56 protein-coding genes and 1 tRNA gene (2 of these 57 cut by a window edge) are annotated in these 57552 nt (G+C 52.4%); 34 read left to right on the top strand and 23 right to left on the bottom strand.

Translation table 11 applies throughout. The features are described from left to right. Nucleotides 1-1189, bottom strand: partial view of a hypothetical protein gene (locus HUN04_04330; GenBank protein WDP89000.1) — the beginning only. The gene continues 1373 nt to the left of window position 1, outside the view; the window shows 1189 of its 2562 coding nt (coding positions 1-1189); it begins with the start codon at nucleotides 1187-1189; its stop codon lies beyond the left edge, outside the window. 389 nt (nucleotides 1190-1578) lie between these two features. Here HUN04_04330 and HUN04_04325 point away from each other — a divergent pair, with 389 nt between their 5' ends. After that, nucleotides 1579-2346, top strand: coding sequence for a sugar phosphate isomerase/epimerase (locus HUN04_04325; GenBank protein ID WDP88999.1), 768 nt, complete (start codon nucleotides 1579-1581; stop codon nucleotides 2344-2346). 55 nt (nucleotides 2347-2401) lie between these two features. Next, entirely contained in the window at nucleotides 2402-3169 is a 768-nt protein-coding gene (locus HUN04_04320; GenBank protein WDP88998.1) for a ComF family protein, read from the top strand. 8 nt (nucleotides 3170-3177) lie between these two features. Here the strand turns inward: HUN04_04320 and HUN04_04315 are convergent, their stop codons facing one another. The 8 genes from HUN04_04315 to HUN04_04280 form a co-directional block, all read right to left on the bottom strand. Then, the gene (locus HUN04_04315; GenBank protein ID WDP88997.1) at nucleotides 3178-6870 is read right to left on the bottom strand and encodes an SIS domain-containing protein; all 3693 of its coding nucleotides are present in this window, start codon (nucleotides 6868-6870) and stop codon (nucleotides 3178-3180) included. 112 nt (nucleotides 6871-6982) lie between these two features. After that, nucleotides 6983-8344: a PbpA gene (locus HUN04_04310; GenBank protein ID WDP93155.1), complete on the bottom strand. Its 1362-nt coding sequence runs from the start codon at nucleotides 8342-8344 to the stop codon at nucleotides 6983-6985. A gap of 96 nt (nucleotides 8345-8440) precedes the next feature. Further along, nucleotides 8441-10348, bottom strand: a complete 1908-nt coding sequence (metG, locus tag HUN04_04305; protein ID WDP88996.1) for a methionine--tRNA ligase — start codon at nucleotides 10346-10348, stop codon at nucleotides 8441-8443. Further along, the gene (locus HUN04_04300) at nucleotides 10345-11157 is read right to left on the bottom strand and encodes a stage 0 sporulation protein (GenBank protein WDP88995.1); all 813 of its coding nucleotides are present in this window, start codon (nucleotides 11155-11157) and stop codon (nucleotides 10345-10347) included. The genes metG and HUN04_04300 overlap by 4 nt, the downstream gene beginning before the upstream one ends. Before the next feature lie 18 nt (nucleotides 11158-11175). Continuing rightward, nucleotides 11176-12216, bottom strand: coding sequence for a DNA polymerase III subunit delta' (holB, locus tag HUN04_04295; GenBank protein ID WDP88994.1), 1041 nt, complete (start codon nucleotides 12214-12216; stop codon nucleotides 11176-11178). Nucleotides 12217-12236: 20 nt separating this feature from the next. Next, nucleotides 12237-12512 (bottom strand): integration host factor subunit beta, encoded by a 276-nt coding sequence (locus tag HUN04_04290; protein ID WDP88993.1) that lies wholly within the window; start codon nucleotides 12510-12512, stop codon nucleotides 12237-12239. 78 nt (nucleotides 12513-12590) lie between these two features. Further along, complete coding sequence (locus tag HUN04_04285; GenBank protein WDP88992.1) at nucleotides 12591-13115, bottom strand: UpxY family transcription antiterminator; 525 nt, start codon at nucleotides 13113-13115, stop codon at nucleotides 12591-12593. Further along, nucleotides 13112-15400, bottom strand: coding sequence for an LPS-assembly protein LptD (locus HUN04_04280; protein WDP88991.1), 2289 nt, complete (start codon nucleotides 15398-15400; stop codon nucleotides 13112-13114). Before HUN04_04280 ends, HUN04_04285 begins: the two co-directional genes overlap by 4 nt. Before the next feature lie 245 nt (nucleotides 15401-15645). Between HUN04_04280 and HUN04_04275 the strand changes: the two genes are divergently transcribed. The 3 genes from HUN04_04275 to HUN04_04265 all read left to right on the top strand — a co-directional run bounded on the left by HUN04_04275 (nucleotide 15646) and on the right by HUN04_04265 (nucleotide 19217). Further along, on the top strand, nucleotides 15646-17925 hold the full coding sequence (locus HUN04_04275) for a cysteine synthase (GenBank protein ID WDP88990.1): 2280 nt from the start codon (nucleotides 15646-15648) through the stop codon (nucleotides 17923-17925). Nucleotides 17926-17931: 6 nt separating this feature from the next. Further along, a complete protein-coding gene (locus HUN04_04270) occupies nucleotides 17932-18915 on the top strand; it encodes a hypothetical protein (GenBank protein ID WDP88989.1) in 984 nt (327 codons plus the stop codon). 113 nt (nucleotides 18916-19028) lie between these two features. Continuing rightward, a complete protein-coding gene (locus HUN04_04265) occupies nucleotides 19029-19217 on the top strand; it encodes a 4Fe-4S binding protein (GenBank protein WDP88988.1) in 189 nt (62 codons plus the stop codon). A 65-nt stretch (nucleotides 19218-19282) separates the two neighbouring features. Here the strand turns inward: HUN04_04265 and HUN04_04260 are convergent, their stop codons facing one another. Continuing rightward, nucleotides 19283-20044 carry a N(G),N(G)-dimethylarginine dimethylaminohydrolase gene (locus HUN04_04260; GenBank protein WDP88987.1) on the bottom strand — a complete coding sequence of 254 codons (762 nt, stop codon included), beginning with the start codon at nucleotides 20042-20044 and terminating at the stop codon, nucleotides 19283-19285. Nucleotides 20045-20075: 31 nt separating this feature from the next. Further along, nucleotides 20076-21002 (bottom strand): EamA family transporter, encoded by a 927-nt coding sequence (locus HUN04_04255; GenBank protein ID WDP88986.1) that lies wholly within the window; start codon nucleotides 21000-21002, stop codon nucleotides 20076-20078. Between the two features lie 114 nt (nucleotides 21003-21116). Here HUN04_04255 and HUN04_04250 point away from each other — a divergent pair, with 114 nt between their 5' ends. Beyond that, nucleotides 21117-22940 carry a type II/IV secretion system protein gene (locus tag HUN04_04250; protein ID WDP88985.1) on the top strand — a complete coding sequence of 608 codons (1824 nt, stop codon included), beginning with the start codon at nucleotides 21117-21119 and terminating at the stop codon, nucleotides 22938-22940. A 40-nt stretch (nucleotides 22941-22980) separates the two neighbouring features. Here HUN04_04250 and HUN04_04245 read toward each other — a convergent pair whose 3' ends face one another. Then, nucleotides 22981-23997: a LysM peptidoglycan-binding domain-containing protein gene (locus tag HUN04_04245; protein WDP88984.1), complete on the bottom strand. Its 1017-nt coding sequence runs from the start codon at nucleotides 23995-23997 to the stop codon at nucleotides 22981-22983. Between the two features lie 150 nt (nucleotides 23998-24147). On the opposite strand from HUN04_04245, the gene HUN04_04240 reads away from it, so the two are divergent. The 4 genes from HUN04_04240 to HUN04_04225 are packed head-to-tail and all read left to right on the top strand — an operon-like array spanning nucleotide 24148 to nucleotide 27700. Then, nucleotides 24148-24699 (top strand): HD domain-containing protein, encoded by a 552-nt coding sequence (locus tag HUN04_04240; GenBank protein ID WDP88983.1) that lies wholly within the window; start codon nucleotides 24148-24150, stop codon nucleotides 24697-24699. Between the two features lie 14 nt (nucleotides 24700-24713). Then, complete coding sequence (locus tag HUN04_04235) at nucleotides 24714-26099, top strand: hypothetical protein (protein WDP88982.1); 1386 nt, start codon at nucleotides 24714-24716, stop codon at nucleotides 26097-26099. A gap of 3 nt (nucleotides 26100-26102) precedes the next feature. After that, the gene (locus tag HUN04_04230) at nucleotides 26103-26861 is read left to right on the top strand and encodes a MotA/TolQ/ExbB proton channel family protein (GenBank protein WDP88981.1); all 759 of its coding nucleotides are present in this window, start codon (nucleotides 26103-26105) and stop codon (nucleotides 26859-26861) included. Nucleotides 26862-26881: 20 nt separating this feature from the next. Continuing rightward, on the top strand, nucleotides 26882-27700 hold the full coding sequence (locus tag HUN04_04225; protein ID WDP88980.1) for a flagellar motor protein MotB: 819 nt from the start codon (nucleotides 26882-26884) through the stop codon (nucleotides 27698-27700). Between the two features lie 51 nt (nucleotides 27701-27751). On the opposite strand, the gene HUN04_04220 is transcribed toward HUN04_04225, so the two are convergent. From HUN04_04220 to dnaX, 4 genes are read right to left on the bottom strand one after another with little or no spacing between them, the layout of a single operon-like run. Then, nucleotides 27752-28189, bottom strand: coding sequence for a YkgJ family cysteine cluster protein (locus tag HUN04_04220; GenBank protein WDP88979.1), 438 nt, complete (start codon nucleotides 28187-28189; stop codon nucleotides 27752-27754). After that, nucleotides 28179-28778 carry a recombination protein RecR gene (recR, locus tag HUN04_04215; GenBank protein ID WDP88978.1) on the bottom strand — a complete coding sequence of 200 codons (600 nt, stop codon included), beginning with the start codon at nucleotides 28776-28778 and terminating at the stop codon, nucleotides 28179-28181. Before recR ends, HUN04_04220 begins: the two co-directional genes overlap by 11 nt. Before the next feature lie 30 nt (nucleotides 28779-28808). Next, nucleotides 28809-29117, bottom strand: a complete 309-nt coding sequence (locus HUN04_04210; GenBank protein WDP88977.1) for a YbaB/EbfC family nucleoid-associated protein — start codon at nucleotides 29115-29117, stop codon at nucleotides 28809-28811. Between the two features lie 21 nt (nucleotides 29118-29138). Continuing rightward, complete coding sequence (gene dnaX, locus HUN04_04205; protein WDP88976.1) at nucleotides 29139-30923, bottom strand: DNA polymerase III subunit gamma/tau; 1785 nt, start codon at nucleotides 30921-30923, stop codon at nucleotides 29139-29141. 175 nt (nucleotides 30924-31098) lie between these two features. Between dnaX and HUN04_04200 the strand changes: the two genes are divergently transcribed. After that, nucleotides 31099-32355, top strand: coding sequence for a glycosyltransferase family 4 protein (locus HUN04_04200; GenBank protein ID WDP88975.1), 1257 nt, complete (start codon nucleotides 31099-31101; stop codon nucleotides 32353-32355). Here the strand turns inward: HUN04_04200 and HUN04_04195 are convergent. From HUN04_04195 to HUN04_04185, 3 genes are all read right to left on the bottom strand, one after another. Then, nucleotides 32352-33206, bottom strand: a complete 855-nt coding sequence (locus HUN04_04195) for a protein phosphatase 2C domain-containing protein (GenBank protein WDP88974.1) — start codon at nucleotides 33204-33206, stop codon at nucleotides 32352-32354. The two genes, HUN04_04200 and HUN04_04195, sit on opposite strands and share 4 nt — an antisense overlap. A gap of 99 nt (nucleotides 33207-33305) precedes the next feature. Further along, a complete protein-coding gene (locus HUN04_04190; protein WDP88973.1) occupies nucleotides 33306-34451 on the bottom strand; it encodes a hypothetical protein in 1146 nt (381 codons plus the stop codon). Between the two features lie 14 nt (nucleotides 34452-34465). Continuing rightward, nucleotides 34466-35503 carry a GNAT family N-acetyltransferase gene (locus HUN04_04185; protein WDP88972.1) on the bottom strand — a complete coding sequence of 346 codons (1038 nt, stop codon included), beginning with the start codon at nucleotides 35501-35503 and terminating at the stop codon, nucleotides 34466-34468. Between the two features lie 354 nt (nucleotides 35504-35857). Here HUN04_04185 and HUN04_04180 point away from each other — a divergent pair, with 354 nt between their 5' ends. Further along, nucleotides 35858-37030 carry an IS4 family transposase gene (locus tag HUN04_04180; GenBank protein ID WDP93154.1) on the top strand — a complete coding sequence of 391 codons (1173 nt, stop codon included), beginning with the start codon at nucleotides 35858-35860 and terminating at the stop codon, nucleotides 37028-37030. Nucleotides 37031-37388: 358 nt separating this feature from the next. After that, nucleotides 37389-38153 (top strand): PEP-CTERM sorting domain-containing protein, encoded by a 765-nt coding sequence (locus HUN04_04175; protein WDP88971.1) that lies wholly within the window; start codon nucleotides 37389-37391, stop codon nucleotides 38151-38153. A 362-nt stretch (nucleotides 38154-38515) separates the two neighbouring features. On the opposite strand, the gene HUN04_04170 is transcribed toward HUN04_04175, so the two are convergent. The 3 genes from HUN04_04170 to HUN04_04160 form a co-directional block, all read right to left on the bottom strand. Continuing rightward, nucleotides 38516-38607: transfer RNA gene (locus HUN04_04170), tRNA-Ser, on the bottom strand. Between the two features lie 44 nt (nucleotides 38608-38651). Continuing rightward, nucleotides 38652-39374, bottom strand: a complete 723-nt coding sequence (locus HUN04_04165) for a methyltransferase (GenBank protein ID WDP88970.1) — start codon at nucleotides 39372-39374, stop codon at nucleotides 38652-38654. Further along, complete coding sequence (locus HUN04_04160; GenBank protein WDP88969.1) at nucleotides 39355-39675, bottom strand: DUF721 domain-containing protein; 321 nt, start codon at nucleotides 39673-39675, stop codon at nucleotides 39355-39357. The genes HUN04_04165 and HUN04_04160 overlap by 20 nt, the downstream gene beginning before the upstream one ends. A gap of 243 nt (nucleotides 39676-39918) precedes the next feature. Here HUN04_04160 and hflK point away from each other — a divergent pair, with 243 nt between their 5' ends. Continuing rightward, complete coding sequence (gene hflK / locus HUN04_04155) at nucleotides 39919-41004, top strand: FtsH protease activity modulator HflK (GenBank protein ID WDP88968.1); 1086 nt, start codon at nucleotides 39919-39921, stop codon at nucleotides 41002-41004. Between the two features lie 2 nt (nucleotides 41005-41006). Then, a complete protein-coding gene (hflC, locus tag HUN04_04150; GenBank protein ID WDP88967.1) occupies nucleotides 41007-41975 on the top strand; it encodes a protease modulator HflC in 969 nt (322 codons plus the stop codon). Nucleotides 41976-42050: 75 nt separating this feature from the next. On the opposite strand, the gene HUN04_04145 is transcribed toward hflC, so the two are convergent. Next, a complete protein-coding gene (locus tag HUN04_04145) occupies nucleotides 42051-42146 on the bottom strand; it encodes an AURKAIP1/COX24 domain-containing protein (GenBank protein ID WDP88966.1) in 96 nt (31 codons plus the stop codon). A gap of 119 nt (nucleotides 42147-42265) precedes the next feature. On the opposite strand from HUN04_04145, the gene HUN04_04140 reads away from it, so the two are divergent. From HUN04_04140 to rpsI, 19 genes are all read left to right on the top strand, one after another. Beyond that, nucleotides 42266-42811, top strand: a complete 546-nt coding sequence (locus HUN04_04140) for a hypothetical protein (GenBank protein WDP93153.1) — start codon at nucleotides 42266-42268, stop codon at nucleotides 42809-42811. 114 nt (nucleotides 42812-42925) lie between these two features. Continuing rightward, nucleotides 42926-43192 (top strand): zinc ribbon domain-containing protein, encoded by a 267-nt coding sequence (locus HUN04_04135; protein ID WDP88965.1) that lies wholly within the window; start codon nucleotides 42926-42928, stop codon nucleotides 43190-43192. Between the two features lie 86 nt (nucleotides 43193-43278). Further along, nucleotides 43279-43566, top strand: coding sequence for a co-chaperone GroES (gene groES / locus HUN04_04130; GenBank protein ID WDP88964.1), 288 nt, complete (start codon nucleotides 43279-43281; stop codon nucleotides 43564-43566). Between the two features lie 62 nt (nucleotides 43567-43628). Continuing rightward, the gene (gene groL / locus HUN04_04125) at nucleotides 43629-45272 is read left to right on the top strand and encodes a chaperonin GroEL (protein WDP88963.1); all 1644 of its coding nucleotides are present in this window, start codon (nucleotides 43629-43631) and stop codon (nucleotides 45270-45272) included. A gap of 221 nt (nucleotides 45273-45493) precedes the next feature. Further along, nucleotides 45494-46198 carry a protein TolQ gene (tolQ, locus tag HUN04_04120; protein ID WDP88962.1) on the top strand — a complete coding sequence of 235 codons (705 nt, stop codon included), beginning with the start codon at nucleotides 45494-45496 and terminating at the stop codon, nucleotides 46196-46198. Next, entirely contained in the window at nucleotides 46198-46614 is a 417-nt protein-coding gene (gene tolR / locus HUN04_04115) for a protein TolR (GenBank protein WDP88961.1), read from the top strand. Before tolQ ends, tolR begins: the two co-directional genes overlap by 1 nt. Before the next feature lie 88 nt (nucleotides 46615-46702). Continuing rightward, nucleotides 46703-47557 carry a TonB family protein gene (locus HUN04_04110; protein WDP93152.1) on the top strand — a complete coding sequence of 285 codons (855 nt, stop codon included), beginning with the start codon at nucleotides 46703-46705 and terminating at the stop codon, nucleotides 47555-47557. Between the two features lie 38 nt (nucleotides 47558-47595). Continuing rightward, entirely contained in the window at nucleotides 47596-48954 is a 1359-nt protein-coding gene (tolB, locus tag HUN04_04105) for a Tol-Pal system beta propeller repeat protein TolB (GenBank protein ID WDP88960.1), read from the top strand. Between the two features lie 31 nt (nucleotides 48955-48985). Further along, a complete protein-coding gene (gene pal / locus HUN04_04100; GenBank protein ID WDP88959.1) occupies nucleotides 48986-49558 on the top strand; it encodes a peptidoglycan-associated lipoprotein Pal in 573 nt (190 codons plus the stop codon). A gap of 119 nt (nucleotides 49559-49677) precedes the next feature. Continuing rightward, a complete protein-coding gene (gene ybgF / locus HUN04_04095; protein WDP88958.1) occupies nucleotides 49678-50526 on the top strand; it encodes a tol-pal system protein YbgF in 849 nt (282 codons plus the stop codon). Between the two features lie 16 nt (nucleotides 50527-50542). Beyond that, nucleotides 50543-51019: a crossover junction endodeoxyribonuclease RuvC gene (locus tag HUN04_04090; protein ID WDP88957.1), complete on the top strand. Its 477-nt coding sequence runs from the start codon at nucleotides 50543-50545 to the stop codon at nucleotides 51017-51019. 49 nt (nucleotides 51020-51068) lie between these two features. Further along, complete coding sequence (locus HUN04_04085) at nucleotides 51069-51704, top strand: Holliday junction DNA helicase RuvA (protein WDP88956.1); 636 nt, start codon at nucleotides 51069-51071, stop codon at nucleotides 51702-51704. A 2-nt stretch (nucleotides 51705-51706) separates the two neighbouring features. After that, nucleotides 51707-52741, top strand: coding sequence for a Holliday junction branch migration DNA helicase RuvB (gene ruvB / locus HUN04_04080; GenBank protein ID WDP88955.1), 1035 nt, complete (start codon nucleotides 51707-51709; stop codon nucleotides 52739-52741). 9 nt (nucleotides 52742-52750) lie between these two features. After that, the gene (locus HUN04_04075) at nucleotides 52751-54061 is read left to right on the top strand and encodes a L,D-transpeptidase family protein (GenBank protein WDP88954.1); all 1311 of its coding nucleotides are present in this window, start codon (nucleotides 52751-52753) and stop codon (nucleotides 54059-54061) included. Next, the gene (locus tag HUN04_04070) at nucleotides 54025-54966 is read left to right on the top strand and encodes a hypothetical protein (GenBank protein WDP88953.1); all 942 of its coding nucleotides are present in this window, start codon (nucleotides 54025-54027) and stop codon (nucleotides 54964-54966) included. The genes HUN04_04075 and HUN04_04070 overlap by 37 nt, the downstream gene beginning before the upstream one ends. A 68-nt stretch (nucleotides 54967-55034) precedes the next feature. Next, nucleotides 55035-56483: a succinylglutamate desuccinylase/aspartoacylase family protein gene (locus HUN04_04065; protein WDP88952.1), complete on the top strand. Its 1449-nt coding sequence runs from the start codon at nucleotides 55035-55037 to the stop codon at nucleotides 56481-56483. Nucleotides 56484-56503: 20 nt separating this feature from the next. After that, nucleotides 56504-56923: a polymer-forming cytoskeletal protein gene (locus HUN04_04060; GenBank protein WDP88951.1), complete on the top strand. Its 420-nt coding sequence runs from the start codon at nucleotides 56504-56506 to the stop codon at nucleotides 56921-56923. A 71-nt stretch (nucleotides 56924-56994) separates the two neighbouring features. Further along, complete coding sequence (rplM, locus tag HUN04_04055; GenBank protein WDP88950.1) at nucleotides 56995-57429, top strand: 50S ribosomal protein L13; 435 nt, start codon at nucleotides 56995-56997, stop codon at nucleotides 57427-57429. A gap of 27 nt (nucleotides 57430-57456) precedes the next feature. Continuing rightward, a protein-coding gene (rpsI, locus tag HUN04_04050; protein WDP88949.1) for a 30S ribosomal protein S9 crosses the window boundary here: on the top strand, nucleotides 57457-57552 show its start. 300 nt of this gene lie beyond the right edge of the window; 96 of the gene's 396 nt are visible here — the first part of the coding sequence; the start codon lies at nucleotides 57457-57459; its stop codon lies off the right edge, out of view.

Genomic DNA, 57552 nt, shown 5'->3' with positions numbered 1-57552 from the left:
TCCTTGACCAGCGGTTCAGGGTGAGGATGTCCGGGGTGTTCAGGGAAAGGGCGCTTTGATTGTCATCGGACGTTTTTACCATCCGGGGGCCCTGGGGGCCATCCAGGACCAGTTGCTGCTGCTTGCTCCCGGTGTGCCTCTGGGTGATGGCGCCTTTCCTGTCTACCCGGATTAGATCCGGCGTCACCCGGCCGTCCACAACCAGCCCCCCAAGGCCCCAGGCCGAGTGGATGAGCAGGTCTCCGGTTTCCGGGTTGTCCATGTCCCGTGTATACACCACCCCTGCGGCCTGGGCATCCAGCATTTCCAGGACAAGGACGGCCATGGGGGTTTCATGATCCGGTATGCCGCACCGGATACGGTATGACAATGCGGCTGCCGAGTATTTGCCGGCAATAATCTGTTTATAGGCCCGGCCTGCATTCAACGGATCCACATTCATCAGGCTACGATACTGGCCGGCAAAGGAGGCCCGGCCGTCTTCTTTAACAGCGCTGCTCCGCATGGCAAGCCGCCGGCCGGTTTTGTCTTTTTGGAAGTGGGCCAGGGCGGTTTCTATTTCCCGGGACAGCTCTTCCGGCAGGGGAGCTTCAAGGATGGCGTTCTCAATTTTTCCGGCCGTATCCGCCAGTGAAACCGGATCGAAAATATCAAGGTCTGCCAGTTGCCTGTTGATAAAGGGCCGGAGGGCATTGGCCTCCAGAAAGAAGTGGAATGCCCGGGTGGTGATGACAAATCCCTCCGGCACAGGCAGGTGAAGTTCCCGGTTCAGCCGGTTCAACACCGCGGCCTTGGCACCGGCCACCGACTCGTCCAGAGAATCAGCGTTTCCCAGTGCCAAGACAAAGGGAGGTGAAAAGTCGAACTCAGGCGGGGCAAGCATGAACCGTACGTAAAAATCAAATTTTTTATAGTAGTCTTTCAGGCTCCAATAACCCATGGGGCACATGCGCAGCAGTTCGTCCACCATGCCGGCCACGGAATCTGAAAATTCCCCATAGGTGTTGACAACCGATTGGAAATCCACCTGTTTTTTATTGTAATACAGATCCTCCAGGGACGCCAGGTGGTCATGGGCCTGCCTGTCATGGTCGATCAGGCGCTTGAAGGCCTCGTACTTTTCCCTGAGCACCGTTCCCGGCGTAAAGACCTGATAGGTCCAGTATCTGAATAGGTTTTTAATGGGCATGCCTGATTCACATTGGATGTTGCCAGCAGGTTACTGGGTTGCGTCATACCGCCCTTGCCATGGAAATAGCCTTTTTCAGCAGTCCATCGCTTTTGCCTCTTTTGCATCTATATCCTTATGAATTTTACGATGCAAGAAAAAAGAATTTCGCAGACCCCACCCGGGGAAGAAGAGAGGATAGGCCCGCCACTGCTTTGAAATACTGAAACCCGCTGCCGGTGGGGCAGTGCCCGATGCCCGGAATTTCAGAATGATTTCCAGTGGATATGCCCTGTCACTTGCCTTGGGGGCACGGGGCTGATAATAATCAACAGTATGTAGTCTCGGCAGGGCATGGCGGAAACAGGCACATTGGGAGACCCAATGGCCACCCGATTAAGGAGGGCACAATGAAAATAGGAATAATGAATAATCCGTCAAAATCCGTCTATGATGAGGCCGAATACTGCGGGAAAGCCGGTTTCGACTTTTTGGATTTAACCATCGAAGGCCCCAATGCCACCGATGTCGAGGTTGCTGAACTGCGGCCGATTCTTGAATCCTATGACCTATCCATTACAGGACATACCGATCCCTGTCTTCCATATGCCTATCCCATCCAGGGGGTCAGAGATGCCTGTTTCAGGGAATTGGAGCGATGTGCAGGAATATTTTCCGCCTTGGGGGCGAAGGTCATGAATATCCATCCCTGTTATTTTTCTCCGCCGGCCATGAGAAACCAGTTGGTCTCCTTTCATATGGCGGCATTACCCCCCATTGTTGAAATGGCAGCATCATATGGGCTCACGCTGGTATTGGAAAACTATAAAGCCCCTTTTGACAGGGTCTCCACCTTTAAAACGCTGGTGGCAGAAGTGCCAGGGTTAAAAGTGCACCTGGATTTCGGACACACAAATTTCGGCTTGGATGATTATGGGGCGTTTTGCCGGGAGCTGGGAGAAGAGATCCTGCATGTCCATTTTTCTGACAACCGTTCCCGGTCCGATGACCATATGCCCCTGGGTATCGGCACCGTGGATTGGAAAAAAGCCGTGGCCTCATTAAAGACGGCCGGCTACAATGGGACCATTACCCTGGAAATTTTCTGCAACGATCCGGATATGCAGCACAAATACCTGGGGCTGAGCCGGGAGCTGATTCTGGAACTATGGGGGTAGGTATGCCGGCTGATATCTGGCGCCATCTCTTTTGGCAGAATCCGGAGGCGGTCCAATGATTACCCGGTTCCGCCACCTGTCCCTTGTCCGGGGGATATCCTCTCTTGTTTTTCCGGACAAATGCCTTAAATGCGGCATTTACATCCGCCGCAGTCCGGAGGTTCCCCTCTCTGCCTGTTTCTGTACGGCCTGCATGGGCAGGCTGCCCGGGTTCGGTTCCCCTTTTTGTACCTGCTGCGGCCGGCGTTTTTCCGCCGGTGATGACCATCTATGCGAATCCTGCCTTGAAAAAGCACCTGTGGTGGAGAGGGTAAGGGCGGCCTTTGAATATGAAGGCATTGTCCGGGAGGCCGTGGCCCTGTTCAAGTACCAGGGCCGGCTCAGCCTGGCCCGCCCATTTGAACGCCACCTGTTTGAAGCGTATTGCACCTGGTTTTCAAAGGAAGATATCCATCTCATCCTGCCCATCCCCCTTCACAGGAAAAAGTCGGCAAAGCGGGGCTTTAATCAGTCCTTCCTTTTAATCCGGAATCTCATGGCACTCCACCGTGAAAGATACGGCACACCGCCACCCTGGACCATAGATATCCGCTCCCTGGCCAGGGTCAGGCATACCCCGAGCCAGACCGGATTGGATGAAAAAGAACGGGAAACCAACCTGGCCCGGGCCTTTGAATGGCAGGCCCGGCAACGCCCGGAGGGAAAAAATATCCTTCTGGTGGATGATGTATTTACCACAGGGTCCACCTGCCGGTCTGCGGCATCTGCCCTGAAATCCGCCGGCGCCGGTGCCGTTTTCGCCCTGGTGCTGGCCCGGGCGTGAACCGGGGGTTATTCCAGTTTCTGGATAATGGCCTCCACCGCTTTTTCAGCCGTGGCACCGAAGAGGGTGTCAATGTCCACCAGGTTCAGGTATTTGTCGTCCCAGGTGATGTTTTCACTCTCCAGAATCCAGTCTTTGAGCCGGGTATATTTGCCGCCCAGGGCCTTGATCTTCTTCAGCAGGGAAACCTCGTCTGACGCCTTAAATCCGACGTTGAGGGAAAGAATATTCTCAATGATATTGGGGCTGGCCGGGGAGGCGGAGATCACCGGGATCACCAGTATATTTTTATTGTCCTTACGCCCCTTGCCCATGTATACATTGCCTTCCCGGACAATGATATTTTTGGTGCCCTTGAGCCGGTGATCGGTTTCCACCCGGGAGGTCTCGCTTTCAAGGGCGCCGGTTTTTGCCACCACTTGGATGCGGGTTCCGTCGGTGACTTCTCCCAGAAGGTTGAGACCTGAGATGCGGTAGAGCAGGCCCCCGTGCACCGTTGAAATGATTTCCTGAAGATTTTTTATGACCAGTACATTCTTGTTGGTGATTTGGGATATCTGGATATCGTGGGCAGCCAGTTCGTCAAATACCAGGCCCTCGAATTTTTCGCTGATGCGGCTGGTGCCCACGGTAACGGTTTTGGCCTGGTGCTTTATGGCATCCACCGGACGGGCCATGGTGTTGATGGCCTGGCCCATGGTATCGAAAAAGGTGGAGAACATATTGGCCGGCGTTCCCTTGATGCCGAAATCAATTTCAAAATCCAGCACCGGCAGCCGTCCGGACAGGTATTTCAGCAGCAGGGTGATATTGGCCATGGTATCCAGCCCGATGGCCGCGGGGAAGGCCCCTTCCCGCCGTTTTCGTGAGAACCGGTTGTAGAATTCCGCAATTTTTTCCCTGAATTTATTTTCCAGCAGTACCTCATAGTCGTCATGGCCCATCTGTCTGTAATCGGTGATTGCTTCCTGGATCTCTGTCCTGGCATCGTAAATGAATCTTGACTTTTCATTGATGGCCAGGGCCGCGTAGTAGCCCCAGATATGCCCCACAAGCGTGTTTAGGATGGGGGCAAAATGCTCCTGTATCTCGGGAATTTTAAATACGGATTTGGCATAAAGGTCGAAACGGTCCTCCCCCTGGGTGGTAATCACGATGGGGCAGGCCTTGTGGGCGTGGAAGATGGCCGTATCCTTGATAATATCCCCCAGTACACTCTCCCGGGTGCCGGCGGCACAGACGATGATCAGGGGCTCGGAGGAGAGGTCGATATGCTTTTTATCCTCCACAAAATCCGATGAAATGGTTTTATAGCAGAGTTCGGACAGCTTGATACGGATTTCGTCGGCAGAGGTCTTATTCGCCCCTGAGCCAACCGTGGCCCAATAATTCTTTGTCACAGCCAGGCGGTCGGCGGAGGTTTTGATTTCTTCCTTCATCTCCAGGATGGTGCGCATTTTTTCCGGCAGGGCCATGAGGGCATGGAGCTGCTCACTGATATATGCCTCGGTCCTGGCATTGAGGATGGCGGTGAGGTGAAGTCCAAGGACGGCGCCGGCCGTGATCTGGGCATAAAAGGCCTTGGTGGAGGCCACGGACATTTCAATGTCCCGTCCGGAGCTGGTATACAATACCCCGTCTGTTTTAAAGGTCAGGTCCGAATCCCTGCGGTTGACAATGGCCAGGGTGGCGGCCCCGCAGGCCTTGACCATATCCACTGTCCGGTTGGTGTCCGTTGTGGTGCCGGACTGGCTGATGGCCACCACCAGGGTGTCTGCCATGGCTGTCCGGTTTTCCTGGTCGCCGATGATGCTGAAACCCGAGAGTTCAGAGGATTTCAGTGCCCGGATATCCAGATTTTGATCCCCTAGGTAATGGGTGAGCAGGTCGGCGCACCCCTGGGCGGCAATGCCTGCTGTGCCCTGGCCGATGAAATAAATCTTGTTGAATTTTTTTGATTTCAGGTCAGCTTCAAGGTGTTCCGGAATAATGCCGGGGTCCAGGCTGATGTTCAGCAGGCCGGAACCGGGATTCTGCTTGAACTTGTTTTCAAGGGTTTTTTCCACGGAGAGCGGGGATTCTGAGATTTCCTTGAGGAAATAGTGGGGAAACCCCTGGCGGTCAATATCCCGCGAGGTGATCTGGCTGGTCAGCACATCCTTCTGGGTGAGTTCGATGGGGCGGCCGTCGTAATAATAGGACTGGATACCTTCAATGCCGCCGGCGGAATGCTGGTCCAGGACGACGATCTGGCCCTGGTCTTCGCCGTTGAGTTTGATATAGTGCTGGGTCTCTTCCACCACCCCGTACAGCTCGGAAGCGGCAATATAGTGGTCCGGGGCAATGCCCACGAAAATGGCCTGGCCGCTGCCCTTCTGGGCCAGGAACAATTTGCCCGGGGCCAGGTCCGTGTGCATGGAAATGGCATGGGAGCCGTGGAATTCGTTGAGGGCCAGCCGGAATGCCTCTTCAACGGTCTGTCCCAGTTTTAAATGGTGTTCGATCTGCAGCGGGATCAGTTTGGTGTCCGTGTTGATCTCCGGATGGATCTTATCGTACCGGGCCTCGTACTCGGTTTTGAGTTCCAGGTAATTGTCGATATCGCCGTTGAGGCAGACATGGATGATACCGGATTTGGCGATTTCCCGGTCCGTGGGGGTGTTGTCCACCGGGTGGCAGTTGGGGACGGAGATATCGCCCACCGAGGCCCACCGGGTGTGGGCGGATACCGAATTGGATGCAATGGGGAAACCGGCTGCCAGCTGCAGCAGGTGGTCGTTTTTAATCTGGCTGCGGATAAAGGAGATGTTATCCCCCAGGGCCCCGATTTCTGCGGCAAATTTATAGACAAAGCAGATGGTGGTCAGGCCGTTTTCCAGATCCGAATTCATCGAAATGGAGTTGTTGGACAGGATGGTATGGTTGGATCTTTCCTTGAGTACCCGGGTGAGGCCTTCTTTTTCCAGGGCAGCCTTGTAATTTTTAAATTCCTGGGCCGAAAGGGTGCACATGACGGAGATGCCTGCCGAATCCCGTCCCCTGACTTCCAGCCGGTCAATGCTGTTGAGGACGGCGTTGATCCGCTTAAACAGCAGCAGTCCGGTGTCTGAAGGGACACGGTCAAGTCCGGGGGCCAGGGCGCCGATGGCCTGGATATTATCCAGAATTTCTTTTTTCAGGCACCAGTGGATGTCCCTGAGTGCCTCAAGCTGACGGGCAATCATTTCCACCTCGGGGGCTGAAAGGCTGGAGGTCAGTGATTTGAACCGGTCCGCCTCTTCCTGGATAATACGTTCAAGACCGGCGGCAAGGCTGTCCAGATTCCCGGTCTCCTCCCGGTTAAAATACAGGGCTGAGAATTCGTTTTCCCGTTTCAGGTCCCTGACCTGCTCTATGAGGGTCGAAAGAAATGGCTCTCCGCCCATGTAATTGTCCGGAACGGTCTGGCCCCCATTTTCTGAAAGACGGTTGTCCGAGACGGCGGCCAGCACTTCAGCGGCGGAGAGGCGGTTCCGGGATTCCCTGTCCTGAATGCCTTTATAGGCCACAAATGCGCAGATCCCGCAGTTCAGGCAATTGGGGCGGTCGGGAAAGAGGACCAGGGTGTTGGGTTCAACCCGTTTCAGGGGTTTGCCCACGGCAACTTTTAGCTGCCGGATATGTCTGAAAATCTTCACTGCCGCTTTTGAATATGATTTCATGAGTTTTCTCCCTAGTCCCAAAAAAATCGGGCGTTGAAAAATTGACCCTGGAATTAAGATCCTGATTTAAAGGTCCGGATCCGGGGTTTCCGGATTCGGGCAGTCCTGAAAATCAGGACGGGCTGCCGGATACGGGGGTAAAATAGGTTTTCAACATGGCCCGGGCATGTTCGGCCGCCCGTGTGCCGATATATTTGCGGTGTCCCACCACAACGGCAACTATCAGGATTTTTCCACTGTTCTTTTCCATGCCGAATCCTGTAAACCAGTCGTATTTTACCGTACGTTTGTTATTGAATAATGAGCCTGTTTTTCCGCCGATGGTGAGCCCTGACAATACCTTGTCCCGGGTATAACCCCTGAATGCCTTGCGGGCCGTCCCCCGGGAAACGGTTTTTTTCATGACAGCCACCATGGTTTTGGCGGTTTGTGGCCGGACAGGAGTTTTATAGACTTCTTTTTTGCTTTTGTAAACCGGTTGCCCGTCCGGGCCGCTGACCCGGTCCACCATGCGGGGGATCAGGGAATTGCCCTGGTTGACCACTGCGGAGACCATCAGGGCAGCGAAAACCGGGGAAATCTGGGTCTGGCGGTTGAAGCCGCACCCCAGTTCCGCCAGGTGGTAATCGCTTTCGGTGACGGCAAATTTCCCGGCTTCAAATTTAAAATCCGCATCCGGTCCGTTATTGAACCCGAACCTGGCTGCGTAGTCATTCAGGTGTTCCCGGCCCAGGTATAGCTTGCCCAGTTTGCCGAACACCGGGTTGATGGACTCTGCAAAGGCCGAGGCCAGGCTGACCCTTGAGGTGTATTTATTCTTTTTTTCCGTGAGTTGCCGTTTGTATAAGGTGTATTTATTGCCGTTAAAATAGACCGGCGTGGCAGCGGTGTATCCCAGGGCATCCACGGCGGCCGAAGCCGTAACGATTTTAAATATGCTGGCCGCCGGATAGTCTGAGACAATGCAGGGATTGGCATCGGGATCGGCCAGGTCGAATCCGGCCATGGCCTTGATGAATCCGGTACGGCCGTCCATGGCCACCATGGCGATGCGCTGGGGTTTGCCCCGGGTCAGGGGCTTGAGCCGGTCAAGGCGTTTATTCAACAGGGACTGAAGCCTTGGGTCCAACCGGGTTTGAAGGGTGGCTGTCCCGTCTTCTGTCTCTGCGGTAAACTGGGTTTTAATTGAGTTGAGAAAGACAATATTCCGGGTCAGCGCCTTGATGTCGGCCTTGATCAGCATGGCTGGTGCCTGTGGGGCGGGGGCCGTCTGCCGGGAAAGGGTTGACTCCTTGAAAAGATTAAATAATCCCATGCGCTGGGACAAAAAGGCGCCGCCGGCCGCCAGCCCCCCCATAAAAATAATCGCTGCCATGGCGTTCAGAAATTTTCTCAGAAAAGACTTTCGCCGGCGCCGGAGAAAGTAGTCCGATTGGAGATCTCGCCAGGAGTCTTCTTTTTTATAGGTATTCAGCGGGTCGGTGTGCAAAGCTCCTCTCCATGGGTTGCCCCGGCGGGCGATGCCCGCCGGGATTGATATTGCATCTGTTCGGCCTGATGCCTTGTCCGGTTATTTTACGGGGCCGCCGAGCTTGGGCGAGCCGTGGAATCCGGAAAGAATCAGGTCTTTTTTCAGGCTCCCGGCCAGAATCATGCCCTGGGAGACCTCCCCCATGAGCTTGGCCTCTTTAAGATTGGCCACAACGATCACCTCTTTTCCAATGACATCTTCCGGGGTGTAGCTTTTGGCGATGCCGGCAATGATCTGGCGGGTTTCCACCCCCAGATCCACCTGGAGTTTGAGCAGCTTATTGGATTTTTCGATTTTTTCCGCTTTGATGATCTTGCCGGCCCGAAGGTCGATTTTAGCAAAATCATCAATGGAGATCTCTTCTTTCAGGGCCGGTTTAAAGGGCCTGGGGGCCGGTGCGGCCTTTTCTTTTTTGACCTCAATCCTTGGAAAAAGGATCTCGGGTTTCTCAAGGACGGTACCGGCCGGGATCTGTCCCCAGGGGCGGATGGCGTCCAGGTTATAGTATCCGGCTTCCGGCAGGTCAAGACCCAGGGCGGCGGTTATTTTGCCGCTGGTCTCCGGCATCACGGGCCAGATCATGCCGGCAACGGTGCGCAGTCCCTCCATGAGCTGGTAGAGCACCATGGCCAGTTCCCCGTATTTCGCCTCATCCTTGGCCAGGGTCCAGGGCTCATTCGTATCGATGTACTTGTTCATGAAGGAAACCAGTTCCCACACGGCCATCAGCCCCTTGTGGAACTGGCAGACATTCATGGCTTCGGCCCAGGCGTCAATGGCCCTGGCCGCCTCTTTTTCAATGCTGTATTTTTCATTCAGGGCGGGATCGCCCCCTTTTACCTCGCCCTTGAAGTAGCGCTGGGTCATGGAGAGCACCCGGGAAAAGAGGTTGCCCAGGTCATTGGCCAGATCGGAGTTGATCCGGGCCACAATGGCATCCTCGGTGAAATTGGCGTCCAGGCCGAAAACCATTTCCCGCATGAGGAAATACCTGAAGGGGTCGGTGCCGTATTCCCCTGTCACCTCCACCGGGTCCGTGACATTGCCGATGCTTTTGGACATCTTTGAGCCCTGGACATTCCAGAACCCGTGGACGTTGAGTCCGTTGTAAATGTCGATGCCGGCGGCCTTGAGCATGATGGGCCAGTAAATGCCGTGGGGTTTGATAATGTCCTTGGCCACAAAGTGGCGGGTGCTGGGCCAGAAGGCTTTGAAGCGGTCGGAGTCGGGATACCCCAGTGCCGTGATATAGTTGACCAGGGCGTCGAACCAGACATAGGTGACGTAATCCTCGTCAAAGGGGAGGGTGATTCCCCATGTCAGCCGGCTCTTGGGCCGGGAGATGCACAGATCCTCCAGGGGCTCTTTCAAAAAGGAGAGGATTTCGTTTTTATACTGCTCCGGCCGGATAAAATCCGGGTTGGATTTAATGTGGTCGATGAGCCAGTCCTGGTAGTTGCTCATCTTGAAAAAATAGTTGGATTCCTTGATGGTCTCGGGTTCGGTCCCGTGGTCCGGGCACTTGCCCTCAACCAGTTCCCGCTCCTGGTAGAAGCGTTCGCACCCGAAGCAGTACAAGCCTTCGTAGCTGGAAAAATAGATGTCCCCCCGGTCGTGGATGGTGGTGAGGACGGATTTCACCACTTCGATATGGTCGGGATCCGTGGTGCGGATGAACCGGTCGTTTTTTACGTTGAGCAGGGGCAGCACATCCTGGAAGAGCTGGCTGATCTTATCGGCATAGGCCTTGGGGGTGGTGTTCTCTTTTTCCGCGGCCTGGACGATCTTATCCCCGTGCTCGTCGGTGCCGGTGAGAAAAAAGGTGTCAATCCCCTGCATTTTTTTGAATCTGGTGGAGACATCGGCGGCGATGGAGGTATAGGCATGGCCCAGGTGGGGCTTGGCGTTCACATAGTAGATGGGGGTGGTAAAAAATTGGTGGTTCATTTCTTTTTATGTCCTGTTTTCTTCTGTTTAAGTTGGCTTAGGGGGATTTCCTTTTCCGTCCGGTCTTCCAGGCGCATGGTGATGCTTGATTTAAGGACATTCTGGCGGACGACCTTACCTTTTTCCCCGTCAACGGTAATGGGTTTGCCCAGTTTGGGCATTTTGCGCTTATAATGCCGGTAGGTCTGGTTTTCAAAGGTCAGGCAGCACATGAGCCGGCCGCAGACCCCTGAAATCTTGGTGGGGTTCAGGGAGAGTCCCTGCTCTTTGGCCATTTTAATGGACACCGGCTCAAAGGAATGCATAAAGGAGGAACAGCAGAGTTCCCGGCCGCATTTGCCGACCCCGCCGCAATGCTTGGAGAGGTTGCGGATGCCCACCTGCCGCATTTCGATGCGGATGCTGTATTCCTTGACCAGCATTTTGATCAGCTCCCTGAAATCGATGCGGCCGTCGGCCGTATAGAAAAAGGTGAGCTTATTCCGGTCAAAGGTGCTCTCCACACTGAACAGGTTCATGAGCAGGCCCAGATCGTTAATACATTTAATACAGAATTCGTGGGCCCTTTTTTCAAGCTTTTTGATCTCTTCCCGCTTGATGAAATCTTCTTTGGTGGCTAGCCGGACAATGCTTTTGAGCTTTTTATCCCCCTGGTCTTTTTCTTCGGGCACTTTGGCAATGGTGCCGAAGCCTAAGCCCTGTTCGGTTTCAACAATGACCCGGTCTCCGGGGTTGAGCACAAAGGCACCGCTTTTGAAATCATATATTTTTCCGGCGGTTTTGAATTTTACACCAGCCACTTTGGTCATAACGGACCTTTTCCTTTTTTATGATAATGACAATTCCAGGAAAAATTGATCCAGGGCCAGCCTTGGGCCGCTGTTGGAGTCCAGCCGTTTTTCGGTTTCGGTAAAGGCTGTCAGCCACTCGAGGAATGTCGGATAAACATGTTTGCCACTAATATCTTTAAAACCGTCGAAAAAATCAAGGTTAACTATTTGTTCCGGGCTGTACCTGAACACACAAAGATCTCTCAACACCGTGCGGATGACAGCTCTGGCCGAAGCCGCCAGATCTGGATCTGAGGATAATTTCTGGGAGAGATCCAGGCCTTTGGCCATTCTTGTCCGGGCCGGGCCCGAGGTGAGGTCCAGCACCGATTGGATGAGCCATTTCCGGAAACCGGCCCATTCTTCTTTCCAGGAACCGCCGTTGCGGGCAAAGTCCAGGGCCCGGTCCAGGTCCGGCCCCTGGGTGAGGGCGATGATCCGGGCCAGTTCCTGTTCGATGGCGCCATCCGTGCACAATATTTCCCTGATCTGTTCCGGGGGCATGGGCCGGAATCTGAATTTTCGGCACCGTGACAGGATGGTGGGAAGCAGGGTGGAGGTCCCTTCAGCCAGGAGGATGAAAAATGTCTTTTCCGGCGGTTCTTCCAGCACTTTGAGCAGGCCGTTCTGGGCCTGGACATTCATGAGGCCGGCATCCTGGATACAGACCATCCGGTAGTCCGCCTCGTTGGGCCTGACGGAAATCATCCGTCCCATCTCCCTGATCTGGGCGATGGTGATGTTTTTTTTATTTTCCTCCGGCCCCAGGAATATCATGTCCGGGTGCATGCCTGTGTTTATTTTTTTACAGGAAATACACGAATTGCAGGGCAGGGCTTCAGTGGTGCTGCAGTTGCAGGATTTAACAAATTCCAATGCCGCTTCCTTTTTGCCGGTGCCGCCGGCACCGTAAAAAAGAAGGGCATTGGGAATTCTGAGGGTCCGGATGAGTTGCCGTAACTGGGGTAAAGGCCCCGGTTCCGGACCCTGTTCAGGATGGGACTCGGTGGGTTCCGGGGGGTGACCAAATTCTTGCATTATTTGATCAAACCCGGCGGTTAATAGTCAACCCGCTCTTTGAGTTCCTTGCCGCATTTGAAAAACGGCAGGCGTTTGGGTGGGATTTGTACTTTTTCTCCGGTTTTGGGATTTCTGCCCACATAGCTTTTGTACTCTTTGATGTGGAAACTGCACAATCCCCTTATCTCAACCCGTTCCCCCTTGACAAAGGAGTACGCCAGCGAGTCAAAGAAAATTTTAATTACTTCGGCAGCTTCTGACTTGGTCAGGTCTGCTCTGTCCTTCAATGTTGAAATCAATTCAAGTTTATTCATAGAACCTCAAAAATATTAAAAACAGATCGTATTTTAAGTGTCAGGGTTTTAATTAATATTTAATAAAAAGTCAAGGAGTTATGAGAGTAGATCCGGGATTTTTTCAACATTGTCCGAATCCACCTCAACACCGGCGTACTGGCCCAGCAGGTCCACCTTGACAATTACGCGGCTTTGGCCCTTGTGCTGGTGGAACTCTCCCCGCAGCCCGGCCATGGGACCTTCAAGGATCATGACAGGATCCCCTTTTTTGAGCTGGACCGTGGTCCCGGTGATCAGGTCCTGGGAGGCCGAAGTGAGCAGTTTTAAGGACGCTATCTGCATGTCCGGCACTGCTATGGGGCCCTTGACATTTCCCAGGAGCCGGACCGCGCCCACGGTTTTCAGGATCTGGAGCTGGTCGGCCGGGACAATGGTTGATCTGACAAAGACATACCCTGGAAACAGGGGCCAGTCGATCATCAGCTTTCTGTCCTTTCGGCGGCTGGGCTTTCTCATTGTGGGAAGAAAGGCCTCAATGCGTTTCCGGCAGATGCTGGTATATACGGTTTTTTCAAAATTGCTCCGGGTCAGGAGCGCAAACCATTGTAGCTCTTTCATCATTTGGTCCCGAATTCTCCTATCCCCTTGAGGGTGACCAAAAAGGCGATGGCTTTCTCGGCGGATTCCTCCCTGAATTCCACGATCAGCCCCCAGCAGTCTCTTTCCAGCTCGAATCCGGCCCGGGTTTCAATGGTGGTCTTGTCATCAAGGTTTTCCTCAAAGGAGTAATAGGCCAGGAGTGCTTCCGTAATTCTGGCGTTGAACCGGGTGTACCAGGAATGGGTGGCCACTGTGGTGGTGGTTGCGGTGTTGGACACGTAGGGCGAATTGGTTGCATACCGGTAGGAGGTATTGATGCTGTCCCCCCGGTTGTCCTTGAGGGTGGCCCCCACCTTGACCTCGGTGAAGTGGCGGGTATAGGGATCCAGGGCAATGTCGCCGTTGCTGCTCAGATAGGTGAAGGGGTTCAGTTCGTATTTCAGGCGCAGGGCCTGCCAGGGTTTGGCCGTTGTGCTCTCATCGTCCCGCTCGGTTTTGATATCATAGCTCTGGTAGAGTTTGAACCAGGCCAGTTCGCTGTATTCGTTGGTTGAATTGCCCTCGGCGTCCGTGTGTTTGCGTCTGGCGGTGAAGGTGTTGGTCAATGACCAGGTGACCATGTTGTTTTCCGCAATGGTGTCCAGGCCGTCAAAATAGGGCAGGTCGTCCTGTTGGGTATAGGGAACGTAGCCGTATTCCAGTTTGGGGACGATCTCGTGCCTGATTTTTTCGGCAAAGTCTGTGCCGGGGGTAAAGATCCGGCTCAGGCTGGTGGAGAGCTGGGCGCCGGCATCATAGAGGCCCCGGCTGCGAAGATTGTCGGCATTGCCGCCGGTATCGGTAAAATTGTCGGTGTTCCAGACCGTTTCCCTGACCCCCAGGTAGGGTTCAAAGAAAAAGGATTTGCCCAGGTTCATGGGGTAATACAGCCTAGGATGGATGTCCATCCGCTGGCCGTTTATCAACTGCTGCCCCCTTGTCCCGTTGGCAACCGTCTGGGTCTCCTGCCGGTAGAATGAGCGGAATTCCGAATCCAGGGTATAATAGAGGCCTGTGGCGCCGATCTGCTGGCGGGAGGCGTCGAATTCCACGCTGGGCAACTGCTGGAGGGTGGTATTGTCAATGGTGTTGCCCTCCTGCCGGGCGAGGACATTATCGTACCATAGGGTCTGGATATTTAAGTTGTAGTGATCCCATGATTTATTAACCAGCAGGCTGTTTTTCCGGATGGTTTTGTCATAATCGTCCAGACTCCTGCCGAACATGGCTTCAAAGCGTTGGTCCGTCGTGTCAAATCCGGTGAACCCGTCCTTGAATTCCTGGAGGTAGTCGGCGTCGGAGACCCAGTCCACATCCAGCTTTGCATTGAATCCGTATCCCAGGTCCTGGTCGTGTTTCATCCGGAACCAATACCTGTCCTTGTTGGTTCTGGCGGCGGTGCTGTCGAAGCTGTAATTTTTGTTGGCCTCGGTGCCGTCTCCGAGTTTATCATCATTTAAATAGTCGACCACCATCATACCCTTGGATTCCGGCGAGAGGACATAGCGGAATTCACCGGCCACTTTCAGGCCCCGGTCCGACATATAATGGGCATAGACCGTGGCATCGGTGTTCCGGGAGAGGGCCAGAAAGAGGGGCTGTTCATATTCAAATCCCTTGCGGTCAGAGGTCCCGACCATGGGAAAGAGCAGCCCGGTCTGCCGTTTGTTTTTCACGGGGAAAACCAGGTAGGGGGAGTAGAATACCGGCATCTTTTTTGCCCATAGGGTGGTATGGGCCGCCCGGCCGTATCCTTCCACAGTGACCTTGATGTTCCTGCCCGTGATTTTCCAGTCCGGGGAATCTCCGTCACAGGTGGTGATGGCACCCTTTGCTGCATCATAGGTGAACTCGCCGGTCTTTCTGAGCTTGTCGCCGGAGATATAATAGTTGCCGTCCTGGATGAATATGGTTCCTTTATTAATGGTGCCCTTTTCCGTGAGCAGGTTCACCTGCATGGCGTTGCAGGTGATGGTGTCCCCCCCTGAAATGAACAGGACGTTGCCCTGGGCAAATGCGTCTTTGGTCTTGTTGTTGAATTCAACATAGTCGGCTTCCAGACGGGTCCGGCCGCCGGTAATGACCACGTTGTCCTCTGCAATATACAACTGCCGCTCATTGTCGTAGGTTACCATGAGGGCGGTGATATTCCAGGATACTTCCCTGGGGTCCTCCACCTGGGTCAGGGCCAGGGCGCAGCCGGCGGTCAGCAGCCACAGAACGATGGCGTACCAGGCCGTACGGGCCGGTCTTTTCCATGAAAACATAGGGTACACGGGCCTTTCACTTAAAAAATTGCACATCATTAAAATTTACTGTATAAAGCCATTTTATATGTTAAAAGTCAAGGGTGCCCCTTAAAATTGCCTGCTGATCCAGCCTCTTGACATACCCGTGTGAACAGACAGGGTCCGCTGATTCAATCCCAAGGCCTGACAGGGCCGGAACCGGTCCTGAGCGAATAATTTAGTAAACAGGGGACCGGGCAGCGGGATATAATAAAAGGAAGAATATGCTTTCCGCCATCATAGACGCCATCGGCAATACCCCCCTTGTGGAAATCCGCAACCTTAACCCCGTATCCGGGGTGAAAATATTTGCCAAACTGGAATATATGAATCCGGGCGGTTCAATTAAAGACCGGGCCGCCCTGTATATGATCAACCAGGCCGAGGCCTCGGGGGAACTGACCCCGGAGAAGACCGTGATCGAAGCCACCTCGGGCAATACAGGCATCGGGCTGGCCATGATTTGTGCGGTGAAGGGGTACAGAATCGCCCTGGCCATGGCGGAAAACGCCAGCGAAGAACGAAAGCGGATCCTCAAGGCCAGGGGGGCGCAGATCATTCTGACCCCCCGGCATCTGGGATCCGACGGGGCCATCGAAGAGGTCTACCGCATGGCCCGGGAGCATCCGGACAGGTATTTTCTCACGGATCAGTATAACAACGACGCCAACTGGCAGGCCCATTACCATACCACCGGCCCTGAAATCTTTGAGCAGACCGGGGGGCGGCTGGATGCGGTTGTGGCCACTGTGGGGACTTCCGGCACCCTCATGGGGTTGTCCCGGTATATGAAGGAAAAGGATCCCGGGATCCGCATTGTCTGTGCCGAGCCCTACCTGGGGCACGGCATCCAGGGCCTGAAAAATATGAAGGAATCCTATACGCCTGAAATTTTTGATAAATCCCTTTTGGATGTTTCGGCTCATATTGACGATGACACCGCCTTTGAGACGGCCAGACAGCTGGCCCGGAAAGAAGGGCTTTTTGTGGGCATGAGTTCCGGTGCCGCCATGGCCGTGGCCATGGAAGAGGCCAAACGGATGAAAAAAGGGGTGGTTGTGGCCATTTTCCCGGACAGCGGGGAACGCTACCTTTCAACGGAGCTTTTTTCCGTGAAAAAACATATCCACCTGAATCTCTACAACAGCCTTTCCCATGAAAAAGAGGCATTTGAGCCCAGGGGGGATGGGGATATCGGCATCTATACCTGCGGCCCCACCATCCACCGGAGGCTGAACATCGGGCAGTTCAGGCGGTATGCATTTACTGATCTTTTAATCCGCTATCTGGAATACCAGGACCTCAGGGTCAACCATGTGGTCAATATCACGGATTATGACGACAAGATCATCGGCGGGGCCCTGGCGGAAAAGGTCTCACTGGATGCGTTTACCCGGCCCTACCTGGACGCTTTTAAATCTGATCTGGCCAGGCTTGGGATACGACCTGCCCAGGCATACCCCAGGGTATCCGAGCATCTATCCGATATGACGGATCTGACCCGGAAACTGGTGAGCCGGGGCCATGCCTATGAAAAACTCCATTCGGTCTACTTTGACCTGTCCCGGCTCAATGAGTACGGACGGCTGTCCCGGGTGGATGTAAACAAGATCCGCATCGGGGCCACCGTGGACCTGGATGAGTATGAAAAACAGAATCCCAGGGATTTTACCCTGCTCAAACGGGTTCGCCTCTCGGAGCTTAAGCAGGGGGTGGGAATCAAAACCGAGTGGGGCAATGTCAGGCCTTCCCTGCACCTGCAGTGCGCGGCCATTTCAATGGCCCATCTGGGCAACGGGTTTGATATCCATACCGGCAGCCGGGAGCTGATGTTTCCCCACCATGACAATGAGATTGCCATTGCCCGGGCCGCCACGGGTGGGGAGTTCGCACGGGTGTGGGTCCACTGCCACCCGGTTCGGTACGACGGGTCGCTGGAAGCGGAATCCATTGAGTCAATTACCCTGGATGAGCTGGCCGGCATTGGCTGGGATATGAAAACCATCCGGTTCTGGCTGCTCTCGGCCCATTACCGCAAACCCCTTACCCTTTCAAGGAAAAGTCTTGACGATGCCGGGGCCGCCCTGGCCCGGATCAACCGGTGCATCGATACCCTGGGGGCGGTGACCGGGGTGTCAAATGAGGAGAATGTCCAGCAGATATCCTATGATATCCGCCAGTCGCTGACGGCGGCCATGGCCGATGACCTCAAGGTTCCCACCCTGGTATCCGGGCTTCTGTCCGGGGTAAAGATGATCAACCGGCTGATTTCCGACGGGGCCCTCTGCGCCCGGGGTGCCGGCCGCCTCCTGAACTGCTTCAGGGATGTGGACCGGGTTTTAAATGTTTTTAGTTTCAATAGAAAGACGGAATATTCACAGGATATAATTTCTCTAATTAAGGAACGGGACGCCGCCCGAAGGAACCATGACTGGGAGACCGCAGACATGCTCCGGGAGAGGCTTGAAGCCATGGGGGTGCCGGTTCATGATAAAAAGGTGTGATTGTTGATGAGACCCATTTGTTTTTTCCCCTTTACCCGTATGACCCCGGACCAGGCCCGGACCATGGGTGGCTTTTTTGAGGCATTCAAGGTGCTGTCCCTGGACCGGTCAGAGTTTTCCCAATCCCATTATTCGGACCTGGTGGACAGCGGCCGGCTTGAGCCGGTTGCCGTTGATGAGGCGCGGGCTGCCGCCCTGGAAGCCCAGGTTCATGCGTTCAAGGACTGGGCGGCCATACACAGGGGAAACGAAAAGAATTTAAAGGCCTTGATCCGCGAAAAAACCTGGCTCAAGGATGAGAACGGTGTGGCGGCTATCCAATCCCAGATTCGCAGCGGTGGGGCATTCCCGGCCCCTGAAGAGGAGGTGCCCCAGGGGGATCCCCTGCTTGTGCTTCGGTTTGCTGAGATTCTGGATATGGAAAACAAAACCATCCGCAACAGCCTTCAGGCCATGGATGAAAATAATGCGGCCCTGTTTGCGGAACTCAAGGGTGAACTGGAGGATAAAAGCGGTCTGTCCGGGGCTGAAGATTGGGCTGCGGGTGTTGAGGCTAAGATGGATCCCCTTGCAGAGATGAATCCCGGTCAGATTGAGGAGCGGATCCGGGCCTGGTGTGCGGTTGCCGGAGAGGCGGGGTGCCTTGATCCGGAGGGGGACTGCACCGTCCTGGCCACCACAAGTTCAGGGGTGATGGACTATTTGGCGGCCAATTCAGACCGGATGATAAATGGGCTTGACATTGATTCCATAAAAGTGCATGAACATGGTTGTGGTCAGAGGGAAGAGTGGCTCGGGAAGATTTCAAACAGCCTTGAAGAGATTGTTTCGGGCAACAGCGCCGTCTGGCCGGAAGAAAAAAACGATGTCGGGTGCAGTTGCCCCGCCGGCGGGATCAGGGTCTGTTCTTTCCCCGGCGGAGACTTGAATAAAACTTTTAATATACCGGGCAGGCAGCTAATTGTATGTCTGGTCAAATTAAACTCATAAAACACTTGATTTTAGTAAAAAATATGTTGTAAAAGCGTGTTTTAAATCAGGTATGAAATCTAAAAAAAATGAGTTTATAAAATCGTACCGTTAATTTTAAGGAGGTTATTAAAATGGCTTTTAATCCGATCGTTGATCAATCCAAATGCGTTGGCTGTGAAGAATGTGTAGACGTCTGCCCCGTGGAAGTATTTGAAATGGAAGACGAAAAATCCGTTCCCGTCAATGCAGAAGAATGCATGGGCTGCGAAAGCTGTGTAGAAGTTTGTGAAGAAGACGCCATTGTAGTCGAAGAAGACTAAGCAAACGCGTTTTGTCTATAAAAATGCCGGGCCTTTTTCAAGGTGCCCGGCATTTTTCGTTTAAACTAAAACCGAAGCGACAGGCAGCTTAGCCCCCCGTCCAGTTTCCTGAATTCCGAGACATCCACCTCCACAGGCCGGTACCCGGCCGCTTCAATCATATCCATGGTCCGTCCGTGGCCCGCCGGCACCAGCACATATCCGTTGACCCAGACAGAATTTGCCGCATAGGCCTCGTCGTTATCAACCCCAAGAATATTAAACTTTGACAATGCTTCCTTGGTGAGAAATTCGCCCCAGGCCAGAAGATTGTTGTTTTCAAGGTATGAGATGCCTGTTTTCAGATGGAGCACGGATTCCAGTTCCACGGCCGAGGCCGTCATCCCGTATCGGTTTAATATGGTTTCAAGCTGGGCAAAGCCTTCGGCGTTGGTGCGTGCTGAGCGCCCCACAAAATAATGATCTCCCACCATCATGATATCGCCGGCATCAAGGGTCCCCGGTGCTGCGATTTCCTCTGTGGGCAGATCAAATGCTGCCATGGCCTGCCGGACGCTTTGGGTCTCCCCTTTGCGGCTTTGGGCGCCGGGGCGGGTGATCACGGCACATTTGGGGGTCACCAGGCAGGTGTCCTCTATGAATACCGAATCCGGGTATGCTTCTTCGGGCGGCAGCACGGTGACGGAGAGGCCGCAGGTCTCAAGGGCCTGGATGTAGGCGTCGTGCTGGCGGCAGGCCAGGTCATAGTCCGGAGAGCCCAGGCCGGCTTCCGTGATGCCGTTGATCATATTTTTACAGGGGCGTTTTACGATGGCGCGGGTGAACATGGAGACTCCTCATTCTATTGGGGTTGATTTTTTATTGGTGTTCCTGAATCGGTGGTTTGGCCGAATCGGGCTCCCGGTTCCGGGGCAGGGCCTTTGAGGTGTTGGTCAGGTACACCCCTGTGACCACCAGGGCGGCTCCCAGAATCAGCTCCCGGGTAACGGGCTCGTCCAGGATCAGATAGGCCAGGAAAATGGCCGATACCGGAACAAAGTTGATGAATACCCCGGATTTGGTGGGGCCGATCTGCTGTATCCCCTGGTAATACCAGTAAAATCCCAGCACCGTGCCGAAGAAACCCAGGTAAAAAAGACTGCCCCATTCCGCCAGTCCGTAGCCCGGAAGATGGGCGGCTGTTCCTTTAAACAGGGCGGGAAATAGGAGCATAGCCGTTCCGGCCAGGGATGAATAGCATACCGATACCAGGGGGGAAAAATCCTTCATCAGGGGTTTTCCCAGAATGGAATAGGAGACCCATGAAAAAACGCAGCCGAATATGGCCAGCTCCCCCCTGCCGATGCCGGTGGTGAAGATGGCTGAAAGGCTGCCCCCGGAGATGATCAAAAGGGCGCCTGTAACCGAGAGGAACAGGCCGGCCATTTTAACCGGGGTCAGCCGCTCCTTGAAAAACAGGGCCGATGCCAGGCTGATGAAAATGGGGTTGGTGGCAATGATCAGCGAGGCCCGGTTGGCATTGATCAGGGTCAGTCCCGTGAAAAAGAGGATATTATAGGCGAATATGCCGGTGAGGCCTGACAATAGAATGAAGATTGCCTGGCGCCCGTTGATCCGGGGCAGTCTTTTTTCGGTCTTCATGACCAGGATAAGCAGAAAGAAAGAGGCGATGGTAAACCGCAAGAAAGCTGCGGAGTAGGGATCTACCTTTCCTGCAAGGCCTTTGCCGGCAATAAAGGTGCCGCCCCAGAAAAAGGCGGTGAGCAATAGTTTGATATAGGTCATGGCCGGGTTCTCCGTTTCAGGTTGTGAAACCAAAGCTGATTATCTGTACAGACAAGGGGGGAAAAGTCAAGGAAAAGCTTGAAACCATGGCGTGTTGGGCATATAAAAGATTCCATGAATTCTCTTTTAAATAAACAATTATCCCCCAAGGCGGTATGTCAGGCGCTGATTTCGGCACGGCTGATCACGACGGACCAGGCCAGGGACCTGATCCGCAGGGAGCGGCAGGTCCGTGAGGCCATTCTGGTCAAGGCCGGGGGAGATAAAATGACTCCGGCGGATAAGGCCAAGGCCATGGCCGGTATCTCTTTCATTGATGTGGTTATCCATTCGAAGCTGAACCGTCAGGACAAGCCGGACAAGGTTCTTGACGAGGACCTGGTTTACAGGGCCCTGGCCGCCTCCTGGCGCCTGCCTTATAAGAAGATCGACCCGCTGAAATTGGAGCTGAAATTTGTCACCGGCACCATCTCAAAATCCTTTGCACTGAAGCACCTGCTGCTGCCCATGGAAATGGAGGCGGGAAAGCTGGTGGTGGCGACCCCGAATCCGTTTAACCACGAAGCCATTGCCGATGTGGAGCGGGTCTCTAAATTGAAGGTGACGCCCATCGTCAGCTCCCGGAGTGATATCATTAAGCTGATTCGGGAATTTTTCGGATTTCAGCATTCCATTTCCGCGGCAGAGGACCTTTTTGCCAAAAAGGGGGTGGACCTGGGCAACCTGGAACAGTTTGTCAGTCTGACGGCCATGGACGAACTGCCTTCCACGGACCAGCATATCGTCAATGCGGTGAACCATCTTTTTTCCTATTCCTTTGACCAGAAGGCCTCGGATATCCATATCGAACCCAAGCGGGAGGTCTGCCTGGTGCGCATGCGCATCGACGGGGCCCTGCACACCGTGTATAAACTGCCCAAAAAGCTTCACAATGCCGTTGTCAGCCGGATCAAGACATTGTCCGCCCTGGATATGGCGGAAAAGCGGCGGCCCCAGGACGGCCGGATTAAATTGTCCAAGGAGGATACAGAGGTGGAAATCCGGGTGTCCACCATCCCCGTGGCATTCGGGGAAAAGGTGGTGATGCGGATCATGGACCCGGATATCCTCTTCCAGGACCTTGAACAGCTGGGGTTTTCCCAGGGGGCGTTTCAAAAATATAAGAATCTGATCACCATGCCCTTCGGTATTGTGCTGGTGACCGGTCCCACCGGATCGGGAAAGTCCACCACCCTATACTCCAGCCTTCGCATGCTCTCTTCCCCCGAAGTCAACATCACCACCATTGAAGATCCCATTGAAATGATCCATGAGGAATTCAACCAGATCGGGGTGCAGCCGGCCATTGACGTCACATTTGGTTCGGTGCTGAAAAATATTCTGCGGCAGGATCCGGATATCATCATGGTGGGGGAGATCCGGGACCTGGAGACGGCCCAGGCGGCGGTTCAGGCGGCCCTCACCGGCCACTTGGTCCTGTCGACCCTCCACACCAATGATTCGGTGTCCACCATTTTCAGGCTTCTGGATCTGGGAATTCCCCCTTACCTGGTCCACTCTTCCCTCACCGGGGTGGTAGCCCAGCGGCTGGTTCGGAAAATCTGCCCCCATTGTGTGGAATCCTTTGAAATGGAGGCATCGGAGCTGACTGAACTGGGACTGTCGGTTCCCCGGACCGGGAAAGTTCCCCTCAAACACGGCAAGGGGTGTATCAAATGCAGGAACACCGGATACCAGGGGCGGACGGGTATTTATGAAATCCTGCCCTATACCGAGTCTTTAAAGCACCTGACATCCAATGATGCGGATTTGTCTGCACTGAGAAAAAAAGCCGCCCGGGAGGGGCTGGTCACCTTAAGGCAGGGGGGGATTAAAAAAATGCTCCAGGGACTGACCACCTATCAGGAGATACTGCGGGTGACCTGGGATCTGGTCTGATACCAGGCCGCCCTGATTCGAAGTCTAATTAAGGCGGCCGCTAACGTACAAGGTCGCCTGGAAGGATTTCCCGTTTGGAGGAGAGCACCATTACGGTGGCGCTTTCCGGTTCGGTGTGCAGGACGATGAGGCGGCCTGAATTCAGCGGATCCAGTAGGGCCACATCGTCCACGTCATGGACGGAGAGGTTTTGCTGGACCTGGAGAACGGAGTAAATCTGTCCGGGGCGGACGTTATCGAATTTTCCCTTGTTGATGAAGGCGATTTTATAATCGTTTACCATTCGTTCGTTGTCTTCTGAACAGAGGATGACACCGTCAAGGGGGGCGGGTTTTTCCTGGACCGTGAGGGTGGCGTTCCGCTCCAGCGGGATCATGATTTTATCCCCGATGGTGGCATATCTGTTGGATGCTGTAATCAGAGCGGTGGCATAGCGGTCATTGATGTCAAGGATCTTGACTTTTCCCTTTATCAGGTGTTTGACGCCTTTGAATACACTGCCGTTTATTTTTTCTTCCACCAATTCCGTATTAAATATCTGGTAGGACATTCCCACGGTGAGGGGGGCCAGGGGACGGATATAGATAATATCGTCCGAAGACATCATCAGGTTGCCGTCCTGTTCACGGATAATGGTTCCCAGGGCCGGTATTTCCGCATCTTTGATAAATCCGATGTGATCAATGGCAGGAAAGTTGAACTGTGGGGTGATCGGTGCCGGGCTGGATGCCTCAACCATTTTCTGGTCACCGGCTGTCTTGAATTCAGGTTTCAGGTAAACCCGGATTCGGTTGCCCGGGTAAATCCAGTGGGGGTTTTTGATTTTTTTGTTCATTTCCCAGAGGCCGGGCCAGTCCCACTGGGAATTGTAAAATTTCTGGGAGAGGTCCCAGAGGGTGTCCCCTTTTTTGATGGTGTAATAAAATCCTGTATCTTCCTGTACATCAAAGGGTTGCGGTGCCTGGGCCCAGGCGGCTGTTCCCGCAAAAAACGAAACAAGGATAAAAAGCAAAACGGCTGTTTTAATGGATGCGATATTTTTTATTTGCCCGGCCATGATCTCCCCCCTGAAGCGGTTTGTGCTGGTATATTTAATCTAATTTGTTTGCTGTGGTGCCTTGAAGCCTGTAAATCTTGACTTTATTTAAGCTCCTGTTCTATAAAAAGTCAAGAATTGATACGCGAATTACTAGAAAACGGAAGTGAAATGACAAAACTTGCTGACCTCCTGTTCGAGGTGCGGATGCTAAAGGATCTCAATCGTACCGGATATGCCTTTCTCGGTGCAGGCCGGGAGACAATTGCAGAGCACAGCTTTACCACCGCTTTTATCTGTTTTACCATGGCCCGGCTGGTGCCGGATGTGGACAGGGAAAAGCTCATCTCCATGGCCCTGGTTCACGACATCCCCGAGGCCAGGACCAACGACCATAATTATGTCCATAAAAAATACAACACCGTTGATGAATCCAAAGCCCTGGACCATCTGACAGGCGATCTTGCATTCGGAGAAGATATACGGGCGCTTATGGATGAATTCAACCAGGGGGAGACGGTTGAGGCTCAGCTGGCAAGGGATGCGGACCAGCTCTCCTTTATACTTGAACTTAAAAAGATAAAGGATATCGGGGCAGCGACTCCGGACGGCTGGCTCCCCTATGTGACCGGCCGGCTCAAGACCGATATCGGCCGCCAACTGGCCGGGGAAATACTAAACACCAAATGGGACGAGTGGTGGACCAATGGTTATTCCGAATAAGTACAAGGAACCCCATGGATAGACCGGTCCCCTTTATCCTATATATCGGCCAGCGGGCCGGTCAATTGGAATTCCCCCAAGGGGAATGGGAGGTGGCGGTATGCCAGGGGCCGGAAGATATTCCCGACGTGACCCGGCGGCCGGATATCTTTCTCATGGACCCCTTTGCCGGCCCTTCGGAAGGGGGATGCGACATGCCCCTTGCCCGGGAATGGCTCGGTACAGTCAGTGCCTTGCCCCATAAATACCCGCCTGCGGTCTTTGCCGTGCTTCCCGCCCATTGCGGGGTGGAGGAACGGGTGGCGCTAATGGCGGCAGGCTTTGACGACGCTGTTGAATGGCCGGTTTCCCACCATCTTCTCAGACACCTGTCCAGGTGCCATACGGAAAAAAACCGGATTGCCCAGGATTTGGATGCCAAACAGGAGGCCCTGGACCGGTCTTTTGCCTACCTGGACCGGTTTAAGGGGGAATTGAAAAAAACGAAAACCGAACTCGGGGAGGAGAGAAACAGCCTCAATGCCGCGTTGAAGCAGGTGCAGCAGATGACCCTGGAACGCAGACGCCTCAAAGCCGGTGAAACCGATCTGAAAAGATTGCTTAAAGAAAATATGGAGGGGTTCGGAAACATTCTTCATACCTTAATTCAGCACCGGGTGGAGGAAAACCGGGGCCATGGCGAGCGGGTTGCAAACATAGCCGAGTTCATTGCCAAAGGCATGGGAATGGGTGAAAAAAAGTTGGAGGATCTCAGAAAAGCTGCTATGCTGCATGAAATCGGCCTTCTTTTTCTCACCGGCCTGTCCCGGGGCCCTTTTGGGGAACAGGGACAAGACGATGACTTTAATATGGCGGCTGACAGCCCGGAGGGGCCGCCTGCCTATGATCAGGCGTTGAGGGTGCAGTACCCTGTGAAGGGGGCGCAACTGCTGAAACAATGTCCGGGATTTGAAGGGCCGGGCCGGATCATTCACAACCTCAACGAAAATGCGGACGGCACAGGGTTTCCCGACGGTTTGAGGCGGCGGTATATCCCTCTGGCGTCAAAGATCCTCGCCGGTGCCGACGAATTGGAGAACCTGCGGGAGAAGGCGGAAATCAAGGGCGTCGATGATATTCTCAAGGCCCTGGAAGGGCTTGCCGGCGTCCGCCTTGATCCGGTGATCGTGGGGTGGCTGGAAAAGTATGTGGTGATTCACCTGGGACCTGAGGCGTTTAAGGTCCGGGGGGCGGGCATTGAACACCTGGAGCCGGGAATGGAACTGGCGACCGCCCTGTTTACAGCTTCCGGGACTAAGCTGTTTACGGCCAATACCGTGCTGACCCGGGAATCCATTGATAAAATTATACAATACCACAGGGAGTACCCTGTGGATGCAACGGTTTATATAAAGGTTTAGCATATGGATATTGCGTCGGTAATCGGTGTTGTTTCCGGATTGGGCTTTGTACTGGGAACCATTCTTCTGGGCGGCAGTATTATGATGTTCGTGAACATTCCGTCCATTCTCATTGTTGTAGGCGGGACCGTGGCCGCGGTCATGATCGGGTTTCCCATGGCCGATGTGCTGGGAATGATCAAATCCGGGTTGAAAGTGTTCATATTCAAGATCGAAAAACCTGAAGATATCATTGCCAACCTGGTTGAAATTTCCAATAAAGCCAGGAAGGGGGGGCTTCTTTCCATTGAAAGCGATATCCAGAGCACTGAGGACCCCTACCTGGCCCAGGCGCTTCAGATGACCGTGGACGGGGTGAAGACCGCCGACATCGCCCAGATCATGCAAAAACAGATGGAGCTGACCAAAAAGGGCCTGGATACCGGTGCCAATGTTTTTTCTGCCATGGGGTCCTACGCCCCTGCATTCGGAATGATCGGTACCCTTATCGGCCTGGTCCAGATGCTGGCCAACCTGGATGATCCCTCATCCATCGGCCCCAAAATGGCCGTTGCCATGATTACCACCTTTTACGGGGCGGTCATGGCCAACCTCTTTTTTATTCCCATGAGCGATAAGCTCACCGGCCGGGCCGAAGAAGAGATCATCAATATGAATATTATTTTCGAAGGTATCCTGTCCATCAGAGAGGGGGAGCACCCCAAACTCATGGAAGACAAGCTCAAAGTGTACCTGTCGGATTCCAAGGAAGAAAAGAAATAAATTGAGAAGAGGCCCCGTACATGCCTGAAGATACCGGCGCAGAACATGAAGAGGAGATGACGCTTGCCTCTCCGGCTCCCCCGGAGAAAAAAGAGGACGGCGGCGGCGCTCCGGAATGGATGGCCACTTTTGCGGACCTGGTCACCCTGTTGATGTGCTTTTTTGTGCTCCTGTTCGCCATGAGCACCACCCAGCAGGAAACCTACAAGGAGCTGGTGAAATCCTTGAGAAGCGCATTGGGGGCCCAGGCCGTCCCGGAATCCGGCACCCGGGAGGGGCTGACCATGCATGCCGTCCCTTCCGAGGAACCCTCGGAGAGCCAGGCCATTGACGAACTGGGGGGGATGATCGAAAAAGAGATGGAAGATATCGTTTCCGAGGTCAGGGAACTGGTATTGTTCAACAATCTCGGAGGAGAGGTCAGCGTTACCAAGAGCGAGGACGGGGTGGTGAGCACCATGTCCGACCTGCTTCTTTTTGACGAGGGGGGCACCACGCTTGCTCCCAAAGGGCTGGATATCCTGGAAAAGGTGGCGGCTGTGCTGTCGAAACTGGCCTACCATGTCAAGATCAAGGGCCACACAGACAGTGAGCCCATTTCCTCGGCCCACTATCCTTCCAACTGGGAGCTGTCCAGTGCCAGGGCCTCTACAGTGGCGCGCCTCCTGGTGGCAAACGGGGTATCCCCCTTTTATATTTCAGCAGAAGGGTATGCCCAGTACCATCCCGTGGCCACCAACGATACGGCGGCCGGCCGGGCGAGAAACCGCCGGGTGGAGATCGTCTATGAACGGGATTCCATTGCCCGCCAGTTTGCCGATATGCCAACCAATAAATAAAAATATGGTGCCCGGCTCAACCGCTTGACGGTTTTAGGCCGGGCATAAAAATTACCTATTGAAATTTTGGTCCAGTTTTTCCTTTTCCCCGGCCACAATACGCTGAAGCTCGCTGTGGGGAATTCCTTTTTTCATGCCCGGGCAGGAGTTGGCCATAATGTCCCAGTTTTCGGGGTGGGTGATAATGGTTTTGATATAGGGCCATGCCTTGCACATGTAAGGTTTCACCGGGTGGATGGTGCATTGTTTTTCAGGATCGAAAAAGATGCAGCAGCCGTTTTCTCCCAGGGTGAGCACCGGCCTTGAACCGGACATGTCACAGTATTTCTGCACAAAGGTGGCCGGGTCGGCCTGGATGAAGGCGCAGATTTTATCAATGTCTTCGGCAGTGACGTAGGTGCCGCCGAATCCCCTGCAGCATTCGCCGCATTGCTTGCAGTCAAAGATGTCCTGGGCGGTTAACCCGCCGCTGCCAATATTAGAATCCATACCGTTTTTCCATTGCTTTTTGCATGGTCAGGGGATCCACGTACTGCAGGTCCCCGCCCATGGGTACACCGGATGCAATCCGGGTGATGCTGATGCCGGACGATTTGAGCCTGTCCTGGATGTATGCGGCCGTGGCCTCGCCTTCCACGTTGGTTTTGGTGGCTAGGATGATTTCCGTAATCCGGCCGGGCTCGGCCCGGGTGAACAATTCCGCAAGGCGGATGTCTTCGGGGCCAATGCCGTCTATGGGGGACAGGGCTCCGCCCAGAATGTGATAATGCCCTTTAAATGACCCGGAATTCTCTATGGCCGCCATATCGGTGGGATTTTCAACCACGCAGATCAGCGACGGATCCCTTGTGGGGTCCGAGCAGATGCGGCAGCGGTCCTTGTCGCTGAATGCAAAGCAGTTTTTGCATAGCTTGACGCTGGATTTGAGTTCGAGGATATCACCTGCCAGGGCGGCGGCCTGGTGGTCCGGCGCATGGAGGATATGCAGGGCCAGGCGCTCAGCTGTTTTTTTTCCGATTCCGGGCAGGGTGGAAAAGGAATTGATCAGCTTTACAATGGCTTCCGGGTAGTGGTTCACTGGGCGGCTTCTACAATAACTTTGGCCGGATTACAGCCCGGGAATGTTGAACCCGCCGGTGAGCTTGCCCATTTCTGAGGAAACCATTTCCTGGGATTTGTTCAGGGCGTCGTTAACGGCAGCCAGTACCAGGTCCTGGAGCATTTCGACATCTTCGGGGTCCACGACTTCCTTTTCCAGGACAATGGATTCGATTTTCTGGCCGCCGTTGGCGATGACCTTTACCATGCCGCCGCCAGCAGTGGCCTCAACGGTTTTTTTGGCCAGCTCTTCCTGGGTCTTGAGCATTTTCTTCTGCAGTTTCTGGGCCTGTTTCATCATGGTGTTCATATTTTTCATGGGTGGATAACTCCTTTTGAATTATAGTATCTCTCCGTTAAACAGCCGCCGGGCCTCCTGGACCATGGGGTGGCGGGCCGCAGCCTGTTTGGCCTTGTCTTCGGCAATTTTGCTTTGTGAAGGTCCCTGGGGCCGCTCTGTCGTGTCGGCAGTGATTTTGAGTTTTATTGGTTTTTTCATGAACTGCATGCTCAGGGCCTGCAATTCCTTTTCTTTATTTTCCATCCTCTTTTTTTCAAAGTCAGTACGCAGGCATAAGCTGGCGCTGACATGATCTTGGGCCGAGGTGTCCACATCGGCCCGGGACAGCAGGGCAAACATGGATGGGAGTTTGCTCTGCAGTATATTGAGAAAGCCGGGCCAGGTAACCGGTCCCTGCGGTTCTTGCATTTCCGCGGGGCCAGGGGGCTGGACGGGTACGGGGCCGGGGGAGGCCGTCCGGTTCGGCGGTGCCGGCTGATCGTTCATCACCGGCGGCATGGCGGGAAGCTCTGCAGGCAGCGGTTCCGGCGGCATGGTATCCGGCGGCGGGCCCTGGTAGCCGTGGGGAGGCGCCGGCGCCTGGGGAGCCTGCGGTGTCGGCATAGCCTGTGGTGCCGGCATTGCCTGGGGAGCGGGTGAAACCGCCTGTGAAGGGGTAGGGGCTGCCGGCTGTTCGCTGATTTGTCTGGCCAGGAGATCAAGCTTGCTGATGATTTTATCCAGATCGGCTCCCGGGCTGATCTGAATGAGTTTGAGCAATACCATCTCAAGGGCGGTCTGGGTATGGGAGGCATACCTTACCAGATTCTCGTCATCCAGAAGCCGCTGGAGCAGCATGCCGGTGTAGGTGGCCGATTGGGCCGCCACGGCATCTGCAAGGCGGTTTCTTTCCGCGTCAATGAGATTCAAACTGGGGGTATCCTTGCCGCAGATTTTGATGATGTTCAGGTTCCTGAAATGGGCGATGATATCTGAATAGAATTTTTTCAGGTCCATTCCGGAATCGTTCACCCGCTGGACAAGGCTGATCAGGGCTGCTCCGTCTTTACTGAATACGGCCGATGCCAGGTCGAACATGAGTTGGCGGTCGGAGACGCCCAGGTTTTCGGCCACCACCTCATGGCGGATGGTTTTATCCGGGCTGGCGGAAAGTATCCGGTCCAGCAGGCTCAAGGAATCCCGGATGGATCCGTCAGCCTCCAGGGCCACCATATCCAGGCTTTCTTGTTCCACCTCAAATCCTTCTTCCCGGCATAAAAATGCCAGGTGGCCGGAAATTTCTTCCAGGGGAATCCGGGCCAGGTCATGGCGCTGGCACCGGGAGAGGATGGTGGCCGGAATTTTGTGGACCTCTGTGGTGGCAAATATGAAAAGTACGTGTTCCGGCGGTTCTTCAAGGGTTTTGAGCAGGGCGTTGAACGCCGCCGTGGACAGCATGTGGACTTCGTCGATGATATAGATTTTAAACCTGGCCGATGCCGGCATGTAGGTTACATTTTCCCGTAGGTCCCGGATCTGTTCCACACTGTTGTTGGAGGCGCCGTCAATCTCAAATACATCGGCGCAATGCCCGTTGATGATGTCCTTGCAGATTTTGCACCGGTTGCAGGGGGAGGGGGTCGGCCCCTCGGTGCATGTCATGGCCTTTGCCAAAATTCTGGCAATGGTGGTTTTCCCGGTGCCTCTGGGGCCGGTGAGCAGGATGGCATGGGCCACCCGGTCCGCTGCAATGGCATTGGTCAGGGTGGTGGTTACATGGGCCTGTCCCACAACCTGCTCAAAGGTCTGGGGCCGGTATTTTAAGGCTAAAACTTGGTAAGACATGAAGGTTCAGGCATGCTGTATGGCGTATTGTCCACGCCGGGTTTTATCCAATTTATCGTTTTGTTATCACCAAAGGGGTGCCAAGTGGACTTTATACCAGAGGGCCGGTTGGGGGTCAATGAGTGAATTTTGAATTATTCTTCTCATCCCCCTTTCCATATGGTAAAATTCCCCCATGAAAATTCTCCATGTATTAAGCCAGATGCCGGATTTTACAGGATCCGGTAAAACCCTGCAGGCTATTATCAAACAGGCAAAAGCAAGGGGCTTTAAGAATTACATGGTTGCCGGAATTCAGAACGATTTTGAACCGGACCCGTCTCTGATTCCTATGCACCATGCCCTTTTTGTGCACTTTAACGGTGGGCCTGGCCTGGATTTCCCCCTGCCGGGCATGAGTGACGTCATGCCGTATCAAAGTACTGTGTTTTCCTCAATGGGCCCTGAACAACTGGCGCAGTACCAGGATGCCTTTGAACGCAAACTTCAGCAGGCCAAAAAAGACTTTGCCCCGGACATTATCCATACCCATCATTTATGGATTGTTTCAAAAATTGCAAGGTGGGTATTTGCGGACCGTCCCATGGTGACATCCTGCCATGGCACCTGTCTGCGCCAGTTTTCCCTGTGCCCCAGAATCGGTCCGGAAATCGCCGGGGCAGTCAGAAAAATAGACCGGATACTCTGCCTGGGCCATCACCAGAAGGAAGCGGTGATGCAGATCCACGGCGTTGATCCAGAACGGCTGCGCGTGGTCGGTGCGGGATTTGAAAATGATTTATTTGGTTTCGGCTCCGTTACCGCCCGGGATGCCAAGCCTGATACTGGGCCCGTGGAGATCGTCTATGCCGGAAAACTGAGCCGGGCCAAGGGAGTCCCCTGGCTGCTGAGGTCCATTAAAAAGGTGTCACGCCTGAATTTCCGGCTCCACCTGGCAGGGTCCGGCAGCGGCAGGGAAAAAGACGAGTGCCTGGCACTGGCAGAATCCCTTGGAGACCGGGTGGTTGTGCATGGGCCTTTATCCCACCGCGACCTTGCCGGCCTGATGAAAACCGCCCATCTTTTTGTCCTGCCGTCATTTTTTGAGGGGTTGCCCCTGGTGATCATGGAAGCGCTCTCTTCGGGGTGCCGGATCCTGACCACGGCACTTCCGGGTACAAGGGAAATTCTTGGAAGCACCCAATCCCCCATGGTGGAGATGATCCCACTGCCACCCCTGGAAACCGTGGATACTCCTTTTGAAAAGGATATGCCCGGCATGGAGGAAAAACTGGCTGCCGCCCTTGAAAAAAGTATTCAAACCATACTGGACCACAGGCAGCCGGACATGGACTGGGCCGGAAAAATTACCCGTGCATATACCTGGGAAAAGGTGTTTTCAAGAATGGCGGCCGCTTATGAGGAGGCCTGTCTTTCCAGGGAAGCGTCTTAGAGGGTGACGGCTATGGCAGCTATGTCGTCATGGCACTTAAAGCGGGGGAAGGCAAGGCATTGGGGATCCGTCTTTTCTTTATTCCGGATCCGTTCCTTCACGCCGTCGAGGCCCAGCGAAAGATAATCCTTTACCAGGGGGGTGAAGTCCTTATGCTTTTCAGGGGTCTCCCTGGGCATGGACAGGCCGTCTGTGAACAGCAGGACCTCCCTTACCCCTTCCAGGGAGACTTTTCCCTGGTTCAGAAAATGTTCAGCCTTTTTTTCGCCGTTGAGCACGCCGTAATTTTTATTCATTCCCAATCGGACTTTTTTGATCTGGGGGGCCAGGGCCCGTTTCAGCGCCGGAATCCCGTTTTCCGGATCATTGCCGTTGAGCCGGCCGGGGGGGCGGGAGATCTGTTTTTGAACCAGCTTTTTCCACAGGGTAAGGGTTTCATGGTCATGGTCTTCCCGGTCAACCAGGACCCTGTGGGAATCGTCGCCATGGATCAGAATAATGAAGGCATCCCCTGTCTGGATCCATTCCAGTTGCCGATCCTTGATCCGGACAACGGCAGCGCTGGTGCTCCAGAGGTTTTCCCTCCTTGTCACATTTACCCCATGCCGGACCATCTGGTCCATTATCTTATCGTTGGCCTCACAGGCCAGTTGTTTTAAAGGATAGTGGTTCCGTCGGAATACGGACTTGGCGGTCTGTGAAGCAATCATGCCCCCGGTTTTCCCTTCAAAACGTGTCCGGCCCGTCAAACTGGTTGCCCCGTCAAACACGCCGAAGATATTGTCCTGGATCACCAGGCAGTCTTCATTGATTTCGGCTGTTCCCTTTTCAAGTATGTAACGGATTTCCATGGTTCCCCTTTTGAGTTTCATACATTGGGGGATTATAAAAGCGGAGCGGGGCAAGTCAAAACGATAATATCAATATCTTTTATTGTTGGTATTGATATTTTAAATGTCCGGTGTTGAAACACGGAAAACGATTTTACCCGATACCGGCAATCCCAGTCTTAAAAAACGCGCCTGGCCTGGATTGGCTTGGGGCATTTTTTCAGTGCCGTAAATCTGTATTTTGGATTGCGGTCCATGCGTTACTGAAAAAAATACCGAATCACCCAGCGATTCGCCGGGGATCTGGTGAATCCAATCCATATGGACGGTGAGATGTGCTCCCTGCCTTTCAACCCTTGACCGCGTGCAGTGCAGGTGCTGGGTCAGGCACTGGCGGATGTCCCTGGCCGGCAGCAGATTCTTTTTTCTGAGTTTTCGGTTAATGGCTTTTATCCATGCGTTGATCACTGCCATGTTGTTGCCGGGGCTTTCATGGAGAATATTGGCCCAGTGCAGGGGAAGGATCGGTTGGTCCGGATTAAAATCCGGGGCAGGCGCCACCCGGTTCCAGGCAATGGGAGACGGCCCCCGGTCCATTAACACCACCTTGTTTTCCCATCCCACCTCCCTGAACTGGGGTTGGGCATGGCATCTGGCCCGGTCAAATACCAGGGAGACCTGCCGGATACCGAAGGAAGCGGCAATTTTCTGGAATCCCGATTCCCCGTTGCCGAAACTATGGTTCAGGGCCGGTGGAATAAAAAGTTTCACATCTGTATCAAGGCGGTTCTGGTGCAGGAGTCTGAAAAAATATTCCAGATGCATTTTTACCTCATCCGGATGGCGCATCTTACCGTCATTTGTATGGAATTCGCTCCTGTCCAGTTTTCCGTCCATCCAAAATTCGTGTCCGACACCGTGGAGGGCGGGTTCAAGAAAGGGCGCCGCTTCTTTTATAATGGATGCCGCCTTTTCCCTTTGTGCCTGGTCGATAACGGGGGCCTGCCAGCGGCTGCCCATCCAGGTGGCGGAGGGCAGCGCCCTGAGCAGATTGGTCCTGTCCCATTCACAGAGGACAAACCCGACTGGAATCCGCATGCCCAATCCTTTGCCAAGTGCTGCCAATGCCTTGTAATCTTCCGGGACATGGGATCTTGGCATACCGGTGCGGAACGGTTGGTTTTGCGCCGACCCGTCCCGGCCGTTCCACCACCCCACATCGTCCACGGTCACTATAAATGGTTTGGGGATAGCAATGTCAAACATTCTCAGCCCTCTGGCTATAGGGATATATATTTTCTGATAAGCGGCCCCGCAAGGTTCGCCCCCCATACGGGCAGCTTTCTCCAGGGCGCAATGGAAAGCGTTTCCTTCACTGTTTTGGTCTCGTTCAACGGCCATGAATACCAGGCAAGGGGGGCTTCTGACGGTCCCCATTGCTGCTTGAATTTATGGGTGGAAGCCCCCCTTGAGGACCGGCCCATATCAAACCGGTCCAGCCCCAGGTTGCAGGCGAACCTGATCATCTGCCAATAGAGGAGCATATTGGTGTTCAGGTGGCGGTATTCCCTGAGCGATGACGCCCAGGGGTTGGCCAGCCGGTTTTTAAACCGGAGCATGAAGGCGGCGGCACAAGGTTCTCCCCGGTAATAGACGACACAGATAAAGGCCCTGGAAGGGAAGGCGTGGAAAACAGCTTTGAAAAAACGCCTTGAATGGACCGGGGAACCCAGATCCCGCATGTTTCTGCTGAATACCCGGTAGAAGGGCGCCAGAAGCCGCTCCTTCCCGATATCCCAGGCCAGGCCGTTTTTCATCCCTTTTCGGATTTGGCTTCTGAGTTTGGAGGGAAAACGGGCCATCATTTCCTTGGCGTTCGGCGCCAGGGGGATTTGCATGCCGACTTTTTCATCGTAAACCAGCGGGCGCCGGCCCCCAAGTGCAAGGTCGGGGCAGGAAAACCGGCAGTCCTGCCTTAAAGAGAGCCGCCCAGATCCTTTGGACGCCAGAAGGCTGCCTGTTTTCTCAACCAGCCACCTTCCGGCCTCATGGTCTCGGGCAAGAATGCCGGCCTGGTCGAAAAATGGGATGGAAACCCATTCCGGATTGAAAAAAGGGCGTTTGATTTTGAAAAGCGGCAAAACGGCACGAATCCGGTCTTTCCCGTTTCCGTCCACCGCCGCCAGATATAGGGGGGCGTGGCCGTAGGCGGCTTGGATGGCATTGCTCCATTCAAAAAGGTGGCCGTAGGCCGCATGGGGGTGTTCGGATACAAACCGGTTCCACCCACAGGGGTGATTGACACAGACAAGTTTCATGATGCGTGACCCTTGCACAGGCTTGATGGATCATGGGGTATCTATTGCGTTTTATGTTTGAATTCTAGCAGAAAGCCGTCTTAAAAGCAATCGGGAAGGGCGGCTGTAAATGGGGGGAGGGCGTAAGGCAACCAATCTGAAACGCCGGGAGCTACCCGATTTCAGGATTGGGTTTGTGGCACGGTTTTACTCTGTAAAAGGTGGGGGGGCTTGGGCATTTTGTGTGGTAACAATCACTGTTGTCCAAAAACGGAATTTAGGTAAAAAAATATTGTAGGAATTCTCCTTGCGAGATTATGGTTGTTGCGACCAAACAATAACCTGAGAATCCCAAACAAGGAGAATTCCGAAATGATGGTACGTCATGCGAGTCTGTTCAGTCAATTGGTAGCCTTTTTTAACCGTAATAAATTTATGAATCTGGTAGCGAAGAACAAAACAGAACGATATTCCAAGGGGTTCAAAAGCTGGGACCATTTTGTTGCTATGCTTTTCTGTCAAGTTGCCCAGGCAAAGAGCCTGAGGGAAATCAGTGGGGGCCTTGCCTGCTGCATGGGGAAACTGCGCCACCTCGGTGTATCCTCGGCGCCAAGTAAATCAACGTTGTCTTATGCTAATAAGAACCGCTCATGGCAGCTGTTTCAAGATCTTTTCTATGATACCTTTGAATTTTGTCGCAAACATTCACCTGGTGGTCACAAATTCAGGTTCAAAAACAAACTGCTTTCTTTGGACAGCACAACAATATCCTTGTGTCTCAGTCTTTTCCCCTGGGCAGAATTCCGTCGTACGAAAGGTGCCGTTAAACTTCATCTGCTACTGGATCATGATGGCTACCTGCCTTCCTATGCTTACATATCAAATGGCAAGAATCACGAATCCAAATATGCCAAAAGATTCCCGCTCGCACCAGGATCAATTATCACAATGGACCGTGGATATAACGATTACAGCCTGTTTGCTTCCTGGACAGCACAAGATGTATTTTTTGTGACCAGGCTGAAAACCAATGCAGCTTATGAGGTGTTATCAGAGCGTGAGCTACCTCTTCGGAGAAACATTCTCTCAGATGAAATGATCAAGTTTACCGGCCACAATGCCCGGAAAGCATGTCCATTCATATTGCGGAGAATCGTTGTTTGGGATGCGGATAACCAGCGGGAAATCATTTTGCTGACAAATCATTATAAATTCGGAGCAACCACCATCTCGTCTATCTATAAGGATCGCTGGCAAATCGAATTGTTTTTCAAGGCCATAAAACAGAATCTGAGAATCAAGACCTTTGTCGGAACGAGTGAGAATGCCTTGTACACACAGATTTGGACAGCATTAATTGCCATGCTGCTGATCAAATTTCTACAACTCAAATCAAAATTTGGTTGGTCTTTATCCAACTTGATCGCTTTTTTGAGATGGAACCTGTTCAGCTACAGGGATCTTTGGAAATGGCTCGATAAACCGTTTGAGACCGTGCCGACGACCCCACCGCCAGTACAGATGGAATTGCCTTTTAAAAGGTTCTGAAAATATAGGAAACGAAAATTGGGACCTGTTTTTTGAAATGCAAACCTGATGCGTGATTAAAAGGGTTTTTGATGACAAAAAATTCGGATTGCAATTTATTTTGGACAGTAATGATGAATTTAATTTTACAATATGATATTTTTTCCACAGTTTATCTGTTCTGATTTTGCAAATACCAACTATTAATGACCAATGCGGGGGAAAAATTACTTTTTTGATTGGGTATAATACTTGCTTTTATTTATAGTATTGTTCTTCACTTTAATTTTATACCGCCTATGGTTGGCCTTGCCCCAGACTACCTCCCTGATGATGTAAAAAAAATACCTATAATTTTAAAACAAATTTTGGAGGGATTATGCGAAGTAAACAATTCTTTTACTTGATTTTATGTGTTTTCATCTTAACGGGAGTCGCCTCTGCAACATCGTATAATTTTGATGCAGGGACAGCAGGGTTTAGTACTTTTGGTACAGCAACTTCATATTCAGGGGCTGTTCAGTTGACAGCGCCATCAACAAGCCAAATCGGAAGTATTTTTTTAGATACAAAACTAAATGCCACCAGCTTTGATGTTAGTTTTGATTTTTTTATTAGTGAGCCCAATCGGCCTTTTTGTGGAGACGGGTTAACTTTTGCCTGGGTGCAAAATAAAGGGCTCGGTGGCGGTGGCGGTTACTTGGGCTTTGAAGGGTTGAATGGCTATATGGTGGAAGTTGATACCTATTGGAATGAGCCATACAATGACGGGGTGGAATATTACCTGGATCGGGCAAGCCACATTGCTGTTGGGCAAAGTGTAATGACGCCGTTAAGCCTTAGTGAAACGCCTGATATGGTCAATACCGGTTGGCACCATGCGGATATTGTATTTAATAATGGCAGTATCCAAGTCCTTATGGATGGTACTAAGTATATTGACTATGTAATTAGTGGGTATGCTGGCTTTGATGCCTATTTTGGTTTTACTGGATCAACAGGCGCCTCATATTCAAGGCAATTGATAGATAATTTTGAAATCACAGTGGGTCAAACGCCCATTCCAGAGCCTAGTACAATTATTTTATTTGGTATTGGTCTTTTAGGTCTTGCAGGGATCTCCAGAAAAAAAGATCATAATTAAAGATTCTCTTTAAGGAAGAAGGCAGGGTGTTTTATAGCGCCCTGCTTTTTTATTGCAGCCTCACCGGCGCCCTATAACAAAGCCCTGTCTTCATGCCAGGTCTCTGGCCTTAGTTTTTGCAGCAGGCAAATCATCTGTTCTAAGAAATACCGCAATTCGTTTCTGGAAGTGGTTTCCTGAAGGTCCATGGGTGTCCTGAATCGGAAACAATAAGGATGAGGGGTTTTGGGAAAATGGGATGTTTGAGATGTCGATTGTCATTTTAATCCTATCGTATGCCAATGTGTATGGCAGGGGAATTCAAAATAAGATGCCGCACAAATAAAAAAAGCCACTGTATTCACAGCAGCTTCCCCTTTGTCTGGCGGAGAGGGCGGGATTCGAACCCGCGGTACCCGGTTAGGATACACACGCTTTCCAGGCGTGCACCTTCAGCCAACTCGGTCACCTCTCCGAACTCAATCGACCGGGGCAAGATATGCTTTTTTTGTGTCTGTGTCAAGCATTAAATATGCTTCTGTGTTCTTTTGTTGGGTTGTTATCTTTATCATAGAGGATGAATGGCGGTAAAACCCTGCAGGATGATTTGAAATTTTTTGCACCGCAGGCAATGATCCGTATGGCATTTTTTTTTGCTGATGGGTGGATGGATTTTATCCATACAGGCCGTATGGAGGTTCCGGCCATTGCCTGGTGCAGGTCGAATAAGCGTTCCGCTGGGAGTATGATCATGATCTGTCCGCCGGGCCTGAGAAGGTTGTCCGCTGCGTTGAAAAGGGCGGATATGGTTAGGGTTATTTCATGTCTGGCAATGGCTTTCTGGTGATTGGGGTTTATGCGGCCGGTGTTTACCTTTTTATAAGGGGGATTTGATATGACCATGTCAAAAGGGGCGCCGGCATCTGATTTTGTCAATTCCAGAATGTCTTTATTTATAATCCGGATTCTGTCCGTCATATGATTTTGGGTGATATTTACATGGGCCAGTTCAGCCAGTTCCCGTTGTATTTCAACACCGGTGATGGTTGTGTTGGGGTGTCTGGTCCCTATTACCAGGGGAATGATGCCGCATCCGCATCCGGCATCCAGGATCTTTTCCGTTTTCCCCGGTCGGACATGGCTGCACAAAAGGATGGGGTCCAGGGTATACCGGTATCCGTTTTGGGGCTGGCGGAGCCTGAGTCTGCCGTCAAACAGGGATTCAACTGTGTATTTTTCCAATTTTGAACCGTATTTGCTTGATGAGTTGCTTGTCCAGGTGGGTGTTTAGATTGGAAATCATTTCTTTTTCCAGGAACTTTAATTGGTGGATCCAGGCGGAACTGGATACATTTACCGAAAGTGTTCCGTCCTTAAAAGCTTCGGGTTTTGCGTTCATGGCAATGGGGGCGCCGACAGCATTGTCCCAGGTTTCCCATATTCGGGTCATGCTTGTATCCTGCGCCGGCCTGTATTTGCCCAGGGCACGGGTCAGGATGTCGCTGATATGTATCAGATTATTTTTATTCTGGTTATTGCTCACAATTTTTGATTTCCTGTTTTATATCTTTTTTTCTGGGTCATACCATATAACGGTATCTGAATATACCTAAAAAATGAGATGCGGCATCTGGTTTCAGGCCCGCCGGCGGGGCCTGTTTTCCAAATAAATATTGCCTTTTGGCCTTGATTCAAGTTAAATAGTTCATATTTTGCCTTCAAAATGTATCGGAAAAAAATTAACCACTCAACTGTTGCAAAGGACGCTCAGTATAGGACAGAATTTATGAATTGGGATTGGGAAAAACTCAGGGAAAACCAGCAAAAGTATGAACAGAGGCAGGGGGGCGGCCCCGGCATGCCAAAGCCGCCCCAAATAGATGATCTTGTAAATAAATTTAAGGGGTTTAGATTCCCGGGCGTGCTTTTCGTCGGCATCCTGCTGCTGGCGCTGTATCTGGGGTCATCTACCTTTTTTACAGTGGACCGGAATGAGGTCGGGGTGATCCAGCGGTTCGGCAAGTATGACAGGGTTGTACAGCCGGGGCTGAATTTTAAATTGCCCACAGGCATTGAAAAGGTCACCAAGGTCAACGTTAAAACACCTGAAACAGAAGAGTTCGGGTTTAAAACCTATGGCAGTACAGGCACCTATCGGACGGCTACGGATTCCTCAAGGCAGGAATCTTCCCTGATGCTGACAGGGGATTTGAATGTGGCGGTGGTCCCCTGGATTGTTCAGTACCGCAGGGCAGATCCCAAAGAGTATCTGTTTAATGTAAAAGATGTCCGGTCGCTGCTCCGAAATATGTCGGAGGCCACCATGCGTACGGTTGTGGGCGACAGGAGTATCAATGAGGTGATTTCCAGCCGGGCGGAAATCGCCCTGGCTGCCAAGGAAATGCTCCAGAAAGAAATGGACAACGCCAAGGCCGGTATCAGTATCGTAAATATCGAGATGAAGAAGACCAACGTACCCCAGCCGGTGCAGGCGTCTTTCAATGAAGTCAACCAGGCCACCCAGGAAAAAGAGCAGACCATCTACAAGGCCAGGGAAGAATACAATAAGGCGGTCCCCCTGGCAAGGGGTGAAGCACAGCGGCTTATTAAGGATGCCGAAGGGTATGCCATTGACCGGGTGAACCGGGCCCAGGGTGATGCCGCCAAGTTTAAGTCGGTGTATGATGCCTATGCCCAGGCAAAAGATGTGACCAAAAAACGAATGTACCTTGAGTCCATGCTGGAAGTGCTGCCCAAGGTCGGAAACAAGTATATCATTGATTCGGATCAGAAAAACCTTCTTCCGTTTTTAAATATGGGCGACAAGGCGGCCGGGCTGCCCCAGGACAGATTTCTTCAGAAGGGTGAATAAGAATGAATGGAAATAGTGTTAAAATAGTGGTGCTGGCGGTGATTGCGGTTGCCGTAATTTTGTTTTCAGGATCTGTCTATGTGATAGATGAAACCCAGCAGGTGGTGGTGACACAGTTCGGGCGGATCGTGGGGGAAGCGCAAAAGGATCCGGGGATAAAATTTAAGATTCCTTTTATCCAGAAGGCCAATTATTTCCCGAAAAACCTGCTGGAATGGGATGGTGATCCCGGGCAGGTGCCCACAAAGGATAAAACCTATATATGGGTGGATACCTATGCACGGTGGCGGATTTCCGATCCCATTGTTTATTTTCAGACCGTAAAGGACGAATTTGCCGCGCTTAAACGTTTGGATGATATCATTGATCCGGCCGTCCGTGACCTGATTTCCTCCTATCCCCTGGTGGAGAGTGTGAGGAATACCGACCGTCCCATGGATACCTTTGAGGCCATCGCAGGAATGAGTAACGGTGAGAATGAAGATGCGCCCAAGCAACTGGTCCGGTATAAGGTGGATCTTGGCAGGGACGAGATCGCCAGGCAGATCGAAAAGCAGGCCAGGGAGAAGCTGGCCCAGTTCGGCATTGAAGTTGTGGATATGAAGATTAAACGGATCAACTATATCGACAGCGTGCGGCGGTCTGTCTATGACAGGATGATCGCTGAAAGAAAGCAGATTGCCGAAAAATTCAGGGCGGAAGGCCGCGGGGAGGCAAGTAAAATCCGGGGTGAAAAGGAACGGGAGCTTCAGGTGATCAAATCAGAAGCATACAAGGAGGCCCAGACCCTAAAGGGTAAGGCGGATGCCGAAGCGACCCGCATCTATGCCGAGGCTTACGGCCAGGATCCTGAGTTCTACGCTTTTTTAAAGACCATGGAGTTGTACAAGAAGACGCTGGAAAAAGACAGCACCATGGTGTTGTCAACGGATTCGGATTTGATGAAGTATCTGAAGGGAAGCGATCGGTAAATAAATAAAGGGCGTATTGAAGTCGGTTTGCCGTCTCAATACGCCCTTTAATTTCAAGAAAAAATACTTCGTAAATTATTTTTTCTTTCTCTGATGTCTGGTCTTTGCGAGGAGTTTTCTATGTTTATGCTTGCGCATTTTTTTTCTTCTCTTCTTGATTACGCTACCCAAAAAAATCACCTCCTTTAGATGAATTGATTCTGTTTCTATGCTAAATTGTTACTATAGCATAATTTTTCAGTTTGTGTCTATTCTTTTATTGTTAAGGGGCGGGGTAGAAAATGGAGCAGATGGTTTTTAACCGAGAAGAGCTCAAGCTGGTGGACCGGGCTGTTGTCCGGGCCGAGGAGCTCGTCAATAATTTTTTCAAGCTTTCTCCGGCGCAGTGGCTGAACAACCGGTATGATATTAAAACCGCTGCAACCCTCTCCCGCCATGAACGGGTGGATGGCCCTTTCGCCCAGGTGCTTAAATATGAAGGGCAAAAAAGCGATGTGCATTTAAGCTCTTCTGCTTTCAGTCTTTACCATGTCTGTCTTCAGGATTCCGCCATCATCGCGCTGGTGTCCCAACGGCCCGAGATTCGTCTTGATCCCTTTCTTTTATATATACTTGTCCATGAGTTGGTTCATGTGGTTCGGTTTTCGCGGTTTGAACACCGGTATGAGAATGCCTCCGAGGCGGATGTCACTATGGGGGAAGAAAAGAAAGTTCATGGTTTGACCTATGAGATTCTTTCCGGTGTATCGGTCTCTGGGATGTTGAAAGTGCTTGAATTTTATAAGGATTGGCATGGTTGTCTGCCGGGTGTGGGATCGGGTAAAAATTTTAAATGAGCTGCCTTGACAAGGGTGAAAGACTTATTATTTTATTTTTGATTTTTCAAGCAGTGAAGCCCCACCGGAGTGTCAGTCAGCGCTTCGGCGGCAAAAGATTAAGGAAAAAAGAAAATGCCTGTTTATGAGTACCAATGCAAGGAATGCGGACATATTGAAGAAGCATTCCAGAAAATTTCTGAGCCCCCCCTTGAGATCTGCCCCCAGTGTAAAGGCAGCCTCAAAAAGCTGATTTCCCAAAGTTCCTTTCATCTGAAAGGTTCCGGATGGTATGTGACGGATTACGGCGGGGCAAAATCCGGTACCAATTCCGGTGGCACCAAAGAAAAAACTGCAAGCAAATCAGAGAATACAGCTTCCAAATCCGGCGTTTCCAAATAAACCATGACAGCCGGTTGGAGAAGTTTGGATTTAATTCAATATAAAATTTAGTGAACAAACATTAATATCTAAAGGAGAATTGCATCATGAGTTTCAGACCTCTGAGTGACAGAATTCTGGTAGAACGCGTTGAAGAAGATGAAAAAACCAAAGGCGGTATCATTATCCCCGATACAGCTAAGGAAAAACCTGCAGAAGGTAAAGTCGTCGCCACCGGCAACGGCCGTATGGGCGAAGACGGCAAGCTCCTTGCCATGGATGTAAAAGTAGGTGACCGCGTATTGTTCAGCAAATACGGCGGCACCGAAGTTAAAATCGACGGCGTTGACTATCTGATCATGCGCCAGGATGACGTTCTGGGCGTTGTGGACTAGGATTTTCTGACTATAGAACCTGCGAATTAAACCATTAAAGATATAAATGGAGATTGAATAAGATGGCTAAAGAAATTAAGTACGATGCCAAAGCACGTGAAGCGATGCTCAAAGGTGTTCAGGCCCTGGCCGACGCCGTTGTGGTAACCCTGGGCCCCAAGGGCAGAAACGTTGTTATTGAAAAATCCTGGGGTTCCCCCAACGTCACCAAAGACGGTGTGACCGTTGCCAAGGAAATCGATCTTGAAGACAAGTTCGAAAACATGGGCGCCCAGATGGTAAAAGAAGTCTCTTCCAAGACTTCTGATATGGCTGGTGACGGTACCACCACCGCCACTGTTCTTGCCCGTGCCATTTATGAAGAAGGCCAGAAACTGGTCGTTGCCGGCAACAACCCCATGGGTATTAAAAGAGGCATCGACAAGGCAGTTGCCAGAATCGTCGCCAACCTCGAAGAACTGGCCAAGCCCACCAAAGACCAGAATGAAATCGCCCAGGTCGGTACCATCTCCGCCAACAACGACACCACCATCGGTAACATTATTGCCGAAGCCATGGACAAGGTCGGCAAAGAAGGTGTTATCACCGTTGAAGAAGCCAAATCCATGGACACTACCCTGGACGTTGTAGAAGGTATGCAGTTTGACCGCGGTTACCTGTCTCCCTACTTTGCAACCGATACCGAAAAAATGGTTGCCGCCCTGGAAAGCCCCTTTGTCCTGATCTGCGACAAAAAAGTTTCTTCCATGAAAGACCTGCTGCCGGTCCTCGAGGAAATTGCCAAGACCGGCAAGCCGCTGGTTATCATCGCAGAAGACGTTGAAGGCGAAGCACTGGCTACCCTGGTTGTGAATAAGCTGCGCGGTACCCTGAACGTTGCTGCCGTTAAGGCCCCCGGTTTTGGCGACAGAAGAAAAGCCATGCTGGAAGATATCGCCATCCTCACCGGTGGCCAGGTGGTTTCCGAAGATATCGGAATCAAACTGGAAAACATTACCCTCCAGGATCTGGGTCAGGCCAAATCCATCACCATCGACAAAGACAACACCACCATCGTTGACGGTGCCGGTGCCAGAGAAGCCCTGGAAGGCCGCGTAAAACAGATCCGTGCCCAGATCGACGAGACCTCTTCCGACTATGACCGCGAAAAACTCCAGGAAAGACTGGCCAAGCTGGTCGGCGGTGTTGCTGTCATCAACGTTGGTGCTGCCACCGAGACTGAAATGAAAGAGAAAAAGGCCCGCGTTGAAGATGCCCTGAACGCCACCCGCGCTGCTGTTGAAGAAGGCATCGTGCCTGGCGGCGGTGTTGCCCTGGTCAGAAGCATTGCAGCCCTTGACGGTCTGGATGTTGAAGGTGAAGAAAAACTGGGTGTTGAAGTCATTGCCAAAGCCATTGAATGGCCCCTGCGCAAGATTGCCGACAATGCCGGTGTTGAAGGCTCCGTTGTCATCAACAAGGTGAAAGAAGCTGAAGGCGCCTTCGGCTACAACGCCAGAACCGACGTTTACGAAGATCTCATCGAAGCCGGTGTTATCGATCCCAAGAAAGTGGTCCGGTTTGCCCTGCAGAATGCCGCTTCCGTTGCATCTGTCATGCTGACCACCGAAGCCATGATCGCTGAAATCCCCGAAGAGAATGCCGGCGGCGGAATGCCCGGCGGCATGCCCGGCGGCGGAATGGGCGGAATGCCCGGCATGATGTAAGCATGCATTAGCATGATGCGTCAATACGCTTAAGCAAAGCCCCTTTGCCCTCACCGGCAAAGGGGCTTTTTTTTGGCCTTGACAGGGCCGGGAAGGTCTTATACGTAGATTTATTCGGGGGTATCTGGTATGGTGCCCCTTGTAAGTGTTGAGTTGCGGATGCCGGAATTGGGCGGTTAATTCACCGCCGGCATCCACCACCATAGATTTAGAGGGGAGTTATGACCGCCGAATCCATCAGCCTGCTGTATATTCTCAACGATGCGGGGCCTGTTGTAAAATTTGTCATGCTTTTGCTGCTGTTCTTTTCCATTATTTCCTGGGCAATTGTGTTTATAAAATTCAGGTATATCCGCAGGGCATATAGGGAATCTGCCGATTTTACTGAGATGTTCTGGCAGTGCCGTACCCTGGCCGATGCCTTTAACAAGGCCAAGGCGCTGAGGGCCAGTCCGGTGGCCAGGATTTTTATGACGGCTTATATGGAGGTGGCCCGGTCCGACGGAAAAGAGGGACAGAGCCTGAAGAATATCGAAGTGTCCTATTTCCAGGCCATGGGCAGTGTGAAGCGGACCCTGCGCCGGGCCATCAATGTTGAAATCCGTCGGCTGACCCAGTTGGTCCCCTTTTTGGCCACGGCGGGCAATACCGCCCCTTTTATCGGCCTTTTCGGTACGGTATGGGGGATTATGAGCACGTTCCAGGGGATCGGCCTGTCCGGTTCCGCCAGTCTGGCCGTTGTTGCGCCGGGGATCTCCGAGGCCCTGGTGGCCACGGCCGCAGGCCTTGCAGTGGCCATCCCGGCCGTCATTGCATATAATTATTTTACCGACAGGATCCGGGTGCTGGATTCGGAACTTCAGAGTTTCTCTTCGGATCTGCTGAATATCATTGAACGGGACATCCAGAAGAAAATGGAGGCATAATGCAGCTGGGAGGGGATAACGGCCAGTTTATGTCGGAAATAAACGTCACTCCTTTTGTGGATGTGATGCTGGTTCTGCTGATTATTTTTATGGTTGCGGCCCCCATGATGGTACAGGGGGTGGATGTGGATCTGCCCAGAGCAACCTCCGAGGCCCTGCCTTCGGATGAAGAGAGCCTGATTGTGGCCATCGACGACGGATCCAGGGTCTATATCAACGATATGGAAGTCAGTGCAGCCTTTCTGACCGAAAAACTAGGGGCGGTGCTGGAGAATCTGGATAAAAGAAAGGTCTATCTCAAAGCCGACAAAAAAGTGCCCTACGGGGTGGTGGTGAACGTGATGGGCAAAATTAAAAATGCAGGCGTTGAAAGCCTGGGAATGATCACCCTGCCCGATGAAGAAGAAGGCCGCTGATAAATAGAAAATGGCTATCCGGTCTCAGGTTCGAAAAAAAAGCGGGCGCCTCTTCGGTTCCCAGGTTCATGGTGCGAAAAGTCTGGCCATGGTGTGTATACTTTCCCTGGCAGTACACCTGGCATTTTTCGCTGCGCTGATATGGTTTCATGACTTTGATTTTCTGCCGCCCAAGCCCAGGGTGGTCCGGGTGGACCTGGTTTCACTGGCACCCGGGCCGGAGATCGGGGAAGCCATGCCGGAGAAGGTGGCAACCCAGGAGCCTGAACCGGCAAAAGAGGCTGTGAGCGTAAAAGCCAAGCCCCTGCCGGAACCTGACCCCGAGCCTGTGGCTGCCCCCACGCCGGTTCCGGTTCTCAAGCCGGAGATCAGTCTGAAATCGAAACCGAAAAATATCAAAGATCTCATGGCGGCCCGGAAGGCGAAGGAGAAAAAGGCTGAAAAGAAAAAGAAAACAAAACTGAAGCCCAAGGCCAAAAAAAATCCGGAAAAGGAATTGGAAAAAGCCAGGCAGGCCCTGGCACAAAAGGTGGAAGCCCAGAACAGGGAACAGATTGACCAGGCCCTTAAACGGATGCAGCAGGCCGTTGCCGGTCAAGGGCGGGGGCTTAAAAAAGGTCCGGGGCTCGGCGCGGGCACCGGCCGGGCAGATCCCGGGCCCCTTGAAATTTATAAAATGAAAATACAGCTTCATGTCAGCAAAAACTGGGTGTTTAATGAGACCCTTGCCGGCATGAACCAGAACCTTGAAGTAACAGTATTTGTAAAGATTTTAAAAAGCGGTGAAATCCGGGATATCTCCTATGAAACCCGCTCGGGGAACCGATATCTGGATGAATCCGCCAAAAAGGCGATCCGGCGGTCCAACCCCTTGCCTGAATTGCCGAAGGGCATGGCATCCTATGAGGTGGGGCTTATTTTTACCCCAAAGGGGCTCAAATAACCAGTTCAGGTCTCCAATGGAATAAAGAGGATTTGTGTATGTATTGTCTGAGATGGAAATCCGTATTATCACCCCTGTTGCCGATACTCGTCTTTTTATCCCTGGGAATGGTGCCGCAGGCCGTGGCCAGGGATTACGATTATATCAATATCAGCAATCCGTTTTTAAATAAGACACCCGTGGCAGTCACCCGGTTTAAGGCGTTCACCGGCAGTGACGCCGAGGTAAAAGGCGGTGGCTATGCCGAAGAGGTGCTCAAGGCGGCCCTTGATTTCACCGGATATTTAAAGGTGATGGATTCCGCGGCCTTTCTATCGGATCCGGCCGTATCCGGTATCCAGCTGGGGCAGATTCATTTCAAGGACTGGACTTCCATTGGCGCTGAACTTCTCATAACGGGAGGGATCGAAGCGTCCCAAGGGCAGGTCAAATTAAGGCTCCGTCTGTTTGACACCTATAATACCAAGCTGGTTGTCGGCAAAATTTACACCGGAACCCCCAAACAGATCCGTAAAATGATTCATATGTTCTGTTCCGAGATCTCCATGAAACTGACCGGCAGTTATGGGATTTTTGGCACCCGGATGACCTTTGTATCTACGGTGGGGGGAAATAAAGAGATTTTTGTTTCCGATTTTGATGGCAACAACCCCAAACAGATTAGCCATCACAAAAGCATTTCTTTGTCCCCTGCCTGGTCCCATGACGGAAAATGGCTGGCCTATGTCTCCTATGCCAAAGGCGGCCCGGATATTTTTATCAAAAATTTAAAGGAAAAAAGAGGGGCGGTGGTCAACTACAAGGGAATCAATATTTCTCCGGACTGGAGCCCTGTGCAGTTGCAACTTGCGGCTACACTCAGCTTTTCAGGAAACCAGGAAATATATTTGTTGACCAAAAAGGGAGAAATTATTAAAAGAGTTACCAAGAGTTGGGGGGCCAATGTCTCTCCGAAATTTTCTCCCGACGGCCGGAAAATAGCGTTTACCTCCAGCCGGGGAGGGAATCCCCAGGTCTACGTTAAGGATCTTGAATCCGGTGAAGTCAACCGCGTCACCTTTGAAGGGCGCTACAATACCTCGCCGGCCTGGTCGCCTGACGGTAAGAAGATTGCCTATGTGGGCATAGATAAAAACCGGATTAATATTTTTGTTATCCCCCTTGATCCGGAGCCCGGGGCGCCTGTTCAACTAACAAAGGACGCGGGCAGTAATGAAGACCCCTGCTGGTCGCCTGACGGCAGCCTTATCGTCTTTAAATCCGACCGGGAGGGCGGCCGGGCAGCGCTGTATGTTATGACCGCGGCCGGGACCGACCAGCGACGGCTGTTATCCCTTAAAGGAGAACAGAGCCAGCCGGATTGGTCCGGATCCACGGGGTTTGAAAACGGATACTAAAAACAATAAATATAAAACTTAAGGAGGCGTTATGGAAAGAAAATTGTGGATGAGACTGATGATGGCCGTGCTGGTGGCAGGATTGATGATGACAGTTTCCTGTGCCCAGAAGAAGGTTGTGACTGAACCGACTACCGTTGAAGACAAGGCCAAGGCAGAAGCAGAGGCCGCTGCTGAAAAGGCCCGGATTGAAGCCGAGCGGATCAAGGCCCAGGAACTTGCCGAAAAGCTCGCCAAAGAGCAAGCCGCTAAAATTGCCGCGGCAAAAAACAGGTTCGTCAACCAGAATATCCATTTTGAGTATGACAGTGCGGAACTCAGCTCCATGGCCAAGATGCTGCTCAAGGAAAAGGCGGAATGGCTGAATGCCAATCCCGCGGCAGCGGTTACCATCCAGGGGCACTGCGATGAGCGGGGCACCACTGAATACAACCTTGCCCTGGGCGAACGCCGGGCACAGGCCGCCAGAAACTATCTTGTGGACCTCGGTATCTCCGCCGGACGTCTGGACATGATCAGCTACGGCGAAGAACGCCCCATTGATCCTGCCAAAACACCGGAAGCCTTCCGTAAAAACAGGCGGGCCCAGTTTGTAATTAAATAGTTTGTCTCTTTGGAGGCCTTTTCGGGCGCAGCCGCCGCTTTGGGCGAGGGCTGTGCCCGTCCGTTTATTTTGCCCGGCCAGTCATCTGCCACGGGCTGGATTAATATTTGGAATATAAAATGAAACGTTTTCTTTTTTACTGCTGTCTGCTGCCGTTTTTCCTGCTGATGACCGCCTGTGTGGGGCAGGAACAATACCTTGTGCTGGAAAACAGGGTCGCCGCCATTGAGAGGGAGAACAACCGCCGGGCCGCCGCCCAGCAGGATAAGGCCAATACCCTTGACAGACTAAAGACCGATATGAGCCAGGGCGCCAAAAGCTCCAGGGAGAATTACGCTGAACTCAAGTACGAGGTACAGCAGCTCAAGGAGCGTTTTTACCAGGTTCAGGGGCAGATGGAAGAACTCCAGCACCGCCTGGGCACCAGTGACCGGGCCCGGCAGGAAAATGTTGAAAAGCGCATGGAGCGCCTGGATAATGCCATTTCCAAAAATTACGAGAAGGTAATTGCCCTTGAAAAATATATGGGCTTTGAGCCTTCCGAACCGGGCCCGACTGAAGAAACGGCTCAATCCGGCCCGGCCCTGACCAAGGATACGGAAGATGGGCTCTATAATTTCGCCAAAAAGCTCTTTGACGATGGCGACAAGGAAAATGCGCGGCTTCAGTTTGAAAACTTCATAAACAAGTATCCCGAATCAAAAAAGGCGGATAACGCCAGGTTCTGGATTGCCGATTCCTATTACGCGGAAAAATGGTTTGAAAAAGCCATTCTTGAATACCAGAAGGTGCTTGAGACCTATCCAGGCTCAAATAAGGCTGCTGCTGCGCGTCTCAAACAGGGGTATGCCTTTGCCGCCCTGGGGGAAACGGCCAATGCGCGGCTTATACTCAAGGAACTGATTAAGCGGCATCCCGACTCCAAAGAGGCAAAATATGCCCGGGAGAAGCTCAAAAGTATTAAATGAGCCCCTTTTTTAGACAATGAAGGTGATTGGAATTGACCCGGGACTTGCCGGTACGGGGATCGGACTTGTCCTGGGAAACGGCCGGGAGATTGCAGGATATTCTTTCGGAAGTATTGCAACGGATGCCAAAGATCCTACCCCTGCCAGGCTGCACAAGATTTACACGAAAACAAAAGAATTCCTCAAGGAACAATCTCCCGATCTTGTGGTGATAGAGGATATCTACTCCCTTGAAAAATATCCCGGATCGGGTATTATGCTGGGCAAAGTCTCAGGGATACTGTTGCTGGCGGCTTTCGAAGCCGGGGCACAGGTCCGTGAGGTGTCGGTCCGTGAGGTTAAAAAGGTGGTGTCTGGAAGCGGTAGTGCTGATAAGCACCAGGTGGAACGCTCCGTGCGGCATCTGGTAAACCACCACGAGCCCATTCGCCCCTTCCACGCCTCGGACGCCCTGGGACTGGCGCTGACCGGATTATACAGGTATGGGCGGTAGATCCATTGAAAACCAATTCCAGAACGGGAGTAAATAATTAGGGTGAGTAATGATCGGATATCTTGAGGGGCGGATTATACGCCGGGAAGCAGAGAGTATTCTTCTGCTGGCGGGACATATCGGATATGAGGTCCTTCTGGATCCTGTCACCTTGTCACGGGCTGTAAGTGAGGGGGATGAGGACCGGGTGGCTCTTTATATCTATTACCATGTCACGGACCGGCAGCCCAAGCCGGTACTCATCGGATTTTTGACTCCGGAGGATAAGGAATTTTTTCAGTTGTTCATCACGGTGTCGGCCATTGGCCCCATGAAGGCGGTGAAGGCCCTTACCTGCCCGGTGGGGGAGGTGGCCAGGGCCATTGAGGACCGGGATACCCGGTTTTTGTCTCAATTGTCGGGTATTGGAAAGCGGACAGCTGAAAAAATCATTGCCACTCTGAACGGGAAAGTGACCGTGTTTGCCGATGCGGCTGCAGATGAAATCCCGGAAGATACCGGCAGTGCCGGGAGTGTACCCGCGGAGCAGGAGACCGTTTCCAGGCAGGTGGCGGAGGTATTGGTGGAACAACTCGGCCATTCCGCCGCATCTGCCCGGCGCATGATCAAAGAAGCCTTTGAGCGGAACCCGGAGATCAGCACCCCCGAAGATCTTTTTGATGAAATTTACCAGGAGAACCGTTAAGGATGGGATCGGATATTTTATCTTTTTCATCGGATAAAAAGGGGGTGGTTTCCGAAAGCCTTAAACAGGAAGACCGGGCCCCGGAAATCGTATCCTTAAGACCGGAGCGGTTTGACGATTATGTGGGACAGGCTGCGGCCGTTGAGACTTTGAAAATCGCCATCCAGGCCGCCAAGATGAGAAATGAACCCCTGGATCATATCCTGCTTCACGGACCGCCCGGACTTGGTAAGACAACGGTATCCCATATCATTGCCAATGAAATGGGGAAAGAGTTGACGGTGACCTCCGGCCCCACCCTTGAAAAAGGGGGGGACCTGGTCGGCATCCTTACCCACCTGGGGGAGGGGGATATACTCTTTGTGGATGAGATCCACAGAATCCCCAAGGTGGTTGAAGAATTCCTCTATCCGGCCATGGAAGACTTTGCCGTGGATTTTGTTTTTGACAAGGGAATCCACGCCCGGAGCCACCGCTACAGGCTCAAACAATTCGTCCTCATCGGCGCCACAACCCGCGTGGGCCTGCTTTCGGCACCCCTCCGGGACCGGTTCGGCATTTTTCGCACCCTGGATTTTTATGATGTCGGGGAACTGATGGTCATCATTAAACGCTCTGCTGCGCTGCTGGAGACCCAGATGACAGACGAAGGGGCCCTGGAACTGGCCCGCAGATCCCGCGGGACCCCGCGTATCGCCAACCGGTTGCTCAAACGGGTCCGGGATTACTGCCAGGTCAAATACAAAGGCCGTGTAACTGCAGGCGGCGTTAGAGAGGCGCTGGCGCTGGAAGGCATCGACGATCTGGGACTGACCCGGCTGGACCGCAGTTACCTTGGCACCATTATAGAGTTTTATCACGGAGGGCCGGTGGGCATTGAAGCCATTGCCGCCACCCTTCAGGAAGAGACCGATACCCTTGTGGATGTCGTGGAGCCCTATCTGTTGAAAATCGGACTGGTGCTCAGGACCTCCTCCGGGAGAAAAGCCTCCGAAAAGGCATATCGGCATTTAAAGATTGATCCGAAAGGCAGTTGATTGAATTCCATGAGATTAATCCGCATCATCGGCAGTATTGTTTTTTCCCTGCTTTTTTTATCCATGGCTGCAGGGGCCGGGTATGGCGACACCCGTTTTTCACCGGATGCCCTGATCCGCATGCCAGGGAAAGAGAACGCCATCATCGTTGAAAAAGAGACCCAGACCCTCTCTGTATGGGCGGGAGACGAAGAGCGGGTGAAAAAGGTGTTTAGCGTTCCCTGTTCCACCGGAGAGGTGGCCGGCCCCAAAACAAAGGCCGGGGACAAAAAAACCCCTGAAGGGGTATATTTCCTCAAGGATGAATATGAGGACCGATATCTGACACCGGTTTACGGTAAAAAAGCCTTTCCTTCGGACTACCCCAATTTCCTGGATCTGCGTCTTGGGAAGCAGGGATCGGCCATCTGGATCCACGGCACTGACAAACCCCTCAGGCCCATGGACTCCAACGGGTGTATTGCTCTGGATAATGATAATATCATGGCATTGGCCGGATACATTCAGCTGGACGCTACGCCCCTGATTATCGTGGAAAAGATAGGGCTTAAACCGGCGGAGGAACTGGCCCTTGAAAGGCGACGGATTGATACCTTTTTAAAAGGCTGGACCCAGTCACTTGAATCGGGAAGCTACCATGATTATCTGGCTCACTATGACAGCACCTATTTACCGGATATTGCCTGGTGGGAGACCTGGCTGAGGCTGAGAACTGCGGCCCGGAAGGGAGGTATTTCTCTTAAGGTGCTGGCGGAACAGGTCGGCATTTATGCCCAGGGCAAGGTGGTGGTGGTACTTATGGATATGTACCTGGCGTCCGGAGGGGATAGGGAATATTTAGGCAAGCGCCAGTTCTTTATCAAGGATTCCCCAAAGGGACCGGTGATTCTGGGGGATCTCTTTCAGAAAAAGGCGGCACCTTATGAAGGGGGGAGCGCCGTCCTGGTCGCTGCCGCAGGGAAGGTGGTCCGAGACGGGGCTGCGGATGATGAGGTGTTGGAAACCGTTGAGCAATGGCTGGCAGCCTGGTCGGCCAAGGATATGGCTGAATATGCCGCTTTTTATGCCAGTGATTTTTATTCGGACGGCCTGGGCAAAAAGGCCTGGGTCCGCCGGAAAAAGCAGCTTGCCGGGCGGTATGACTATATCAAGGTGACCGGGTCGGACTATAAAGTGGTTAAGAAAAAGGACGGGTATGTGGTCAGTTTTCTTCAAAGCTATAGGTCCAGCGGATTTTCCGCCAAGGGCAGAAAAAAGTTGAAACTCGTGAAAAAAGGTGGGGCATGGAAGATATATCGAGAGAACTGGAAAGGGAAATAGCCAAGGCAAAACCAGCTCCGTACAAAACCAGCAGAGAAAAGAAAATTCTCATTGTTGATGATTTCGGCGAGTTGCGTTCAGGTGCTTACCTGAAAACGTTGGTCAAATTGTTTTTCATCGTCAGCGTGGCAGGTCTGCTGGGTTCGGCCCTGCTTTATTACCTTTTTTCCCAGGCCAGGAAAGAGAATGTCGATCTAACGGAACGGCTGGCTGTTGCTGAAAAAAAAGCGGAACGCCTGACCGGTGACAAGGAAATTCTCATGGCCCGCCTGGTCATGGCCGGCAAGGACGTGAAACTGGCCAGTCAGGCCTCCCCCGAACCTGAAACGGCGCCGGCCAAGGAACCGCCGACGTTGCTGGCAACGAAGGGGCTGCCGTCAAAGGAAACCCAGCCCGGTATCATGGCCAAGCCCGATAAAGTGCCGCCTCCCACCGAAACGCCAGTTCCGGTCCCTGAAAAGACACCTGCGGTCGCGGCTGAGCCACCGGCGAAGGAGGATGTTCCTGCTGAATTGCCAGAGGTCACGCCCCCCGATGATGTGGTCTCTGTTGAAAAATTTTCATTGACCCGGGGGAAAACAAGCGGTCAGCTCACCGTCCGGTTCAACATCCGGAATATTTCCAAAACCGCCAAGGAGATTTCAGGCCGCATTTTTGCCGTGATGAAGCCCGAGCCCGGTAATGCCGCCAATTGGGTGGTGGTTCCCGGGGGGCAGATGGAAAAGGGAATTCCCAGGCCTTATCGTAAGGGGCAGTATTTTTCAATCACCCGTTTTAAGCCGGTAAAATTCACTATCAGGAGCCAGGCGGCGCCGGATCGTTTTAAAACCGCCACCGTCTATGTTTTTGGCGATGATGAAAAACTAATGTATAAAAATACCATGGCGATTAACGGGGTGGACTAGTTTAGATGGCAACCTACCTCAAAATAACAGGCTTGTTCCTGCTGAAATTTATATGCTGCGCAGGCGTATTGCTGTTACCGGCAATGGGGACTGCCGGCCAGAAAACCCATACGGTGTATTTTGAAGGAGAACAGAATGAACTCCACGTATATCGTATTTTCGGGTCAAAGCCGGGGAAAACCCTGTTAATCGTCGGCGGCATCCAGGGAGACGAGCCTGCCGGATTCATTGCCGCTGATTTTTACGTGGATCTTTCACTGGAACAGGGGAATCTCATCGTTGTGCCCCGGGCGAATTTCCCTTCCATCCTGAAAAAAGAACGGCAGATCAACCAGGATATGAACCGGAAATTTATGGATGACCACACCAGCAATTATGAGGCTAAGGTGGTGGATGTCCTGAAGAAACTGATCTGCGAAAGTGATTGCTTTTTAAATCTCCATGAAGGATCAGGCTTTTATTCCTTTGACTGGGAGGGGCCGGAGCGAAACCCCCAGAAATTCGGGCAGTCCGTGATTGCCGATGATGATTTCCTGAACACCGGCGGGGAGGAGGACAGGGAAAAGAAAATCAATCTTCAGGAGATGGCGCTGGAGGTGATTGAAAAAATCAACCGGGGTATAATGGATGAACGGCAGTATTTTCATTTTAATAATCACCGGACCGGGCATCCCGATTCCCGGCATAAAGAGCAGCGAAGGTCCGCCACCTATTATGCCATGAATGTCTGTAAAATACCGGCATTCGGCATTGAATCGGCAAAATCCCTGCCCCTGGAGCAGAAGGTGCGCCAGCACATCCTCGGGGTGGACGGGTTTATGTCGCTGCTGGGCATTGTCCCCAAATCCCCGGGCATTGATCTGATAGAGCCGGAAATGTCCTATATGGTAATTTCCGTTAACGATTCCATTCCCGTCGTGGTGGGCAAGATGCAGCGCCTGAAGCTTCGAAAGGGAGATGTCATCCAGGTGCTTGACATTGTGGCCAACTACAGGCGGGGATTGAGTGTTGATGTCATCGGGCTGGGCAACGAATTCAATGATATGAAAAAAAAGCTGAAAATCACCGAGCCCACCCGCATAGAAGCTAAAAAGGATTTCTACGCCTGCGGCAGCGTTTTCCTGGATGTGGGAGAGCAGGCGGAGGCGGAACAGGTGCCACAATTGACCCTTGGCGAATCAGGCCGTGTGGAGGGACTGAGGTATAAGCTTAAGATCAACGGCGCCACAAGGGTGATTGACAATTACGGACGAATTGGTCTGAACAGGGGGGACAAGCTGGTGATTGTGGATCTTCTTTCCGGAGATGTGGATCCCTCGGAATATATTGTCAATTTTAAGGGATTTGTGGGGAACAAAAGTCTGAATAACGGCGAAGACCGGGGCTACGTCATTGATACCGGCGCCGGTGTACTGATGCCCAGGTACTCCACTGAAAAAAAGGGCCTCAAGTATCAGGTGGTCACCACCCTGGACGGAAAAGAGGTCGGAAAGCTATATATTGATATTCAATCATAGAGACATTGAGGAGAGGGACATTGGGTAAAAATGACAGAAAAAATCTGAGTATCATTGATAAAGAGCTGAAAATTGACGGCTCCATATCCAGCACCGGTAAACTGATCATAAAAGGCCAGGTCACCGGCACCATCGACGGGGATGTGGTTATTATTGCCGAAGACGGCATTGTTCATTCCAGTGCCACAAAGGTCTCCAGCCTCACCATCGGCGGCAGTTTCCAGGGGGAGGTGGAAGCCTCCAAGGAACTGGTGATTTTATCCACAGGCACCTGTGCCGGCAAGGTGGTCTGCCAGGATCTGATTGTTGAAAACGGCGGGGTGCTCAATGCTGATGTCTCCTGCAAAACCTCCGGCAGCATGGCCATGCCCAAACCGAACGCAAAGCTGTCGGCCGCTGGCAAAGGAGGCCCGAAAAATGAAAAACATATTGAATTGTAAAATATGCTTGACTTTTTAAATGAAATTATGTAAATATCGCTGATTGTGTTTACTGAGAGGAGCGTAGAACATTGAAAAAATATACATATAGTGCGAAAAGATCTGACAACAAAGAAAATTGGTGCGTGATTGATGCAAAAGACATGGTGCTCGGGCGCCTTGCATCACAGGTTGCTTACAGGATCCGCGGAAAGCATAATCCCCTTTATACTCCCCATGTGGATATGGGCGATTGGGTGATTGTTATCAATGCCGACAAGGTTAAGCTGACCGGTAACAAAATGGGCCAGAAAACCTATTACAGGCATTCCGGTTACATGGGCGGTATCAAATCAACCTCCGTCAAAGAAATGTTTGAGAAAAAACCGGAAGAAGTGCTCCGGAAGGCTGTGCGCGGGATGCTTCCCAAGAACAGACTGGGCCGGAAGCTTGGCAAAAAATTATTCGTATATACAGGCGATCAGCATCCCCACGCTGCTCAGAAGCCTGAAGTTGTTGAAATTTAAGAAGAAAATAAGGACGCGATACTATCAATGGAAACCGGAAACGTTTTTTACGCAACAGGTAAGCGGAAAGATTCTGTGGCCAAAGTGTGGCTTGTACCTGGTACAGGAAAAATTGTCGTAAAC

The organism is Desulfobacter sp., from assembly GCA_028768525.1.
Lineage (GTDB): Bacteria > Desulfobacterota > Desulfobacteria > Desulfobacterales > Desulfobacteraceae > Desulfobacter.
The sequence above is the reverse complement of the archived record's forward strand: the minus strand, read 5'-3'. Positions and strand labels throughout refer to the sequence as shown.

Excerpts from the sequence above, each read along its gene's own strand:
- HUN04_04325 (WDP88999.1), top strand. The coding sequence starts at position 1,579 with ATGAAAATAGGAATAATGAATAATCCGTCAAAATCCGTCTATGATGAG.
- HUN04_04320 (WDP88998.1), top strand. The coding sequence starts at position 2,402 with ATGATTACCCGGTTCCGCCACCTGTCCCTTGTCCGGGGGATATCCTCT.
- HUN04_04315 (WDP88997.1), bottom strand. The coding sequence starts at position 6,870 with ATGAAATCATATTCAAAAGCGGCAGTGAAGATTTTCAGACATATCCGG.
- metG (WDP88996.1), bottom strand. The coding sequence starts at position 10,348 with ATGAACCACCAATTTTTTACCACCCCCATCTACTATGTGAACGCCAAG.
- HUN04_04300 (WDP88995.1), bottom strand. The coding sequence starts at position 11,157 with ATGACCAAAGTGGCTGGTGTAAAATTCAAAACCGCCGGAAAAATATAT.
- holB (WDP88994.1), bottom strand. The coding sequence starts at position 12,216 with ATGCAAGAATTTGGTCACCCCCCGGAACCCACCGAGTCCCATCCTGAA.
- HUN04_04290 (WDP88993.1), bottom strand. The coding sequence starts at position 12,512 with ATGAATAAACTTGAATTGATTTCAACATTGAAGGACAGAGCAGACCTG.
- HUN04_04285 (WDP88992.1), bottom strand. The coding sequence starts at position 13,115 with ATGATGAAAGAGCTACAATGGTTTGCGCTCCTGACCCGGAGCAATTTT.
- HUN04_04280 (WDP88991.1), bottom strand. The coding sequence starts at position 15,400 with ATGTTTTCATGGAAAAGACCGGCCCGTACGGCCTGGTACGCCATCGTT.
- HUN04_04275 (WDP88990.1), top strand. The coding sequence starts at position 15,646 with ATGCTTTCCGCCATCATAGACGCCATCGGCAATACCCCCCTTGTGGAA.
- HUN04_04270 (WDP88989.1), top strand. The coding sequence starts at position 17,932 with ATGAGACCCATTTGTTTTTTCCCCTTTACCCGTATGACCCCGGACCAG.
- HUN04_04265 (WDP88988.1), top strand. The coding sequence starts at position 19,029 with ATGGCTTTTAATCCGATCGTTGATCAATCCAAATGCGTTGGCTGTGAA.
- HUN04_04260 (WDP88987.1), bottom strand. The coding sequence starts at position 20,044 with ATGTTCACCCGCGCCATCGTAAAACGCCCCTGTAAAAATATGATCAAC.
- HUN04_04255 (WDP88986.1), bottom strand. The coding sequence starts at position 21,002 with ATGACCTATATCAAACTATTGCTCACCGCCTTTTTCTGGGGCGGCACC.
- HUN04_04250 (WDP88985.1), top strand. The coding sequence starts at position 21,117 with ATGAATTCTCTTTTAAATAAACAATTATCCCCCAAGGCGGTATGTCAG.
- HUN04_04245 (WDP88984.1), bottom strand. The coding sequence starts at position 23,997 with ATGGCCGGGCAAATAAAAAATATCGCATCCATTAAAACAGCCGTTTTG.
- HUN04_04240 (WDP88983.1), top strand. The coding sequence starts at position 24,148 with ATGACAAAACTTGCTGACCTCCTGTTCGAGGTGCGGATGCTAAAGGAT.
- HUN04_04235 (WDP88982.1), top strand. The coding sequence starts at position 24,714 with ATGGATAGACCGGTCCCCTTTATCCTATATATCGGCCAGCGGGCCGGT.
- HUN04_04230 (WDP88981.1), top strand. The coding sequence starts at position 26,103 with ATGGATATTGCGTCGGTAATCGGTGTTGTTTCCGGATTGGGCTTTGTA.
- HUN04_04225 (WDP88980.1), top strand. The coding sequence starts at position 26,882 with ATGCCTGAAGATACCGGCGCAGAACATGAAGAGGAGATGACGCTTGCC.
- HUN04_04220 (WDP88979.1), bottom strand. The coding sequence starts at position 28,189 with ATGGATTCTAATATTGGCAGCGGCGGGTTAACCGCCCAGGACATCTTT.
- HUN04_04210 (WDP88977.1), bottom strand. The coding sequence starts at position 29,117 with ATGAAAAATATGAACACCATGATGAAACAGGCCCAGAAACTGCAGAAG.
- dnaX (WDP88976.1), bottom strand. The coding sequence starts at position 30,923 with ATGTCTTACCAAGTTTTAGCCTTAAAATACCGGCCCCAGACCTTTGAG.
- HUN04_04200 (WDP88975.1), top strand. The coding sequence starts at position 31,099 with ATGAAAATTCTCCATGTATTAAGCCAGATGCCGGATTTTACAGGATCC.
- HUN04_04195 (WDP88974.1), bottom strand. The coding sequence starts at position 33,206 with ATGGAAATCCGTTACATACTTGAAAAGGGAACAGCCGAAATCAATGAA.
- HUN04_04190 (WDP88973.1), bottom strand. The coding sequence starts at position 34,451 with ATGTTTGACATTGCTATCCCCAAACCATTTATAGTGACCGTGGACGAT.
- HUN04_04185 (WDP88972.1), bottom strand. The coding sequence starts at position 35,503 with ATGAAACTTGTCTGTGTCAATCACCCCTGTGGGTGGAACCGGTTTGTA.
- HUN04_04180 (WDP93154.1), top strand. The coding sequence starts at position 35,858 with ATGGTACGTCATGCGAGTCTGTTCAGTCAATTGGTAGCCTTTTTTAAC.
- HUN04_04175 (WDP88971.1), top strand. The coding sequence starts at position 37,389 with ATGCGAAGTAAACAATTCTTTTACTTGATTTTATGTGTTTTCATCTTA.
- hflK (WDP88968.1), top strand. The coding sequence starts at position 39,919 with ATGAATTGGGATTGGGAAAAACTCAGGGAAAACCAGCAAAAGTATGAA.
- hflC (WDP88967.1), top strand. The coding sequence starts at position 41,007 with ATGAATGGAAATAGTGTTAAAATAGTGGTGCTGGCGGTGATTGCGGTT.
- HUN04_04140 (WDP93153.1), top strand. The coding sequence starts at position 42,266 with ATGGTTTTTAACCGAGAAGAGCTCAAGCTGGTGGACCGGGCTGTTGTC.
- HUN04_04135 (WDP88965.1), top strand. The coding sequence starts at position 42,926 with ATGCCTGTTTATGAGTACCAATGCAAGGAATGCGGACATATTGAAGAA.
- groES (WDP88964.1), top strand. The coding sequence starts at position 43,279 with ATGAGTTTCAGACCTCTGAGTGACAGAATTCTGGTAGAACGCGTTGAA.
- groL (WDP88963.1), top strand. The coding sequence starts at position 43,629 with ATGGCTAAAGAAATTAAGTACGATGCCAAAGCACGTGAAGCGATGCTC.
- tolQ (WDP88962.1), top strand. The coding sequence starts at position 45,494 with ATGACCGCCGAATCCATCAGCCTGCTGTATATTCTCAACGATGCGGGG.
- tolR (WDP88961.1), top strand. The coding sequence starts at position 46,198 with ATGCAGCTGGGAGGGGATAACGGCCAGTTTATGTCGGAAATAAACGTC.
- HUN04_04110 (WDP93152.1), top strand. The coding sequence starts at position 46,703 with ATGGTGTGTATACTTTCCCTGGCAGTACACCTGGCATTTTTCGCTGCG.
- tolB (WDP88960.1), top strand. The coding sequence starts at position 47,596 with ATGTATTGTCTGAGATGGAAATCCGTATTATCACCCCTGTTGCCGATA.
- pal (WDP88959.1), top strand. The coding sequence starts at position 48,986 with ATGGAAAGAAAATTGTGGATGAGACTGATGATGGCCGTGCTGGTGGCA.
- ybgF (WDP88958.1), top strand. The coding sequence starts at position 49,678 with ATGAAACGTTTTCTTTTTTACTGCTGTCTGCTGCCGTTTTTCCTGCTG.
- HUN04_04090 (WDP88957.1), top strand. The coding sequence starts at position 50,543 with ATGAAGGTGATTGGAATTGACCCGGGACTTGCCGGTACGGGGATCGGA.
- HUN04_04085 (WDP88956.1), top strand. The coding sequence starts at position 51,069 with ATGATCGGATATCTTGAGGGGCGGATTATACGCCGGGAAGCAGAGAGT.
- ruvB (WDP88955.1), top strand. The coding sequence starts at position 51,707 with ATGGGATCGGATATTTTATCTTTTTCATCGGATAAAAAGGGGGTGGTT.
- HUN04_04075 (WDP88954.1), top strand. The coding sequence starts at position 52,751 with ATGAGATTAATCCGCATCATCGGCAGTATTGTTTTTTCCCTGCTTTTT.
- HUN04_04070 (WDP88953.1), top strand. The coding sequence starts at position 54,025 with ATGGAAGATATATCGAGAGAACTGGAAAGGGAAATAGCCAAGGCAAAA.